Below are 55,255 nucleotides of genomic sequence, written 5' to 3' on the forward strand. Positions count from 1 at the left end.
TACGCCGTTCTTCAAGGGCTACCGTCCGCAGTTCTACTTCCGTACGACGGACGTGACCGGTGCGATCGAGCTGCCGGAAGGCGTGGAAATGGTGATGCCGGGCGACAACATCAAAATGAAGGTCGTGCTGATCTCGCCGATCGCGATGACCGAAGGCCTGCGCTTTGCGATCCGCGAAGGCGGCCGCACGGTGGGCGCCGGCGTCGTCGCCAAGATCACCAAGTAACAAACAAAGAAGAAATCGTCTGTTGTGCAGGCGATTTCTTCAAGGCTTGTCACATGGCCGTAAATAGGCTATAGTCGCCAAGTTGTCGTCATCGGATCTGCCGGTGACATACCGCGAAATGAGGTACAGGAAGTGCTTCGAGTTCGCTAACACGGATGTTGCGGGCACCGAACGTGGGGCGAGTCCCTGACGTAAAAAGGTTTCCGCATATGCTATCTGTCTGGGCAGGCCGCAAAACGGCCTGCCCGGCGTTTTGAAGTCTCTCGGGCGGCAAAATGCTTGAGAGGGGCTGCGATGCCTGCATTGGTACTGGGGTTGTGCGAAGTGGCGAGAAGCTACTTCGATTCACGATTTGTTCTTTAGATAACAGGACACGGTTATGGCGAACCAAAAGATTCGCATTCGACTCAAGGCGTTCGATCATCGTCTGATCGATCGTTCGGCCAGCGAAATCGTCGAGACGGCTAAGCGCACTGGCGCTACGGTTCTCGGTCCGATTCCGCTTCCGACCAAGATCGAGCGCTACACCATTCTGGTGTCTCCGCACGTCGACAAAGATGCTCGCGATCAGTACGAAACCCGCACCCATAAGCGCGTGCTGGACATCGTCGATCCCAACGACAAGACCGTGGACGCGCTCATGAAGCTCGATCTCGCCGCTGGCGTTGACGTTCAGATCAAGCTTGGTTGAGCGATAGACAGGATACGAATATGAGTATCGGACTGGTTGGCCGCAAATGCGGCATGAGCCGACTCTTCACCGAAGACGGGCGCTCGATTCCGGTGACGCTGATTGAAGCGACCCCGAATCGGGTAACCCAGGTGAAGACGGAAGATAATGATGGTTACAGCGCGGTGCAGGTCACCGCGGGCGCCAAGCGCGCCAGTCTGCTGACCAACCCGGAAAAGGGTCACTACGCCAAGGCGAAGGTTGAGCCGGGCCGTGGTCTGTGGGAGTTCCGCCTGAATGCGGCCGATGCCGGCAAATATGCCGTCGGCGCCGAAATCAAGGCTGACGAAGTGTTTCAGGTCGGCCAGGTCGTCGACGTGGCGGGCGTCAGCAAGGGTAAGGGCTTCCAGGGCACGATCAAGCGTCATGGCTTCACCATGGGTGATGCTACCCACGGTAACTCGCTGTCTCATCGCTCGCCGGGTTCTATCGGTCAGCGTCAGACGCCGGGTCGCGTGTTTCCGGGCAAGAAAATGTCGGGCCACATGGGTGCGGTCAATCGCACCGTGCAGGGCTTGGAAGTGGTCAAGGTCGACGGCGAGCGTCACCTGATTGCGGTGAAAGGCGCGGTACCGGGTGCTACCGGTGGCGACGTCATCATCCGTCCGACCACCAAGGGTTGAGGAGAGACGGCATGGAACTGAATGTTATTGGCGCCAAGCCGCTCAGCGTGTCGGACGAAGTGTTCGGCGGTGAGTTGAAGCAAGCCCTGATCCACCAGGTTGTGGTGGCTTATCAGGCCGGTGGTCGCGCCGGTACGCAGTCGCAGCTTTCACGCAGCGACGTGTCCGGTACCACCAAGAAGTTCAAGAAGCAGAAGGGCGGCGGTGCCCGTCACGGTGACTATCGCGCTCCGATCTTCGTGGGCGGTGGTGTCACTTTCGCGGCAAAGCCCCGCAGCTACGAGCAGAAGGTCAATCGTAAGGCCTATCGCGTGGCGATCCGCTCCATCTTGTCGGAGCTGAATCGTCAGGGGCGCCTGAAGGTGGTCGAAGGCTTCGGCATCGAGGCCCCGAAGACCAAGGCGATGATTGCCAAGATGGCCGAGCTCGACGTGTCCGGTCGCGTGCTGCTGGTGTCGGAAGACGCAAGCGAAGCGCTGTACCTGGCTTCGCGCAATATCCCCTACCTGCATGTGGTGGATGTGCTGGCGTTGAATCCGGTCAGCCTGGTCGGTTCCGACTATGTAGTGATGACCGTCGAAGCGGTCAAGAAGGTCGAGGAGTGGCTGGCATGAGCAACGAACGCATTCTGAATACGCTGCGCGCGCCGCACATTTCCGAGAAGGCGGCCCGCTTGGCCGAACATAACCAGTACGTTTTCGTGGTTGCTCCCGAAGCAACCAAGGCTGATGTCCGTGCAGCAGTTGAGAAGATGTTCGATGTCAAGGTCGAGCAGGTAAATCTCGTCAATGCCAAGGGCAAGGCCAAGTCCTTCCGTTTCCGCGCGGGCAACCGTCAGGGCAAGCGCAAGGCGTATGTTCGTCTTGCCGCCGGCCAGACGATCGACGTGGCGGCCAAGGCCTGAGCCAGGAGTTCTGACAGATGGCACTAATCAATCACAAGCCAACCTCGCCGGGTCGTCGCGATGCTGTTAGCGTCCGCACCGAGGGGCTGCATAAAGGTGCGCCGTACGCGCCGCTGACCGAGAGCCAGAACAAGACGGGTGGCCGCAACCATTTTGGTCGCATCACCACGCGGCATCGTGGCGGTGGTCACAAGCAGGCGTACCGCATCATTGACTTCAAGCGCGACAAGGAAGGCATTGCCGCCAAGGTCGAGCGCCTGGAATACGATCCGAACCGCACCGCACACATCGCGCTGTTGTGCTACGCCGATGGCGAGCGTCGCTACATCATTGCGCCGGCTGGCGTGGCGGTGGGTGATCGCGTGGTCTCCGGTCACGATGCGCCGATCAAGGTCGGCAACAGCTTGCCGCTGCGTAATATTCCGGTCGGTTCGACGGTGCATTGCGTGGAAATGAAACCCGGCAAGGGCGCGCAGATTGCCCGTTCCGCCGGTGCCTCGGTGCAGCTGATCGCACGTGAATCCGGCTACGCCACCCTGCGTCTGCGCTCCGGCGAAATGCGCAAGGTGCCGGTCGACTGCCGCGCCACGATCGGCGAAGTGGGCAACTCCGAGCATAGCCTGCGCAAGCTGGGCAAGGCCGGTGCCACCCGCTGGAAGGGCATTCGCCCGACCGTCCGCGGCGTAGTGATGAACCCGGTCGATCACCCGCACGGCGGTGGTGAAGGTCGCACCTCCGGTGGCCGTCATCCGGTCAGTCCCTGGGGTACGCCGACCAAGGGTTACAAGACTCGTAACAACAAGCGCACGCAGCAGTTCATCGTGCGCCGTCGCAAGTAATTAGGAAACCGTCATGCCGCGTTCTTTGAAGAAAGGTCCCTTTGTCGACCTTCACCTCATCAAGAAAGTGGAAACTGCGGTTTCCACCAACTCCAAGCGCCCGATCAAGACCTGGTCGCGTCGCTCGATGATCCTGCCGGAAATGGTCGGATTGACCATCGCCATCCACAACGGTCGCCAGCACGTGCCGGTACTGGTCAACGAGAACATGGTCGGGCACAAGCTCGGCGAGTTCGCGGTGACGCGTACCTTCAAGGGCCATGGCGGCGATAAGAAGGGCAAGTGAGATGAGCACTGAAGCCAAAGCGATCCTGCGCAGCGCTCGCATTTCAGCGCAGAAGGCACGCCTGGTAGCTGACCTGGTCCGCGGCATGCCCGTCGGCCGCGCCAGCGACGTGCTCCAGTTCACCAACAAGAAGGCCGCGCACATTGTTCGCAAGGTGCTGCTGTCTGCCGTCGCCAACGCCGAAAACAATCTCGGTGCGGACGTCGACGAATTGAAAGTTTCGCGTATTTTCGTGGACGAGGGTCCGGCGATGAAGCGTATGTACGCCCGCGCCAAAGGCCGCGGTTCCCGCATTCTAAAGCGTACGAGCCACATCACTGTGGTCGTTGGCAACTAAGAGGACGTAGACGATGGGTCATAAAGTTCATCCCACCGGTATCCGCCTCGGCATTGCCAAGGACTGGAACTCGAAGTGGTACGCCAATAAGGGCGAATACGCCAAATACCTCGCTGCGGATTTGAAGGTCCGCGAGATGCTGCGCAAGAAGCTGGCTGCTGCGGGCATCTCGAAAATTCAGATCGAGCGCCCGGCCAAGACTGCCCGCGTGACGATCCACACCGCCCGTCCGGGCGTGGTGATCGGCAAGAAGGGCGAGGACATCGAGAAGCTGCGCAAGGAAGTCAGCGACATGATGGGCGTCCCGACGCACATCAATGTCAATGAAGTGCGCAAGCCCGAGCTCGATGCGCAGCTGGTGGCCGAATCGATTGCGCAGCAGCTCGAGCGCCGCATCATGTTCCGTCGCGCCATGAAGCGCGCCGTCGGCAATGCGATGCGCTTGGGCGCGCTGGGCATCAAGATCAACGTGTCCGGCCGTCTGAACGGCGCCGAGATTGCCCGCTCCGAGTGGAGCCGCGAAGGTCGCGTGCCGCTGCATACCCTGCGTGCGGACATCGACTACGGCACCGCCGAAGCGAAGACCACCTACGGCATCATCGGCATCAAGATCTGGATCTACAAGGGCGAAATCTTCGACTTGTCCCAGGTCGGCCAGGAGCCGAAGGAAGAGCAGGCCGCTCAGCCGCGCCGCGAGCGCGAGGGTGGCGAGGGGCGTCGTGAAGGGCGTCGCGATCGCGATGGCGGTGAAGGCCGTCGCGAACGGACGGCGAAGTAAGGAGAGTTGCCATGTTGCAACCCAAGCGAACCAAATACCGCAAGCAGTTCAAGGGCCGCAATGACGGTCTGGCCTTCAGCGCCAACCTCGTCAGCTTTGGCGAGTATGGTCTCAAGGCCACCACGCATGGTGCGCTGACCGCACGACAGATCGAGGCGGCCCGTCGTTGCATCACGCGTTTCGTTAAGCGTGGTGGCAAGTTGTGGATCCGTGTGTTCCCCGACAAGCCGATCACCAAGAAGCCGATCGAAGTCCGAATGGGCGCCGGTAAGGGTGGTGTGGAGTTCTGGGTCGCACCGATCCAGCCGGGCCGCATGCTTTATGAAATCGAGGGTGTCGACGAGGCTACCGCGCGCGAGGCGTTCCGCCTGGCCGCCGCCAAGTTGTCGGTGCAGACCCAGTTTGTGACCAGGGCGGTGATGTGATGGACGTCAAGGACCTAACCACCAAGTCGGCCGAAGAGCTGAAGCAGCATCTGCTGGACCTGCGCAAAGAGCAATTCAATTTGCGTATGCAGAAAGGCACCGGGCAGCTCAGCCAGCCGCATCAACTACGCCGCGTTCGGCGTGATATCGCCCGCACGAAGTTCGTGCTCGGCGGCAAGAAGTAAGAGGCGGCCGACATGAGCGACAACCAGAAACAGGTGCGCACCCTTGAGGGTCGCGTTATTAGCAACAAGATGGAAAAGACGGTTACCGTGCTGATCGAGCGCCAGGTGCAGCATCCGCTGCTGGGCAAGATCGTGCGCCGTTCCACCAAGCTCCACGCGCAGAATGATCTCGGCGCGAACGAGGGTGATGTGGTGCGCATCGCGGAATGCCGTCCGCTTTCCAAGACCAAGCATCACCGCGTGGTCGAAATCGTCACGCGCGCCGAAGCGTAAGGGGAGGGTGCAGCCATGATCCAGATGCAAAGCACGCTTTCCGCCGCTGATAACAGCGGCGCCAAGGAACTGATGTGCATCAAGGTGCTCGGCGGCTCCAAGCGCCGCTATGCCGCGATCGGTGACGTTATCAAGGTCACTGTGAAAGATGCCATCCCGCGTGGCAAGGTGAAGAAGGGCGAGGTGTACAACGCCGTGGTGGTTCGTACCTCCAAGGGTGTGCGTCGCGCCGACGGCTCGCTGATCCGTTTCGACGGTAATGCAGCCGTGCTCCTCAACAACAAACTCGAGCCGATCGGCACCCGTATCTTCGGACCCGTGACTCGTGAGCTGCGTGGCGAGAAGTTCATGAAGATCGTCTCGCTCGCACCCGAAGTGCTCTGAGGCGGAGAAGAACCATGAACCGTATCCGCAAGGGTGATCAGGTCATCGTGATCACCGGCAAAAACAAGGGTCAGCGCGGTGACGTGCTGCGCGTTGAAGGCGATCGCGTGTTCGTCTCCAACGTCAACCTGGTCAAGCGCCACACCAAGCCCAACCCGCAGGCCGGCCAGGCCGGTGGCATCGTTGAGCGTGAGGCCTCGATCCATATTTCCAACGTGCAGCTGTTCAACCCCGCCACGAACAAGGGTGAACGCGTCGGTGCCAAAACGCTCTCTGATGGGCGCAAGGTCCGCGTGTACCGTTCGAGTGGCGAGGTCGTGGACGCGTGAGGAACACGAACATGACGCGCCTTGAAACGTTTTACAAAGAACAAGTCATCCAGAAGCTCACCGAGCGCTTCGGATACGAGAACGTGATGCAGGTTCCGCGCATCACCAAGATCACGCTGAACATGGGCGTGGGCGAAGCGGCGGGCAACAAGAAAGTGCTCGAGAACGCCGTGGCGGACATGGCCAAGATCGCCGGCCAGAAGCCGATCACGACCAAGGCACGCGTGTCCGTGGCCTCGTTCAAGATCCGCGACGGTTGGCCGATCGGCTGCAAGGTCACCTTGCGCCGCGCGACCATGTGGGAATTCCTGGATCGCCTGATCAACATTTCGCTGCCCCGCGTCCGCGACTTCCGCGGTGTGTCGGGTCGCGCCTTCGATGGCCGTGGTAACTACAACTTCGGCGTGAAGGAACAGATCATCTTCCCGGAAATCGACTTCGACGCCATCGACGCCGTGCGTGGTATGGACATCTCCATCACCACGACGGCCAAAACGGACGAAGAGGCCAAGGCGCTGCTGGAAGCCTTTAGCTTCCCGTTCCGCAACTAAGAGAGTCGCGAGAAATTTATGGCAAAAACCTCCATGGTTAACCGCGATATCAAGCGGTCCAAACTGATCAAGAAGTACGCTGCCAAGCGCGCTGAGCTGAAGGCCGTCGTGGCGAACCCCAAATCTTCCTACGAAGAGAAGATGGACGCCCAGGTCAAGCTGCAGAAGCTGCCTCGGGATTCCAGCGCTAGCCGGTTGCGCAACCGTTGCGAGTTGTCCGGCCGTCCGCGGGGTGTTTACCGTAAATTCGGTCTCGGCCGTAACAAGCTGCGTGAAGCTACCATGCGCGGCGACGTTCCCGGCCTGCGTAAGGCTAGCTGGTAAGTCAGTGCAATAGTTGGCCGTTCCCTCCGGGGATTGGCTGGGGGGTTGGAGTGGGGACACTCAATCCAACCCGGGAGATGCCAGCTGCTGGCCTCTGCCAAAAAAGCCCGGGTCTGGCCTTTCCGATGAAAGGCGGGAGTGGGTAACGGCTATCTTGCCGCATTAATATTCGCAAAAGCTGAAAAAGGCTGATATGATTGTCGGTCTGCGCATCGCAGGCCGGCCGTGTCGCCGGCTCACAATTTAGAATTGATCTCCGGTTTTATCGGATATCGGTGCACTCTGAAGGATGTTTTCATGAGCATGACTGATCCCATCGCCGATCTGTTTACGCGCATCCGCAACGCCCAAGCTACGGGCAAGCAGGTTGTCAGCGTACCGTCGTCGAAGCTGAAGGTGGCGCTGGCCAACCTTCTCAAGAACGAGGGCTACATCCTCGACGCCAAGGCCTCCGAAATGGAAGGCAAGCCGGTGCTCGAGATCAAGCTGAAGTATTTCGAAGGCCGTCCCGCGATCGAGCGTATCGAGCGCGTAAGCCGCTCGGGCCTGCGCGTATACCGTGGCAAGGACGAGCTACCGAAGGTGCTCGGCGGTTTGGGTATTTCGATCATTTCGACATCCGCAGGTCTGTTGACCGACGCGCAGGCTCGCGCCCAAGGCGTGGGTGGCGAAGTCATCGGTCTGGTCGCGTAAGGAGTTTCCGATGTCTCGTGTTGCTAAGAAACCCATTACCCTTCCCAAGGGCGTCGAGCTCAAGATCGCCGAGGACGGCATCGCCGTCAAAGGCCCTAAGGGTAGTTTGTCGATCCATGCACTTCCGGGTGCATCGGTGTCCGTTGATGGCGGCGTGGTGAACGTCCACGTGAACGATGGTGCCGAGGACAAATTCGGCGGAACTGTTCGCGCGCTGCTGGCCAACATGGTCAAGGGCGTGTCCGAAGGTTATGAGCGAAAGTTGGAGCTGGTCGGCGTTGGCTACCGTGCTTCGATGGCTGGCAAGGCGCTGAACCTGAGCCTGGGCTTCTCTCATCCGGTCGTGTTCAATGCGCCAGAAGGCATTACCCTGGAAACCCCGACGCAGACCGAAATCCTGATCAAGGGTTCGGACAAGCAGCTGGTCGGTGAGGTCGCTGCCAAGATTCGCGGCTATCGCCCCCCGGAGCCCTACAAGGGCAAGGGCGTGCGCTATGCCGGCGAGAAGATCACCCTGAAGGAAGCCAAGAAGGCTTAATAGCGGGTTGCCTCGCTAAATAGCCGATCCGTTTCCTGGAGACACACGATGAACAAGAAAGAAAGCCGTCTGCGCCGCGCCAAGTCCACGCGTTCCCATATCCGCAAGCTCGGGGTGGCTCGTTTGTCCGTGCATCGTACTGGCCAGCACCTTTATGCGCAGGTGTTCGACGCTGCTGGCGTAAACGTGGTGGCGGCTGCCTCCACCGTGCAGAAGGCGGTGGCCGAGGGCCTGAAGGGCACCAAGAACATCGCAGCCGCGGCCGCCGTGGGCAAGGCGATTGCCGAGCGTGCCAAAGCTGCGGGTATCGAAATCGTAGCGTTCGATCGCTCCGGTTTTCGCTATCACGGCCGCATCAAGGCACTTGCCGATGCCGCTCGCGAAGCTGGTCTCAAGTTCTAAGCAACAACCAAAACAACTCTAAGCGGCATAGCCGCAAGTAAAAGTCCCGGATGGTCCGGGCATACGGAAAAGATATGTCTTCTACTGATCGCGAAAATTCAGACGGCCTGCTCGAGAAGCTGATCGCCGTCAATCGAGTGGCCAAGACCGTTAAGGGTGGCCGCCAGATGAGCTTCACCGCGCTGACCGTGGTCGGCGACGGCGAGGGCAAGGTCGGCTTCGGTTATGGCAAGGCGCGTGAAGTGCCGGTGGCCATCTCCAAGGCCATGGATCGCGCTCGCCGTAACATGGTGAGCATCGACCTGAACAACGGCACGCTGTGGTACGCCATCAAGGCCAATCACGGCGCGGCGCGCGTCTACATGCAGCCGGCCTCCGAAGGTACGGGCGTGATTGCCGGCGGCGCGATGCGCGCCGTGCTGGAAGTGGTCGGAGTGAAGAACGTGCTGGCCAAGGCCGTGGGTTCGCGCAATCCGATCAATCTGGTGCGTGCCACCATCAAGGGCCTGCAGGCCGTTGCCTCGCCGAAGCAGATCGCTGCCAAGCGTGGCAAGACCGTGGAAGAGGTACTGGGCAATGGCTAATACCGAAAAAACCATCCGCGTGCGCCTGGTCAAGGGGCTGCGCGGCGTACAGGCCCGCCATCGCTTGAGCGTGAAGGCGCTGGGCCTGAACAAGACCAACGACGTCCGTGAACTGAAGGACAGTCCGCAAGTCCGCGGCCTGATCAACACGGTCTACTACCTGGTGCGGGTCGAGGAGTAAGCATCATGCGTCTGAATGACATCAAGCCGGCAGCCGGTTCGCGCAAGACGCGGTTGCGTGTCGGTCGCGGTATCGGTTCGGGCCTCGGCAAGACTGCCGGCCGTGGCCACAAAGGCCAGCACGCCCGCACTGGACGTACCCATCGCCTCGGTTTCGAAGGCGGTCAGATGCCGCTGCAGCGCCGTTTGCCGAAGGTCGGCTTTCGTTCGCAGAAGAAGGCCGAGAGCCAACAGGTATTCCTGTATCAGCTTGCTGGCCTGAAGGTGGACGTGATCGATGCGGTCGTGCTGCATCAGGCGGGTCTGATCGATAGCCGCGCCAAGAAGGTCAAGGTCGTCGCCAAGGGCGAGATCGGCCGGGCAGTGAAGTTGTCGGGTCTGCTCGCTACGGCCGGCGCCAAGGCAGCCATTGAAGCTGCCGGCGGCAGCGTGGAGTAATTTGTGGCAGCAGCCAAGGGTCCATCGGTCGGATCGCTCGGCAAGTTGACCGAGCTGCGTCAGCGCATCTTCTTCGTGATAGGTGCGTTAATCGTATTCCGCCTCGGCTCGTTCATCCCGGTGCCTGGGGTCAACCCGGATGCCATGGCTAACCTGATTGGCCAAAGCGGCGGCATCCTGGACATGTTCAACATGTTCTCAGGTGGTTCGCTGGGTCGCTTTTCGGTGTTCGCGCTGGGCGTAGTGCCGTACATCTCTGCCTCCATCGTGGTGCAGATGATGGGCTCGGTTATTCCAAGCCTGCAGGCTCTTCGTAAGGAGGGGCAGTCGGGGCAGCGCCAGCTGACGATGTATACCCGCATCGGTACGGTGGGTCTATCCGCCTTCCAGGCTTTCGGTATTGCCGTCGCGCTGATGAAGCAGCAGACCAGCGGTGGTGTTCCCGTCGTCTACATGCCGGGTTTCGGGTTCATCCTGTCCTCGGTGGTTGGTTTGACGGCTGGTTCGCTGTTCCTGATGTGGCTGGGCGAGCAGATGACCGAGCGTGGTATCGGCAACGGCATTTCCCTGCTGATCTTCGCCGGTATCGTGGCTGGCTTGCCGAATGCGGTGGTGCACACGCTGTCGATGTCGAGTAACGGCGAGCTGAGCACGATCAAGCTGGTCATGGTGGCTGCGTTGGTGCTGGTTGTAACGGCCTTTGTGGTGTTCATGGAGCGCGCCCAGCGGCGCATTACCGTGAATTACGCGCGACGATCGGGCGGTCAGCGTTCGTATATGAACCAGACGTCGCACCTGCCGCTCAAGATCAATATGTCGGGTGTGATTCCTCCCATCTTCGCGAACAGTATCCTGATGTTCCCGGCGATGGCTGCGACCTGGGGTAATGCGAGCCATCAATCGCGCTGGTTGCAGGACGTGGTACAGGTTCTGACTCCGGGCGAGCCGCTGTACGACATCGTCTATGCGGTCCTGGTGATCACGTTCGCCTTTTTCTATACGGCGATCGTCTTCAACTCGCAGGACACGGCGGACAACCTGAAGCGGTCTGGCGCTCTGATTCCAGGCATCCGCCCGGGGCGTTCGACGGCGGATTACATCGATTCGGTGATGACCCGCCTGACGGGCGTCGGGGCCATCTACCTGGTACTGGTCTGTTTGGTGCCAACGTTCATGCAGAACGCCTGGCACGTTCCGTTCTACTTCGGCGGCACCTCGCTGCTGATCGTGGTGGTGGTGGTGATGGACTTTACCGCGCAGGTGCAGGCGCATCTGGTCAGTCACCAGTACGAAGGTTTGCTTAAGAAGGCCAACTTGCGCCGCGGCTGAGGCGCAGGTGGGTCCCGGTGGAAAGGCGGTGGCGCGGCAAGTGCCACAGCACTTTCCTGACAGTTTGATTAAGGTTAGAATTGCGCGTTTACCGCGCAAGAAAGCATCGGAGAAAGTACATCATGGCGCGCATTGCGGGTGTCAATTTGCCGGTCCAGAAACACGTCTGGGTTGGCCTGCAGAGCATCTACGGCATCGGCCGCAGCCGGGCCAAGAAGGTCTGTGCGGACGCGGGCGTAAGCCCGAATGTTCAGATCAAGTCGCTTAGCGAGGGCGAGGTCGAGAAGATCCGTCACGAAATCGCCAAGTATGTCGTTGAAGGCGACCTGCGCCGCGAAGTCGGTATTGCCATCAAGCGTTTGATGGATTTGGGCTGCTACCGTGGCCTGCGCCATCGCCGCGGTCTGCCGGTGCGCGGCCAGCGCACACGTACCAATGCGCGCACCCGCAAGGGCCCACGTCGCGCGATCAAGAAATAATTGGAATAAGTCATGGCAAAGCCAGCAGTTAAGACGAAGAAGAAAGTCAAACGGGTCGTCACCGACGCGGTGGCCCACGTGCAGGCCTCCTTCAACAACACCATCGTCACCATCACCGACCGCCAGGGCAATGCGCTCTCCTGGGCGACTGCAGGTGGTGCGGGCTTCCGTGGTTCACGCAAATCTACTCCGTTCGCTGCCCAGGTTGCTGCCGAAAAGGCTGGCCGTGCTGCTGGCGAATACGGCGTGAAGACGGTGGAAGTGCGGATCAAGGGCCCGGGACCTGGCCGTGAGTCGGCGGTGCGTTCACTGAATGCGCTCGGCTACAAGGTTCTCAACATCATTGACGTTACGCCGATTCCGCACAACGGCTGCCGTCCCCCCAAGAAGCGTCGCGTCTAAGGAGCATAACCATGGCACGTTATCGTGGAGCTACCTGTAAGTTGGCGCGTCGCGAAGGTTCGGATCTGAGCCTGAAGAGCCCTGCGCGCGCTATTGATTCCAAGTGCAAGCTGGAAAACAAGCCCGGCCAGCACGGCGCTAACAAGCGCATGCGCATGTCCGACTACGCCGTCCAGTTGCGTGAGAAGCAGAAGGTCAAGCGCATCTACGGTGTGCTTGAGCGTCAGTTCAGCAACTACTACACCAAGGCGTCGACTCTCAAAGGCAACACGGGTGAGAACCTGTTGCGCCTGCTGGAAAGCCGCCTGGACAACGTCGTCTACCGCATGGGCTTCGCTGTTACCCGCGCCCAGGCGCGCCAGCTTGTTTCGCACAAGGCAGTGCTGGTGAACGGCAAAAAGGTCAATATCCCGTCCTACCAGGTGCGCCCGGGCGATGAAGTCGCCCTGACCGAGCGCGCGCGCAACCAATTGCGCGTGCAGGAAGCCGCCACCGTGTTCGACACGATGGACCTGCGCCCGCAATGGATCGAAGTGGACGCCAAGAAGTTCGCCGGCACGTTCAAGTCAGTCCCGGATCGTGCAGATCTGCCGTCCGACATCAACGAAGCGCTGATCGTCGAGCTTTATTCGAAGTAATCAACCGGAGCCCTGCATGGCAGTTTCGTCAACCAGCGTACTGCGGCCTCGCGGCCTCAGCGTTGAACAGCTAGGACCGAATCGCGCCAAGGTCGTGGTGGAGCCGCTTGAACGCGGTTTCGGTCACACCCTAGGCAACGCGTTGCGTCGCGTGCTGCTCTCATCGATTCCCGGCAGCGCCATCGTCGAGGTCGAAATCGATGGTGTGCTGCACGAGTACACCACCCTGGAAGGTCTGCAGGAGGACGTCATCGAGGTCCTGCTCAACCTCAAGGAAGTGGCTATTCGTCAACATACGGGTGATGAAGTCACCCTCACCCTGTCCAAGAAGGGCAAGGGTGTGGTCACCGCCGGTGACATCGTGGTCGATCACTCGGTTGAGATCATCAACCCGGAACATGTGATCTGCCACCTCACCAAGGACATCGCGCTGAACATGCGTCTGAAGGTGCGTCGCGGCGTCGGCTATCAGCCGGCCAGCTCGCGCCAGCATCCGGATGACGAGGCGCGCCCGATTGGCCGCCTGCAGCTCGATGCCTCGTTCGCGCCGGTGCTGCGCGTGGCTTACGAAGTGGATGCGGCTCGCGTTGAGCAGCGTACCAACCTCGACAAGCTGATTCTTGACATCGAGACGAATGGCACCATTGGCGCGGAAGACGCGGTACGCAAGGCCGCCGAAATCCTCAATGACCAGTTGTCCGTGTTCGGTGATTTCTCGCGTCGCGAGAGCGCCACGGACAAGGCGGAGAAGGGTGGTTTCGATCCGCTTCTGCTCCGTCCGATCGACGATCTGGAGCTCACCGTCCGCTCGGCGAACTGCCTGAAGGCCGAGAGCATCTACTATATCGGCGATCTGGTGCAGAAGACCGAAGTGGAGCTGCTTAAGACGCCGAATCTCGGCAAGAAGTCGCTCACTGAAATCAAGGATGTCCTGGGCGTGCGCGGTCTCGCTCTCGGCATGAAGCTTGAAAACTGGCCGCCGCCGGGCTTGTCGCACGGTATGCAGCTGGGTTGATGGTTCATCGGGCGATCCTTACGTTCGCCCGGCAACCAGATAATGGCGGGATTGCGCGCAGCGCATCCCGCCAAATGCTGGAGGCGGTTCAAGGCCGCAGATGAAAAGACAGCCTTCATGGCTGCGCAAAAGAAGTCTTGGCGATCCCATTTGATCGCTGCTCAAACTGGCCCGGCGAATAGTGATTTGAAGCCGCCAGTCACGCGAGACGGTCATTTGTGACCGCGCTCTTAAATGAGCTCGTTTTATCCTGGGCTCGAACAGCGGGTAACCGCGGAAAGCCGGACTCATGGCCGGTTTTTCATAACAACAGACACTAAGAGAGACTCACCATGCGCCACCAAAAATCCGGACGCAAACTCAACCGCACCAGTTCGCATCGCGAAGCGATGTTCAAGAACATGGCGTCGTCGCTGATCAAGCACGAGCTGATCCGCACCACCCTGCCCAAGGCGAAGGAACTGCGTCGTGTGGCTGAGCCGCTGATTACCTTGGCCAAGAGCGACAGCGTGGCCAACCGTCGTCTTGCTTTCGCGCGTCTGCGCGACAAGCAGGCCGTGGGCAAGCTGTTTGTCGAGCTGGGGCCGCGTTACCGCGAGCGTCCCGGCGGTTACCTGCGCATCCTCAAGTGCGGCTTCCGCCCGGGCGACAATGCCCCGTTGGCGTACGTCGAGCTGGTGGACCGTCCGCGCGCCGAGCCGGCTGCCGAATAGTTCCCACGCTGTTTGGACGTCCAAATACGAACCCCGCCTGGGAAACCGGCGGGGTTCGTGCTTTTGAGGATCGCGGCGTACGCATGCTGACAGCGTGGCGGCGAGCGGGTAATGTCAGCATCCCCACCCCTACCGCCTCGCTCCCATGAATCCCCTTCGCTGGTCCTACCGCGTCAGCTTTCTTGCCGGCTTCCTGCTCTGTATCGGCCTGCTGGGCTTTGCACTGTATGCCGAGTATCAGTGGGGCCTGGAGCCTTGCCCGCTGTGCATTTTCCAGCGCATTGGTTTCCTGTTCATGGCGGTCTTTTTTCTGGCTGGGGCCATCCATGGGCCACGCGCCGGTGGGCGCTGGTTCTATACCGGGCTGGTACTGTTGGGCGCCCTGTTCGGCATGGTAGTGGCCGGGCGCCATCTGTGGATCATGTCGCTGCCGTCGGACCAGATACCCGCCTGTGGCCCCAATCTGGCGTATATGTTCGACGCGTTCCCGTTCGCGAAGGTCTTGAAGATGGTGTTCACCGGTTCGGGCGAGTGCGCCAAGATCCAGCCGATCCTGGGTCTGCCCATCCCGCTGTGGGCTTTATTGTGGTTCGTTCTTCTTTCGATATTGGCGATCCGCGCGACCTTGCAACGCGCCACGCCGAGGTTGCGTCTATGAACCAGACCATGCGTTCTGTCGAACAGCTGAACTGGACGCCCGCGTCCTGGCAGGAGCGCACCGCCCTGCAGCAGCCGTACTATGAGGACCCGGCCGAGCTCGACCGCGCGCTCGGCGAGTTATCGCACCTTCCGCCGCTGGTGACCTCTTGGGAGGTACTTGCGCTGAAGCAGGCACTGGCCGAAGCGCAGGACGGCAAGCGCTTCCTCTTGCAAGGTGGCGATTGCGCCGAAAGCTTTGGCGATTGCACCAGTCCGATCATTTCCAATCGCCTCAAGGTCTTGCTGCAGATGAGCCTGGTGCTGGTGCACGGGCTCAAACAGCCGGTGTTGCGGGTGGGCCGGTTTGCCGGGCAATACGCCAAGCCGCGCTCGGCCGACACTGAGACACGCGATGGCGTCACATTGCCCAGCTTTCGTGGTGACGTGATCAACGGGCCTGCATTCACTGCGGAAGCACGCCGCCCCGATCCGCAGCGCCTGATCCGCGCGCATGCGCATTCCGCACTCACCATGAATTTCGTCCGGGCGCTGATCGACGGCGGCTTTGCCGATCTCCACCATCCTGAATACTGGGATCTCGCCTGGGTGGAGCATTCGCCGCTGGCGGCCGACTACCGCCGCATGGTGGCCGGCATCGGCGATTCATTGCGCTTCATGGAGACGCTGGCCGGCCCCATCGCAGGCTTTACGCGCGTGGACTTTTTCACCTCACACGAAGCCTTGCTACTGCACTACGAACAGGCGCTGACACGCCAAGTACCGCGCCACCGAGGCTGGTTCAATCTTTCCACGCACTTCCCGTGGATTGGCATGCGCACCGCCGCGCTCGACGGTGCGCATGTGGAATATTTCCGCGGCATTCGCAATCCCATCGCTGTGAAAGTAGGCCCGTCAGTCACGCCTGATCAGTTGCTGCCGCTTATCGATGCACTGAACCCCGAGGAAGAACCGGGTCGCCTTACGCTGATCCATCGTATGGGCCACGCGCACATTGCGGAGAAGCTTCCGCCATTGCTCGATGCGGTAAAGCGTGCCGGGCGTCGCGTGCTCTGGGTGGCCGACCCCATGCATGGCAACACCGAAAGCACCTCCAACGGTTACAAGACGCGCCGCTTCGATAACATCCGTGGCGAACTGGATCAGGCCTTCGATATCCATGCCGCTGCAGGCACGCACCTGGGCGGCGTGCACCTGGAGCTGACGGGTGAAGACGTCACTGAATGCATGGGTGGCGCGCGCGATTTGAACGAGGCGGATCTGCAGCGTGCCTACAAGTCGATGGTCGATCCGCGCCTGAATTACGAGCAGTCGCTGGAGCTGGCGATGCTGATCGTGCGCAAGTCCGGGCGCATGAGCTGACTGCGGCCGTTCGTTGCCGGGATTTGTCACCCAGCCTTACGGCTCAATGCGCGGCTCCCGCTTCCTTCCGCATGCGCTGCTCGAGATTCTGCTTCCCTTCCGCTGCGTAGGCTCTGCACGCCTGCGGGTCGATCAACGGATTGGGCTTGCCTGGTGCGATGCGTGCAGCTTTCTCGAAAAAGTCATCGCGTGGATGCGGTGTGAGCAGGATGTCGCATGGCAATGCCGCCAGCATGGCAAGCGTGTGCCGATAACCGGCAAGGCGTTCGGGATGAGCCGGATCGGCATAGCGATAATCAGGTGTGCTGAGCAGCGTAATGCTGTCGGCATAAACCATCGACAGGCAGCGGCTGCCTTCGCAAGAACGCCAGGTCCAACCGGTGCTGCCGGGCGTGTGTCCCGGCATGGCGTGCATCTGCAAAGCCAGCGAGCCGACATGCAGGGTTTCCCCATCGGCCACGATACGAACCTTGGTTACCTTGGGATAGAACGGTGCCATCCCATGCTGCGGATCATCCGGATCGTCTCCGCCAACGGCCAATGCCTTGGCCGACCTGGCGCTTGCCGCCACCTGCGCACCGCTATCGCGCGCCAGCGCAGCAATGGCGCCCGCGTGGTCGCCGTGCGTATGTGAGTTGAGAATCCACTTGATGTCCTGCACGCGAAAACCCAGCGCGCGGATGTTCGATTCGATCATGGATGCGTTTTCCGGCAACGTGCCGTCGATCAGCACATGGCCTGCGGGCGACGCAATCAGGATGGCGCTGAGACCTTGCGAGCCGACGTAATACGTATTGCCGTAGATTTGAAACGGCTTTTGCGGCTGCGTCCAGGACGCGGGAGAGTGAGAATCCGCAGCGGCGACATGAGCATGGACCATCACGCATGCCAACGCCGTCACGCATAAAGCGGGCCAGAGTTTCATGGGAGCCTCCGTGTCGATGGGAGGCGCCACGTTACGTGAAGGGGCTGGCCGTAGCGAGCCGTTTTCGGCCAGGTCGGTGCGTATTCAATGACTCTGTGCAGGCACCGGCGCATAGGCATTGCCATCCACCGTCGGCAAAAACGTCGGCGGCTGCCAGGCATGCGTATGTTGCTCGAAGCCGTAGGCGATCGAAATCAGCGTCGGTTCGCTCCACTTGGCGCCGAAAAACACGATGCCGACTGGCAAGCCATGCGCCCAGCCTGCCGGCACCGTCATCGACGGATAACCCGCCACTGCCGCCGGCTGCGACGCACCGCCAATGGTGGGATTGCCACTGACGATGTGATCGCCCAGCAGCAGGTCGGTGAGATAAGCCGGCCCCCACGAAGGCGATAGCAGGGCATCCAGATGATTCGCCTGCAGCGCCGCATCAATGCCTTGTGGCCCGGACAATTGCTTGGCCTTGGTCAAGGCATCTACATAAGCCTGGTCGGTCAATGGCCCCTTGGCTTGCGCTTGCTCGAACAGGTCCTGGCCGAACCAGGGCATTTCGCGCGCCGCTTCCTGTTTGTCGAAGGCGATCAGGTCGGCGAGTGTTTTCACCTTGAGTCCCGTGCGTCCGGCCAGATACGCGTTGAGGTCGTGCTTGAAGTCATACAGCATCACGGTCATTTCCGGATCGCTGAGTTCAGCCAGATGCGGTAGCGTGACGGGATCGATGATGATCGCTCCTTGTGCCTTCATCGCCGCGATCGCTTCATCCAGCACGCGATCAGCATTGGGTTCGTTGCCGGCCAGTTGCCGCACCACGCCGATGCGCTTGCCGCGCAAACCATCAGGGTCGAGAAAGCGTGTGTAATCGGTGGCGTGCTTATCCGCATCCGCCGTGGCAGGATCGCGCGGATCGCTGCCAGCCAACGCAGTGAGCAAGATCGCCGCATCGGTGACGTTGCGCGCCATCGGGCCGGCCGTGTCCTGGTTGTGGCTGATCGGGATGATGCCGCTGCGGCTGACCAAACCCAGGGTCGGCTTGATACCGACGATACCGTTCATCGACGCCGGGCAGATGATCGAACCATCGGTTTCCGTACCCACTGCCACCGGCACCAGACCCGCCGCAACTGCAACAGCGGAACCCGAACTCGAGCCGCAGGGATTGCGATCCAGCGCATACGGATTACGCGTCTGCCCACCCCGGCCGGTCCATCCACTGCTGGCATGACTGGAGCGGAAGTCCGCCCACTCGCTCAAATTGGCCTTGCCCAGGATCACTGCACCAGCCTTGCGCAGTCGCGTTACCAGTGCGGCATCATGCAGCGCCGGTGCACCCATCAGCGCCAACGAGCCGGCCGTGGTGAGCGTGCGGTCGCCAGTATCGATGTTGTCCTTCAGTAGTACTGGAATGCCATATAGCGGGCCATGCGAAGACGTGCGCGTGGCATCGAGCCGCGCCGCGATTGTGGTGGCATCCGGATTCAACTCCAGTACCGAGCGCAGCATGGGACCGGCTTGATCGAGCTTGCGGATGCGCGCGATGTCGTCTTGCACCAGCGCCTTGCTGGTGAGCTTGCCGGCATCCATCCGCTGCTGCAGCTGGGTCACGTTTTGCCAGGCCACGTCAGTGTCCTGGGCAAAAACCGGCGCGAAGGGCAGAGCGGCAAGCGTGAGTGCGGCACACAACAGCGATGGGCGAAGCATGGCGACAACCTCCGGGCGTGGCGTGATGCCGCAGCATAACCGCAGGCGTCACGGATGGCGTATGCGCTGCTCCTATACTTTCGGCGTGGGTGCCAGGGGCCGATCGATGTCAATGCGATGGATCATCCCATTCGCCGCGCTGCTGTGCAGCGGGCTTGCGCATGCCGATTCGCCTTCGGTGCCGGATACGCTGCAGCAACGCATCGCCGCGTGTACCACCTGCCATGGCGTGCATGGTGAGGGCTCGCCGGCCAGTGGCTTCTTTCCGCGCCTGGCCGGCAAGCCTGCCGGTTACCTCAGCTTGCAGATGCAAAATTTCCAGCGTGGGCTGCGCAAATACGCGCCGATGGAATACACCGTGCGGCTGCTCACGCCCGCATACATGCACGAGATCGCCGCGTATTTCGCTGCGCAGCAGGTGCCATACGAGCGCAAGCCAATACCGCCGCTGGCACCATCGACCTTGCAGCGCGGCGAGCAACTGATTACCACCGGCGATCCCTCGCGCAAGATACCCCCATGCCAGGCGTGCCACGGCAAGCAGCTCACCGGCACCGAGCCTTCCGTACCGGGGTTGGTCGGCTTGCCGTACGACTACATCAGTTCGCAGCTGGGTTCGTGGCGTACCGGTACGCGCGCGTCCGCAGCGCCCGATTGCATGGCGCAGATTGCCAATCGCCTCGCGCCTGCCGACATCACCGCCGTATCGGCCTGGTTGGCGAGCCAGCACGTGCCGGCCGATACGCATCCGCAAGCCGCCGGTTCCATCACGCCGCCCTTGCGTTGCGGTGTGCTGCAAGCACCGCGAGGTGGCGCATGAAGCCGCAGCGCCGGCTACGGATGTTCATCGTGCTGCTGGTGATCGCGTTGGGCGGTGGGTGGTGGCTGTCACAGCACCATCGAGCGCAGCCGACTTCCCAGGAAGATCCGGCCATCGCTGCCATGCTGACGGAGCCTGGCGTGATCGCCAGAGGCCGTTATTTGGTTACAGCAGGCGATTGCGCTTCCTGTCATACCGCGCGTGGCAGTCAGGCGTTTGCCGGCGGACGCATGCTGCCTACACCGTTCGGCACGATCTCCGCGCCCAATCTCACACCCGATCGGACCACCGGCATCGGCAACTGGCATTTCAATGATTTCTGGCGCGCCTTGCACGAGGGCATAGGGCGCCAGGGCGAGCTGCTTTATCCAGCGTTTTCGTACACCTCGTTCACCAAGGTCACGCGCGACGACGCCATCGCGATCTTTGCCTACCTTCGTTCCTTGCCCGCAGTACGCCAGGCGAATGCGGCGTCGGGGCTGCGTTTTCCCTACAACATGCGGAGCGTGCTCACGATCTGGCGCGCCATGTATTTCAAGCCAGGCGTCTACCAGGCGCAGCCTTCGCAGTCGGCGTCCTGGAATCGCGGTGCGTATCTGGTCGAGGGCCTTGGGCATTGCAACGAATGCCATGGCCAGCGCGATGCATGGGGTGGCCTGGAAAGCCGCGCAGCCTTGTCGGGTGGGCAGATTCCCGAACAGGACTGGTATGCGCCGGATCTCAGCACGCACGCCAACGGTGGCCTGCATGGCTGGAGCAAGCAGGACATCGTCGATGTGCTGAAGGCCGGCCAATCAGCGAAAGGCGCCGCCGTGGGACCTATGGCGGACGTGATCGCCAGCAGCACGCAATACCTGCACGACGACGATCTGCAAGCCATCGCCGACTACCTGCTTTCGCTGCCCGCGCGCATGCCACCGGCGCCTGTGCATGCGAGCTTCGACAACCAGTCGCTCATCGACCGCGGCAATGCCGTATATGCCAAGCGTTGTGCCGATTGCCATGGCAAAAACGGCGAAGGCGTGCCGGGCATTTATCCGCCGCTGGACGGCAATGTATCGGTAGTGGAACCCACCGGTATCAACGCGACGCGCGCGGTCTTGCTGGGCGGCTTTCCCCCGGTGACTGCCGGCAATCCGCGCCCATATTCCATGCCGCCGTATGCGCAGCAATTAAGCGACGCCGATGTGGCGGCGGTGGTGACCTATATCCGGCATGCCTGGTCGAACCGAGCCCCAGCGGTGCACGAGCGCGATGTGGCGACGTATCGGCATACTCCTATCAATTAGGCGGCAAGCCCGGCTTTTGTGCCTTGTTCGGCTCGGCAAGCTTCACCTGCTGGCCTTCGTACAGCGAATCCGGCGGACTCAGCACGACACGGTCGCCATCGGTGAGCCCTTCGGTGATTTCCACGGTATTGCCGAAATCACGCCCCAGCGTCACCGGCTGCAGATGAACGTGCTCCTGGCCGTCGACCAGCGCTACGCGCAAACCTTCGGCGCGGAACAGCAGCACGTTCGCGGGGACGATGTAATTGCGCGTGGCCGTGGATACCTGCAACGTCACATTGGCGTACACGCCAGGTACCAGTCGCTGTTCGGCGTTGGCTACGTCGATTTCCGTACGCAGCGTACGCGTGTTCGGATCCAGCGCATCGGCCGTGCGCGCCACCGTGCCGGTGATCGGCTTGGCGCCGTAGGTATTGAGGCTGACGTTGGCGGGCATGCCGACGTGCACGCTGGCGGCATAGGTTTCCGGCACATCCACGAACACGCGCAACGTGCTGGTGTCGGCAATCACGAACAGATTGCTGCCGCTGGCGCCTGCATCCACCAGTGCGCCGAGGTTGAGATTGCGCTGCGTGACGATGCCGTCATAGGGCGCGTCGATGTGTTTGAAGTCTTGTAGATTCTGCAGGCGGGCCACGTTGGCCGCATCCGCCTGCACAGTCGCGACATCGGCCTTGTATTGCGCCATGTACTGGTCGGCGGTCTGCTGCGCGATCAAGCCTTGCGTGGCCAGTTTCTGGTAGCGGTCGGCGGTCAGTTTGGCGAACGCCTCATTGGCCTGATCGGTACGCATCTGCGCTTTGCCTTGCAGCAGCTGGTTGTCGACGTCCGGCGTGTCCAGGTCGGCCAGGCGCTGGCCCTTCTTCACCTTGGCGCCGATATCCACGTACCACTTGGCCACGTAGCCGGTGGTGCGTGCATACACCTGCGCGTCCTGCCAGGACGCGACGGTGCCGGGCAAGCTCAGGCTCTGATCCCTGGGCGAGGCCTTGGGCGTAATTGTGGCCACCGTAGCGATGGCGTTGCGGTCGGTATCCTCGGTCAGCTCATGGCGTGCCTGCACGCGCTTGGCGATGCCGAGAGCGCCCAGCACCACCAGTGCGACACCGAGCGCGATGAGCACGAGCCGCGCGCCATGCGAAGGCCGGCCGGGACGATGCGAAACATTTGCACTGGACATAGTCGTGTTCTCACGCGGCGGCTGCATCACGGCCGGCCTTGTGGCTGCGATGCATCAAGCTGAAGAAAGTGGGGACGAAGAACAAGGTGGCTGCGGTCGCCAGCAACAGGCCGCCGATCACGGCGCGGCCCAGTGGCGCGTTCTGCTCGCCGCCTTCACCCATGCCCAGCGCCATCGGCACCATGCCGATGATCATCGCCAGCGCCGTCATCAACACCGGGCGGAAACGCTGGAAGCCTGCCTCGATCGCCGCCTGCACTGGATCGTCATGATGCGCCAGCCGCTCGCGCGCAAAGCTGATCACCAGGATCGAGTTGGCGGTGGCCACGCCCATGCACATGATCGCGCCCATCAGCGCCGGTACCGACAGCGGTGTGCCGGTGAGGAACAGCATCCACACCAGGCCGGCCAGCGCGGCGGGCAAGGCGGCGATGATGATCAGCGGGTCGAGCCAGCTTTGGAAATTCACCACGATCAGCAGATAGACCAGCACGATCGCAAACAGCAGGCCGCCGAGCAAACCCTTGTAGGAGGACTGCATGGTTTGCACCTGGCCGCGTACCTCGATGTTCACGTCGCGCGGCAAATGCTGGGCGTGTTTGGCCACGACGCGCTGCACGTCGCTGGCCACGCTGCCCAGGTCGGTGCGATCCACCGAGGCATACAGATCCATGGTGGGCCGCGTGCTGTAATGGGTGACGATTGCCGGCGCCTCGCTGCGTGAGAACGAGGCCAGGTTCTGCAAGGTCTGGCTGACAGTCGGGCCACCTGACGAACTGCTGCTTGCCGCTTCGCTGCTGATGCTGCGGATCGGCAGATTTTTCAGCGCCTGCAAGGTGTCGATCCGGTACTGCGGCATCTGCGTGGCGATGGTGTAGCTGATACCGGTTTTCGGGTCGACCCAGAACGTAGGGCTGACCTGCGACGAGCCTGCCAGCGCGGTCAGCAGATTGCTCGCCACGTCTTGGGTGGTCAGGCCGACCAGGCTGGCGCGCGTGCGATCCACGTTCACGTCGATCTGCGGCAGGTTCAGCGCCTGCTGGATGCGCAGATCGACCAGGCCGGGAATGGTCAGCAGATCGCCATACAGTTCCTTGGCGACCTTCGTCGCCGCCGCGGCATTGTGGCTGGACACCTCCACGTCGATCGGCGCGGGCGCGCCGAAGTTGAGAATCTGCCCGACCATGTCCGCCGGCAGGAACGAAAAGATCACGCCAGGATATTTCTGCGCCAACTCATGCCGCAGGCGGCGCACGTAATCGATGGTGGGGCGGTGGTCCTCATTGAGGGTCACGAAAATGTCGCCGTCGGAGGTGCCCACTACGCCGGTATTGCTATAGGAAAGATTGATGCCGCTGTAAGGAATGCCCAGCGTGTCGACGATGCTGTCGAGCTCCTGCTGCGGGATCGTGTCGCGGATCACGCCTTCGATGCCGTCGGCAAGCCTTGCCGTTTCCTCGATGCGCAGGCCGACCGGCGCACGGAAATGCAGCTTGATCTGCCCGCCGTCCACGTACGGAAAGAAATCGCGGCCGAGCCATGGCACCAGCAAGCCGACGGATAACGCGCAGCTGGCAAAGAAGAGGATGGCGAACAATCCGCGATGCCGCTCCGTGGTTTCCAGCGCACCGCGGTAGCCTTCGCGCAGCCGCTCGAAGCGGCGCTCGAAGGCCAGCTGGAAACGACTCATGGGACCGGTTACCTGCTTGTCATGCACATGCTTCTTCAGCCAGAACAACGACAGCGTCGGTACCAGCGTTCGCGACAGCACGTACGACGCCAGCATGGCGAACACCACCGCCTCGGCCAGCGGTGCGAACAGGTACTTCGCCACGCCGCCCAGGAAGAAGATCGGCACGAACACGATGCAGATCGACAAGGTCGACACGAACGCCGGCACCGCGATCTGGTGCGCGCCCTCCATGATCGCGTCGTAGACCTCCTTGCCTTCTTCCAGGTGCGAGTTGATGTTCTCGATCGTCACCGTGGCATCGTCGACCAGAATGCCCACCGCCAGCGCCAGGCCGCCCAGCGTCATGATGTTGATGGTCTGACCCAAGGCCGACAGCGCAATGATCGAAGCCAGAATCGACAACGGAATCGAGATCGCAATGATCAGGGTCGAGCGCCACGAGCCCAAAAACAGCAGGATCATCAAACCGGTCAGCCCGGCGGCAATCACGCCTTCGCGGATCACGCCGGAAATGGCCGCGCGCACGAACAGCGACTGATCGGAAAGCGAATGGATCTCCAGATTCTGTGGAATGGCCGCACGAATCGCCGGCAGCATGCCGTTCAAGCTGTCCACGATATCCAGCGTCGACGCGTCGCCGATTTTCAGGATCGACATCAACACCGCGCGCTGGCCGTTCACGCGCACGATATTGGTTTGCGGTGGCGAGCCATCGTGCACGTGCGCTACATCGCGAATATAGGTGGTGACGCCGTTGACGGTACGGATCGGCGCGTTGTTCAGCTCATCGATCTGTTGTGGGCTGCCGTTCAACTTCACGCTGTACTCGGTCTCGCCGATCTTTTCGGTGCCCGAGGGCAGGATCAGATTCTGGGCGCCGATCGCCGCCACCACGTCGCTGGGAGACAAGCCATGCGCCAGCAATGCCTGCGGGTTGAGATCCACCTGCACCTGACGCTGTCTGCCGCCGTAAGGGTAGGGCGTGGCTGCGCCGCGTACGGAGGTAATGAAGGTGCGTACGATCTGGTTGGCGTCGTCGAAAATGGTGGTTTCCGAGAGTTCTTTCGACGACAGCGCAAACTGCAGCACCGGCACGGTGGAGGCGTTGTACACCAGGATCAGCGGTGGATTGGTGCCCTGTGGCATCGAGCGCAGCACGGTCTGCGAAATGGCGGTGACCTGCGCCACGGCCATGTCGATCTTCACGTTGGGCTGGAAATACACCTTCACCAAGCCGACGCCATTGAGCGATTGCGTCTCGGTATGTTCGATATCGTTGACGGTGGTGGTCAGCGCGCGCTCGTAACCGGTGATGATGCGGTTATTCATGTCTTCGGCGGGCAGGCCGGTGTAATTCCACACCACCGAAACGACCGGGATATCGATATTCGGAAAGATATCCACCGGTGTGCGCAGTACCGCCAGAGGCCCAAGGATCAGCAGCAGCAACGCCAGAACGATGAAGGTGAGCGGTCGCTCAAGCGCGATTTTGACGATCCACATAACCGATGCTTTCCATCAGCCACGCAAAACGGACGTCCGTTTGCGCGGCTGACTCTGAGAGGTTGCCGGGAAGATAGCAGCCTAGACAATTTTCATGACGGCAACCATAGGCCGAAGGCAATGCCGATTTCCGCACCTATTTGCGGTGCCGCGTTGCGGCGTGCGCGGAATAGGCAAACGCCTGCAGGACCGAGTGTGGATGATTCGCATGTCATGGCTGGCCAAGTGTCCGCGATGCATGTGCAGCCAGCGTGACCCACGGCGCCAGATCCCAATGTCCGCGCGCCTGCCCGGAGGGGGACGGCAGCACGAACACCGCGGTGGTGCCGAATGCACGATGCTGCAATCCGTAGCCGATTCCGGCACCGAGCACCGCCCGCGCAGCGTGCTTGCTGGTGAAGGCGAGCATGTCCGGTGCGTATTGTTCGAGCTTCGCCAGCAGTCCGGGCACATCGAAGGCGTCTTGCGGCAGTTCGTCGTCGTTGCCCACGTGACGCTTGGCCAGGTCGGTCAGGCCGAGGCCGAATTCGGGCAGGAGCGGGAATTCTTGGGGGGCGAGCAGCCGCGGTGTCAGCCCGGACTGGAACAGCGCGCGCCAGAACATGTTGCCCGGGTGGGCGTAGTAGGCCCCTTCCTGGGCCGATCGCTTGCCGGCGGCGGTGCCGCAAAACACCAGCCGCAGGCCGGGGCGCAGAACGTCGGGAAGGATCGGGCTGTCGAACGAGGGCGAAAGGGTCTTGGACAAGCGCATGGGGATTACTTTACCGAACTCGGCAGTACAGCAGCAGGCGTGCGCTGCGCATCGACAGTTCTCTCAGCTAACGGCTATAAATAGCTGGATAGCTTGGGGAAACCGGTGAGCGAAGAAATCCTGATCAATGTGACCCCGCGCGAGACCCGGGTCGGCGTGGTGGAAAACGGCATGTTGCAGGAACTGCATGTCGAGCGGGCGTCCCGGCGCGGGTACGTCGGCAATGTCTACAAGGGACGGGTGCAGCGGGTGATGCCAGGCATGCAAGCGGTGTTCGTGGACATCGGCCTGGAGCGCGCGGCGTTCCTGCATGCTTCCGATATCGTGCGCCCCCCGCTGCCGGAAGGGGCGGAGGTCAGTACCGGCAATGGCAACGGCCATATGCCTTCGATCAGCGAGTTGGTGCACGAGGGCCAGGAGATCGTCGTGCAGGTGGTGAAGGACCCGATCGGCACCAAGGGTGCACGGCTGTCCACGCATCTGTCGATTCCCTCCCGCTACCTGGTGCTGCTGCCGCATGCGCGCACGCTGGGCATTTCCACCCGGATCGAGGACGACAATGAGCGGCTGCGCCTGAAAGAGGTGCTTACCCCATTGATCGGCGAAAACCCCCTCGGCTACATCGTGCGTACCAATGCCGAAGGGCAGTCCGCCGAATCGCTGGCGTTCGACGTCACCTATCTGGGCAAGGTCTGGCGCGTCGTACAGGAAAATATTGCGAAGGCCAAGGTCGGCGACCGCGTCTACGAAGAACTGTCGCTGCCGCTGCGTGCGCTGCGCGACCTGCTCAACGACGACATCGAAAAGGTGCGCGTGGATTCGCGCGAAACCTATGAGAAAGTCGCCAAGTTCGTCCACAAGTTCATGCCGAGCCTGGACGACCGGATCGAACATTATTCCGGCGAGCGCCCGATCTTCGACCTGTACGGCGTGGAAGACGAAATCCAACGGGCCTTGCGCAAGGAAGTGCCGCTGAAATCGGGCGGCTATCTGATCGTCGACCAGACCGAGGCGATGACCACCATCGACGTCAACACCGGCGGCTACCTCGGTACACGCAATCTGGAGGAGACCGTTTACCGGACCAATCTGGAAGCTGCCCAGGCGGCCTCGCGCCAGCTGCGGCTACGCAACCTGGGCGGCATCATCATCATCGATTTCATCGACATGACCGATGAGGAACACAAGCGCCAGGTCATCCGCATGCTCGAAAAGGGCCTCGCCCGCGATCACGCCAAGACCACGGTGTACCCGATGTCGCCGCTGGGCCTGGTCGAGATGACGCGCAAGCGCACCACCGAAAGCCTGGAGCGCCAGCTGTGCGAACCGTGCCCCGCCTGCATGGGGCGCGGCACCGTGAAAACCGCCGAGACCGTCACCTACGAGATTTTCCGCGAGATCACCCGTGCCGTGCGACAGTTCAACGCGCAGAAGCTGCTGGTGATGGCAAGTCCCAAGGTAGTTGGGCGCATTCTCGAAGAAGAGTCCGCCGCCGTGGCCGAATTGGAAGAATTCATCTCCAAAAGCATACGCTTCCAGGCAGAGGAGCATTACTCGCAGGAACAGTTCGATGTTGTACTTCTTTGAAGCAGGCGCACAGCCTGCTCCCGGCGCCTAGCAAGCATGCAGTCGCAAGCCTGGATACATCGCGCGACGCGTGCGCTCGGTTGGCTGCTTGGGGTGGCGGTGATCGCGCTTGCCCTCACGGCCGCGCTGGCACAAGTGCTGCTGCCGCTGCTGGCAAAACATCCCCAATGGGTGGCACAGGAACTGAGTGCAAAACTGCAACGGCCCGTGAGCTTCGCGGCGATGGAAGGGCGCTGGGAAGCTTCTGGCCCGCGTTTCGTCATGCACAACGTGACCTTCGGCCCCACCGCGGCGGGCGGCACGCCGCTGCAGATCCCGGAAGTGGATCTCAAGCTGGATTTCGGCGGCTGGCTGCTGCCTTCGCGGCATCTGTTGAACCTGCAGGCCAGCAACTTGGAGCTCGACATCACGCGCGATGCCGATGGGCGCTGGCACGTCAACGGCCTTGGCAAGGCTGGCAGCGGCGAGCGGCAGAATATTCCGTTTGGCCATCTATCCGTCGAATTGTGGCTGGATCATCTGCGCGTCAATATCGACGATCAGCTCATCAACGAACGCTACACGCTACTGGCCGAGCAGCTTCGCCTGACGCACCAAGGTAGCCACATTCGCGTCGGCGCGCGCATCCATCGAATCGGTGCCACCGGTGTGCTGAACGCGGCCGGCTGGTTCCGCGACGACGGCGCCAGCGGCAAGTTCTGGATGGCGACACACAACGCCGACCTGCATGGCCTGGTAGCGGGCTTCGATATGGGCGGCTACACGATCGACAGCGGCCACGGCGACATCGCGGTATGGATGGATTGGCACCAGAACCAGGTCGTGCGCGAGCTGTTCCAGCTCAACCTGCAAAACCTTGCCGTCACCAATCCGGCCGGTATCAAGGTAAACGTTGCGCCATTGAACGGGCTGGCCGAACTCGGCCGCCATGACGACGGGTACACCGTGCGCTGGGCCGCCCGCGACGGCGGCGCGGCGCAGGCCGACGTGCGTCATTTCGGCACGCCGCAAGCCGATATCCGCGCCGTCGCAAGCAAGCTGCAATTGGCGCCGCTGATGCCGTGGCTGGGCCTGAAACCGGGGTTGTCGCCAGGGTTGGCGCAATGGCTGGGCGCTGGCACGCCGCATGGCCAGATCGACCGCGCTGTGTTCCATTGGAGCGCCGCGGCAGGGCTGGATACCTTGGATGCGGCGTTCGACAACCTCGGCATCGCAGCGGTCGGCAAGCTGCCTGGCCTGGATCATTTGCAAGGCGAAGTGCGCGGCGATGCGCAAGCGGTCTCGCTGGAATTGCCAACGCAGGCCGCCACCATCACTTATCCGCACAGCTTCCGCCAGCCGTTTGTCATGAGCCAGCTGGGCGGCACGATTGCTGCGTGGCGCGATGCAGACGCCACGCATATCGGCATCGCAAGCATGGATTTCGAAGGCCAGGGCTTCGGTGGCAACGCCCAGGGCGAGATCGAGCTGCCCGCGGCTGGCGGCCGGCCGTTTCTCGACGTGTATCTCGCGCTTACCCACGCCGACGTGACGGCGGCCAAACTGTTCTGGCCGATCGATTCCTTGAACCCGCACGCCGTCGCATGGCTGGACCAGGCTTTTGTCTCCGGCCGGATCGACGATGCCGCCGTCGTGGTGCGCGGCAGCCTGGCGGATTGGCCGTTCCATCACAACGAAGGCCGCTTCGAGGCGCGCGCCGATATCAGCGATCTCACGCTGGATTACGGCAAGAGCTGGCCGGTGGCCGAACATGTACAGGGCACCGCCCAATTCATCGATGCCGGCATGCTGATGGAGGCGACCGGCGCCACGATGGGCATCAAGGTGACGCATGCGGTGGCGGTGATTCCGGAGCTGGCCCACACCACGCTCGACCTGAACATCAGTGGCGAGGGCAATGCGTCCGATTTGCTCAACTTCGTCGGCAACAGCCCGATCGGCAACAAGCACGCCGACGTGCTGGCCAAGCTCCAACTGGGCGGCACCGGCAATTTCGATTTCCATCTGTCGCTGCCGACCCACGAGATGCACAACTTCCTGCTCGACGGCACCGCGCAGTTGAATGACGTCGACGTCAACGCACCGGCCTGGAAACTGCAGCTGGGCAAGCTCAACGGTTCGGGTACGTTCGATGCGCACGGCTTTCATGCCGGACCGCTCGCCGGCTATTTTCATGGCGAACCGACGCAGGTGGACCTGGCGATTGCCGCGGCTACCGGCGACCCCAACGTGGTGCTGGCGGCCAAGCTCGACGGCAGTTACACCGTGCAGGAACTGCTGCAGGACTATCCACAGCTGAAGTGGCTGGGCGACATCGCCGACGGACGCGGCCAGTTCACCTTCGGCTACCAGATTGCGCACGGCGATGATGGCGTTTCGGACGTCCAAACGCTCACCATCGACTCCCCGCTATCCGGCGTCGCGCTCAATTTTCCAGTGCCGCTCAGCAAACCGGCCGATGGCACGCTACCCTTGCACGTCAGCCTGGGCGTGCCCACCAATGGTGCGCAGATGCAGCTGGCGCTGGGATCGGTGGCGCGGGGACGATTGCGCCTGCCGGACGACGGCGTAACGCCGCTGGCCGCGACGTTTGCCTTTGGCGACCAGATGCCCGAGGCCGATGCGCTGCCGGCCAAGGGCATGCGCATTCGCGGCGATGCGCCGGAGCTGGACGTCACCGGCTGGATCAAGCAATCGATCGCCGGCAGCGCCAATGGCAACGGCATGAGCCTGGAGACGATCGACGTAAACACCGCGCACGCCGAAGTGTTCGGCCGCGATTTTGCGCACATGCACGTCACCGCCGAACCCAAGGCCGATACGCTGGAACTGGATGTGGATAGCGCCGCCGCCGCGGGCCACTTCAGCGTGCCGACCGTGGATCTCAACAAGCGCGGCATCACCGCGCGCCTGCAACGGCTGTACTGGCCCAAGCAGCCGACGCTGGCAAAAAAACCGGGTGAAGCGCCGCCGCCGGCCACCGATCCGGCCAACACCGGCATCGATCCACGCACCATGCCACCGCTGCATTTCTGGGTACATGACTTGCGCCTGGATGAAGCCAAGCTGGGTGAAGCACGCCTGGAAACCTGGCCGACGCCCGATGGCATGCACATCGATCAGCTTTCTACGCAGTCGCACAGCGTGCAGGTCAGCGGCAGCGGCGACTGGAACGGCACGCCGACCCAGAGCAGCACGCACCTGCAGGTGGATTTCAGCGCGAACAACCTGGGTGAGATGCTGACCGCGTTCGGTTTTGCCGGCATCTTCGATGGCGGCAAGACGAGCGATCAGCTCAACGCCACCTGGCCGGGCGGTCCGTGGGCGTTCGAGCTGGGCAATATGGACGGCACGCTTGCGGTAGAGGTCACCAACGGCAGCATTCCGAAGGCATCGCCGGGGGTTGGCCGCCTGTTCGGACTGGCCTCCATCGCGGAATTGCCGCGCCGCCTGTCGTTCGATTTCAATGACGTGTTCGGCAAAGGTTTCGGCTTCGACCTGATCAAGGGCGACTTCAAGCTGAGCAACGGCAGCGCCTACACCAACAATCTGAAAATCCACGGCTCTGCCGCGGAGATCACGGTCAAGGGGCGCACTGGCTTGCGCAACAAAGATTACGACCAGCAGATGGTGGTGATCCCGCACATCGGCAACAGCCTGCCGGTGGTAGGCGCCGTGGTCGGCGGTCCGATTGGCGCGGCGGCGGGCTTGGCGGTACAGACCGTGCTGGGCAAAGGCCTCAACCACGTCGCCATCAAGCGCTATCACATCACGGGTAGCTGGGATAAACCGGTGTTTACCTCGGGCGGCGAAAGCGAGCAGGCGGCCCCCGCGTCGGCGGCCTCCGCGCCGAGTGCGCCTGCTGACGCAAAGTCTGCGCCGGCTCCTGCATCATCGGTACCTAAGCCACCGCAGCATCCCTGAGGCCTGCTTGCTCTTTAAGCGGCAGGAATCGCCCATACTTCGTTCACTCGACCACCATCATGGTAGCTATCGCATGAGTTCCCTAATCGCCCAGGCCGAAAACCGCTTGCTCACCCCCGGCGGACTGGCCACCGGCGATCTTGAGCGCGTCTTCACGCAACTGATGGGGCCATCCATCGATGCCGCCGACCTGTACTTCCAGCATTCACGCAGCGAGTCGTGGGTACTGGAGGAGGGCATCGTCAAGGATGGCAGCCACTCCATCGAGCAGGGCGTGGGTGTGCGTGCGATCAGCGGCGAAAAGACCGGCTTTGCGTATTCCGATGAAATCGTGCTGCCGCAGCTGCTGGAGGCGTCCAAGGCCGCGCGGGCCATCGCCCACGGCGGCAACGGCGCCGGCAAGCCGCTGGCTGTGCACGGCGTGAAGCCGCTCTATCCGGCGATCGATCCGGTAGAGAGCCTGCCCAATCCCGACAAGATCGCCGTGTTGCGCGAGGTGGATGCCTACGCGCGCACGCGCGATCCACGCGTCAAGCAGGTCATCGTCAGCATCAACGCCACGCTCGACACCGTGCTGGTTGCCGGCTCGGACGGCACCTTGGCGGCAGACGTGCGCCCGCTGGTGCGGCTGTCCGTGCAGGTGATCGTCGAGCAGGGCGGCCGCCGCGAGCAGGGCTATGCCGGTGGCGGCGGGCGCTATGGTTATCGCGAATTGCTCGAAAACGGTCGCGCCAAGGCGTTCGCGGATGAAGCCGTGCGCCAGGCGCTGGTCAACCTGGATGCGGTCGACGCACCGGCCGGCGGCATGACCGTGGTGCTCGGCCCCGGCTGGCCCGGCGTGCTGCTGCACGAGGCGATCGGCCATGGCCTGGAAGGCGATTTCAACCGCAAGGGCAGTTCCGCCTTCGCCGGCCGCATCGGCCAGCGCGTGGCCGCGCCGGGCGTCACCGTGGTGGACGACGGGACCTTGCCGGGTCGCCGCGGCTCACTGACCGTGGACGACGAAGGCACGCCCACCTCCTGCACCACGCTGATCGAGGACGGCATCCTCAAGGGCTACATGCAGGACAAGCTCAATGCGCGCCTGATGGGCATGGCGCCCACCGGCAACGGTCGCCGCGAATCCTTCGCGCAGTTGCCGATGCCGCGCATGACCAACACCTACATGCTGGCTGGCCAGCACGATCCGCAAGACATCATCCGCTCGGTGAAGAAGGGCCTGTACGCGGTCAACTTCGGCGGCGGCCAGGTGGACATCACCAACGGCAAGTTCGTGTTCTCCGCCAGCGAGGCCTACCTGATCGAAGACGGCAAGGTCACCACGCCGGTGAAAGGCGCCACCTTGATCGGCAGCGGCCCCGATGTGCTCACGCGCGTGTCGATGATCGGCAACGATCTCGCCCTGGACGAAGGCATCGGCGTGTGCGGCAAGGATGGACAAAGCGTGCCGGTAGGCGTGGGCCAGCCGACGCTGCGCGTGGAAAGCATGACGGTGGGTGGTACGGCATCCTGACAGGTTGTTTGAGCGAGCTTCGGCCAGCCGCTAGAATGTGTATAAACGCAATCACGAGTACACATGATGCGCACGAACATTGTTATTGACGACAAGCTCATGCGGGACGCGCTCAAGGCGACTGGCCTGAAAACAAAGAGGGAAGCCGTCGAGCTTGGTCTGATGACGCTGGTCAAGCTTAGCAAGCAAGAGGAAATTCGTCGCTTCCGGGGCAAGTTGCACTGGGAAGGCGATCTTGATGCGATGAGAAAAGATGGATGATCCTGGTCGATTCGAGTGTTTGGATCGACTATTTTCGCGGCGAAAGCACCCCGCAATGCGAACGACTCGACGTCTTGCTTGGGGCGCAGCCCGTCATTATCGGTGACTTGATCCTCGCCGAAGTTTTGCAAGGATTTACCAGCGACAGGGAGTTTGCACAGGCGTGCAGGCTGTTGACGTCGTTGACGGTTATCGAGATAGGCGGCAAAGACATTGCGCTACAGGCCGCTCGACATTTTCGAATTTTGCGCGCGCAGGGCATCACGGTGAGGAAAGCGATCGATACCTTGATCGCTACCCGTTGCATGCACGATGGTTATACCCTTTTGCACGCCGATAAAGACTTTGAGCCTTTTGTCGCGCATCTTGGCCTGCGATCTGTATTTTGAGATGCAAGGGATGCTCTGATTAATTCAACGTAGGTCGCAGCGACCCTGTGAGTTCGCAGAGCACAGGGGCATCGGCGAAGGCAGACTGGCGGTTTGTCGAGACGATGGACCGAAGCTATGCGGAGTCACAGGGTCGCTGCGACCTGCGGTGGATTAAATCAGAGCATCCCAAGCTGCGTAGGCTGGGATGAAATCCCAGCATTCGTGGCGCGATGATGCTGGGATTTCATCCCAGCCTAGTCAGCGTTGATCCAGCGCCCGGCGCAAGGGATCCAGGCATTCGCCATAGCGTGGGGCGCGTGCCGTATTGGCGCGCAGTGGTTCGCGCACCTGCATCGCGCTTGGCGTGCCGATGGAGCGTTTCGTTTCATGGAAACGCAGGCATGCTTCCTCGAATGGCAGGCGGCAGAAGGCGAGTAGCTGGCGGATGTGCGTAGCGGGGTCCTTGATCAGGTCTTCGTACACATGTTGATAGACGTGCGCGGGCTCCCGCCGTGCCCAATGATTTGCCGCAGCATCGAAACTGCGCCAATACGAAGCCAGGTCGGCAAACGTGCGCGTGTAGTCGTTGCCGGGGAAGTATTGCCGGTAGCAGGAGAAACAGGTTTCGAGTGCATCGCGGCGGCTGATCACGATGCGCGCGCCAGGCAGCATGGCGCGGATCATGCCGATGTGCATCCAGTTATTGGGCAGCTTGTCGGTGGATATAGGGCGGCGCTTGCGCCAGCGTGCCGTCCGTTCCAGATAACGCTGGCCCCAGTGCCGACAATCCTCCGCACTCATGTCGGCCAGCCACAGGGGATAGGGTTTTTTGTAGTGGGCCGAAGCCTCGCCGATCACCAGGGGTAGATCGGCCAGCTCGGCCGTGCCTTCCACCATGGAATGCGAGGCGAGCATCTGTTCGATCAGTGTCGACCCCGAACGCGGCATGCCGACGATGAAAATCACCTCCGATCCCAGGTCTCCTCCCGCGTTGGCGCTGCAGCGTGCGGCGTTGATCGATGTGATCGTCGCGTCGAAGGCGGATGCGTTCCAGCTACGGTGACGCCGCGCAAGCTCGTTCGCTGCGGCCAATGCCTGCAGGGATTCGGCATAGCGGCCCTGATCATCCAGCGCTTTGGCCAGGGCAAAGCCCATGGCGACGCGATCGCCGTCGCTGGCATGCGGATGCGCGAGCGCGCGGCGGATCGCGTCGCTGTCGGCCGTACCCAGCGGCAAGGTCTTGATCTCCGCCAAGCCCCACCACGCCATGCCGGCCCACGGCTGCTCGGCCAGCAGCTTTCGATATTCGGCGATGGCCTCGTCGCGAAAATTGTCCATGCGCAGCAGATCGGCGTACTGCGCCCGCGCTGCGGTGTAGTCGGGGGCCAGTTCAATGGCGTTGCGCAACGCGATCCGTGCGTCGTCGAAGCATGCGGCACGCATAAGAAACAGGCCGAGGTTGTACCAGGCCAGCACGAAGCCCGGTTGCAGCGCGCAAGCGCGATACAAAGCTTCAATCGCCAGATCGAGTTCGCCCGCTTCGGCCAGGCAAAGCGCAAAGGCATTGTGGTACAGCGCTTCGTGCGGACGTTGCTCCAGCGCACGGCGCATGTCGCGCAAGGCCGCTTTGTGTTCGCCGCGCAGGCTCAGCAGGCTGGCGTGCAGGCGCAGCACTTCGGGATGGTCCGGATGGCTCGCCAGAAGCGGCGCCAACTGGTTTGCCGCCTGGTTGGGGCGATGCATCTCCAGCGCCTGCCCTGTAGCGAGTACACGATGGATCGCAACAGGGTCCAGGCCTTGCAATAGCGGATTCAAATGCATCTCCGTAAGCATCGATGCAGTCTACCAAGCCAAACAAAGATGCCTCCATGTGCCGGACATGGAGGCATCGACGTCATCGCGTCTACGTCAGTTGTATTGCCAACGGAATACCAGCTGCCCGGCGCGTCCTGCCTGGAACGTGTTGGGCTGCATGAAGTTGGCGTTGAACTGCCCGTTGTTATTGGTTATCTGGTCGACATACGAGGTCACGGTCTGGTTATTGAAGAGGTTGAGCACCTTCAGATCCAGCGAGAAGGCGTTCTTGCCGAGCGCCCAGTCGTAGCCGATATCCAGATCCACCTGCTTGGTCGACGGCAGGCGGGCGTAGCTGCCGCGGGTGTAGAGGATGCTGGACGACACCGGGTTGCCGCCCAACGCGCTTTGCAGCGTATTGCAGTAATAGGCGTTGCTGTTGTTGACTTGGTTGCTGCCGATCGCCAGGTTGCCGTTTTGCGGATAGGTGGAAAGGCAGTTGACGGGGCCTCCCGCGTAGTACGTAAACGCGCCGCCCACGCGCAAGCCGCGCAGGAAGTTGCCCTGGTGGGCGAACTTGTAATAGCCGAACACTTTCAGCGTCGACGGGATATCGTCGGCCAGGTTGCCAGCGGCGCCTTGCAGGAACCCGGGTGCCGACAAGCCGCCGTCATAGGCGGTTGCGCCGGTATTGGCCAGGCCACCGGTCTGGCTGGAGGCGTAGCTGGTGGTACCGTCCGTGTTGCCGAACTCATGGCGCCATGTGTAGGACGCGCTCAGGTAATACGGCTCGTCGTTGGTGTAGGCATGGTCCATGGTCAAGCTGAGCTGATAGATCCTGCGGCGCAGCGACGGGTAGCCGATGTAGCTGTTGGGGAAGGTGAACATCGTGAGCGGGCTGTTCGGGCCATTCAATTGCACCGGGATGGTGATGTCCTTGCCCGGCGTAATCAGGTATTGGCCGAGCAGCACGGCGTTCGGGTAGCCCTTGCTCTTGAGATAGGCATACATCTGGCCTGGGTTGGCGCTGCTCCCCGTATTGCTGTCGATATTCGGCAGCCCTGTCAGCTCGCTGGTGAACAACGCTGCGCCGGCCACCCAGTTGCTGCCGAGTTTTTGCTGCGCGTAAATCTGGAGCTGCTTCAGCTTTGCATTTTGTGCCGAGGTCGCAATGAATTGTCCGGGCGTCAAATAGTGCAGGCCGGCACCGGCACTGCCTTGCACCGTACCTACTTGCGTCAGGCCGGTCGGCACGGATTCACCACCTACGCCGGAATACAGGTAGGTGGTCTTGGTGCTGATGTAGCCCTGGCCCGGCGTACCGCCATAGGCATTGAAGTAAAGCGGAATGCCCTCGGTGTACTCGCCCGCGGTGGCGCCGATTTTCAGACTGGAATCGCCATGGACGTCCCATGCCACGCCGATGCGCGGCGTCGCATTGCCCTTGCTGTACATCTTGACGTTGATGTTGTCGGTCATGGCGTAATTGTCGTAACGCCCGCCGATATACGCGGTCCAGTTCTCGGCAAAATGCCAGCTGTCGGCCAGATAGAAGCCGTAGGTGGGTGAGCTGTTGTAATAGATGCGCGGCGCGTAGGCCAAGGTGACGTACGAGGTGCCCGGTGCAAAGGGCTGGCCGGTGAGCGGATTGATGGTCTGGCCGTTGATGCTGCACGCCTCGTTCGGCCCGAGTGCCGTACTGCAGTGGCTGTAGGTCCAGGAGTTCGGGTTGGGGATATTGGACTGCGCCATGGTGGGGCTGTATTGCTCCCCGCCAAAGGTGATTTCGTGGTTGTCGGTTACATCCCAGGTGAAATCGACGCGGGAACCCATCATGCGGTAGCGCAAGGAATACAGGCTGCTCGCGCCGTTGGACACGGTCTGCGTGTTGTTGTTGTTATCGGGATCGGCCACCTGCACATAGGGCACGTTTATCCCGTACTGCGGATAGGAGAAGAAATCCTGCTGCGACGTGCCCCACATTGCCGATACCGAAAAGTTGTCGGCAATCTGGCCGTGGTAGTTGGCGACCAGCATGCGGGAGCGCCAGGCGTTGGCACCCGAATATTCCAGTGCGGGCGCCGCGCTGGACGGATCGTATGGCGTCGACAACGGATATTGGGACTGCGAGAAGTTATTGAGCTGGCGATCGAAGAAAATGTTGAGCGTGTGGCCGGTGGCGATATTCCAGGTGATATTGCCGAGCAACTGCTTGTTGCGGCTTTCGTTGAGCTGCTGGTACTGGCCGTTGTAAGTGGTCGTTGGCGTGGCGCCTTGCACGCCTTGCCCATAGTTGTTCGGCTGGATTTCGCCAAGCAGATAGAAAAACAGCTTGTCCTTGACGATCGGGCCGGAGACCCAATAGTCCTGCAACAGGCTCGGCGACCAGTGATTCAACTGGTTGGCGGTAACCAGGCTGCCGTTGACGTTGTAAATATTCTTGCCGTTTTCATTGAAGAAACCGGTGGGCGGATTGAATTCCCACACCAAGCCGCCTTTGAAATCATTCGAACCTTGCTTGATCGTGCCGGAGACGACACCGCCCAGGGCGCTGCCGTATTTGGCGTCCATGCCGCCGTCGACGGTGGAAATGCTGGCAAAGGCTTCGTTCGGGATCTTGTCCGGCGCCGCGCCCTGCTGCATGTCGGTCATGTTGAATTCGTTGATGAAGTACCGGTTCTCGGTACCCGATGCGCCGTTGAATTGCGGCGATGCGCCGTGCGAACTGGTGATGCTGGTGACGTTCGCCTGCATGGCGGCGACGTTGAGAAGATCGGAATTCAGCAGCGGCAACCGGTTGACGTCGGTCGCATTCCAGGTCTGGATTTGCTGGCTGGTGGTAACGTCGATCGCGTTGACCGGCGGTTGCGCCGCGGTGACGGTAATCGCGTTCAACTCCTTCGCATTGCCGGCTTCGGCGCTGAAGATGGCGGGGCTGTTGGAGCCGGCGACCACCATTACGTCGCGCTGGTCGACAACGCTACCGCCGCGCAGCAGTTTGACGACGTAGCGACCGGGCATCAGTCCGGTCACCGAGTAATGGCCATTGGTATCGGCATGCACGGTACTGTCGTAACCGGTCGCCGGGTTGATCACCTCTGCAGCGATGTCTTTGCCTGCCGGCAGATTGCCGTAAACGCCGCCGGTGATGCCCTGTGCAAACAGTGAACCACTGGTCATGGCGGTAGCCCATAAACACAAGCGGATGCTGGCGCGTAAGCTCTTCCCCAAACGAAGTTGGTGCTTGCTCATTCCTGTCTCCAAAGAAAAAAAGATTCCGCCGTCCGATCCCTACGTCGACTGCCGCCAGTCGGCTAGTCGCACGGCAAACCATGCTCTGCACATCAGTTGATGAGGAGCTTCTGCATGGGATGGCGGCTGTATGTCTTGGATAAACCTAGCGGTAGCTGTGCTCGGATGGCGGATCCGATGCGCGCGCAAAATGGCTACTTCTGCGCCTGATGCACACGGCACCTCGTTCCACGATGAGAGCAAACATGTCTATCGGCATCCTCCCCGTTTGACGTATCGAACATTCGAGCGATCTCTGTGTCGGATCGGGCCAAATCCAAGTTTGGTTTTTTGCTCTGAATGCAGATGTGCAATGCCATCCTTCGATGGCCTTTTATCCAGTCCCCGCCGGGCCGGATCACGATTCCAGACTGTTGCTTGGATCGTTCTAAATCAATGTCGCTTTTGGGTTCGGGATTTGCAATGTGCAGCGCAGCAAAAACTGTGTGCAGTGGATTGCCTGATCAGCCACGAGCGCGCGGCGGATGTTTTCTTCACAAGAAATTGATCTATTGCTTCAAGGACTTCCGTCAGACGCCCTTTTTGTGTTTGCAGCACGCGTTAATGGCGGGAAAATATTGGATCGATTCAAGCATCGTGCTGTCCTGCAGCGAGAAGAGCTGATCGGATTTAAAAATTCTAAATTTGAATCGATAAAAGTTTCTGTTGACAGCGAGTTTTTGCTGGCCTATTGATTAGCCCCGCTTGCGACAACGGCGAGGGTTGTTGCCAAAGCAGGGTCGGTTTGCGGGTTGATCCAAAAAGCTCAAGAACATGCGCGCGCGGTGGTCATCCCGTTCGTTTGCGCCACGCGCCAGTAATCAGTTGTTGCGTATCTCGAAATAGCGATATCGGAGGGCCATGGCGAACCATGACCCAAGGCGGTGTTTTGCCTTGGGCAGGCCATTGAAGCTTTGAACGCAAAGGCGTCGTGTCATCGAATGCGGTGCGGCGTCATTTTCCGCGGCCTTCCCTTTCAGTAGCGCCGAATGCTTGTCAGCTTCGTGTTCGCATTGATGGGTGTGCAAGGCAATCGGCGCGTTTGTATCCACTCTTCTGGAGCGTGTGACTATGAAGCGTACGAGGATTCTTTCGGCAGGATGGCGCCGCAAGGCGGTACTGCTGTGTTTTACGTCCGGTCTCGCATGCGTGTGCGCTGGCGCGATGGCGCAAACAACCGGTTACACCGGCATCTTCGGTGGCGGCCCGTTGTACAAGCACATCGCGAGCAATATTACGGAAATCGAAAACTCCGGCTTTACCGAAGTGGTGGTGTGGAGTGTCGAGGTCAATTCGGCCGGTGACCTGAATTTCAATGGCGAGTTTCCGCTGACCTCCGGCGGAACCTATGTGGGCAACAACACGTGGCCCTCGTTTGCGGCCGATCTGGTGACGATGAAGCAGGGAACACCCAAACGCATCACCTTCAGCATCGGCTCATCGAACGTGGGTGACTGGCAGGACATCAAAGCCCTGGTGCAGGCGCAGGGCACTGGCCCCAGCAGCATCCTCTACAAGGATTTCCAGGCGCTGAAAGCAGCCTTGCCATCGGTCGATGCGATCGATTTCGACGACGAAAACAGCTACGACTCCGCCTCCACCGTTGCCTTCGCCGTCATGCTCGGCAGCCTTGGTTATCACGTGGAAGTGGATCCTTACACCAACGCTTCCTATTGGACGTCCGTGGTCTCGCAGATCAACAGCCAAAGCCCCGGCACGGTCGATGGCGTGCATCTGCAAACCTACGCGGGCGGTTCCGGCAACAACCCTTGTTCGGGTTGGGATTTCGGCAGCGTGCCGGTCTATCCAGGCGTGTGGGATAGCGACGACACACCGCCGCAGGCGCAAAGCGCGATGAGCGGCTGGCATGCGCAATGCGGCATTAGCGGCGGCTTCCTGTGGCTGTATGACGATATTGCTGGCAAGACGTACAACGGCCAGGACGAAACCGCCGCCTACGCCAGCGCGATCAACGCCGGCCTCGGCTCGAGCACGACGGCATCAGGCGTGTATGGCATCTACAGCGATGGAACCTCATTCACCACCGGCGGACTGGATGGTAACGGCTACGCTTACTCGGCCAACTTGCTGGGTTCCTCGCAAAGCTGGAACGGCGATACCTTCAGTTTTGGTGCGCCCAATACCGCCAATGCGTGGAGCAGCAGCACCATCCCGCTGACGCAGGGGCAGTACAGCGAGCTCAGCGTGCTTGCCACCGGCCTCAACGGCAGTCAGGCGGCGCAGACCTTCATGGTCAACTACGCGGACGGCAGCAGCACCGTTATCAGCCAAAGCCTGAGCGATTGGTTCAACCCGCAAAATTATCCGGGCGAATCGAAAGCCGTCACCATGGCTTATCGCGACACCAGCAGCGGTGGTACGGATAACCGCACGTTCTATTTGTATGGCTATGCATTCCCGATCGACAGCAGCAAGACGGTGAAAAATGTCGTGTTACCGAACAATCGCAACGTGGCGGTACTGGCTTATGCGTTGAGCAATCCCACCGTCGATGCCGTGCCGGTGAGTCTTGCCGCGTCGTTCAACAAGATCGGCATCTACGATGATGGCGCCAGCTTTGCGTCCACGGGCGGCGTGGATGGAGTGGGTGATGCGTATTCCGCGCAACTGCTGGGCTCATCGCTGGAATACAACGGCGTGCTGTACGACTTGGGCAGCGCCAATGCCGCCAATGACGTCAGCGCATCGGGCCAGACGATCGGCTTGCCAAGCGGACAGTTCTCCAGCGTGCAACTGCTGGCCGCCGCCGTGAACGGCAGCCAGGCGGCGCAAACCTTCACCGTGACCTACACCGACGGCACGCAGTCGACCTTCACGCAAAGCATCAGCGACTGGTTCAGCCCGCAGAGTTATGCCGGCGAATTGCAGGCCGTCCAGCTGCCGTATCGGGATACGTACGCCGGCGGCCGCGATAGTCGCACGTTCCATCTCTACAACTACACGTTCCATCTGAACAGCGCCAAGGCGGTCAAGAGCATCCAGCTGCCGAACAATGCCAATGTGCAGGTGCTGGCGATGACGCTGGTGCCGTAGCGCATGCGCATACTCGCGTGCATGCAGCCTGGCGCGGCATAAAAAGTCCCCGGTAATCGCCAACCATGGTGAACCAGCGAAGGGTTCTTCGCTGGTCTTTTTTTCTGCCTACGCCTGGTCGCCGGTCAGCGTTTTCAGCAGCTGGAAAATTTCGCGATAGGCGCGCTGCGGCTTGTCCGTATCGCGTTCGATGCGCGCCTGGCGGATCAGCGAGCGCAGGTGCTGCCGGTCGATGTCGGGATGCTGGTCGATCAGTTCCTGCAAAACCTCGTCGCTGTCCAGCAGGCGTTCGCGCATGGCTTCCAGGCGATGCAATACGGCCGTTTCCTTGCGCTGCTGTTCGCGATTTTCGCCCAGCAGCGCGCGTGCGCCATCAAAAGCGTCGTCGTCGTGGCGCCGCATGACTTTGGCCAGAAAGCCAAGCTGGCGCTTGCGCGCGATGTGCGAGGTGATGCGGCGCAGATGGTCGATCTCGCGCAGCACGTCGTCGGGCAGGTTGGCGCGCGCCAGCTTGGACGGCGGCAACTCGACCAGTTGCGAAGCCAGCGACAGCACGGCCAGGGCGTCGCGTCGCTGCTGCGTGCGGGTGGGGCCGTAGTCGTGCTCGGGGTCGTCGGTGTAGGTGCGGTTCACGGCGTCGTCCGGTCGGCCTGGGGGAATTCGGGTGGCGTGGTTTCGATCAAGGCAAAGCGCGGAATCGGCTCGCCTTCCAGCTCGACCGTTTCGGCGAACATCGCCGCCGGCCGCACCCACAGGCCGTAGTCGCCGTAAAGTGCCTGGTAGACGACCAGTTCTTCCATGGTTTCGCTGTGCCGGGCGGTGCCGATCACGCGATAACTCTGGCCTTTGTAGTGGCGGTAGATGCCGGTGGCTATGGACATGGGCCGCTCCTATGGCAACCTCTGGTGTTTCGGGTATTGGCAACGGGTCTTGGCGGCCCCACGTCTGCCTATTGTATCCATGTGCCCAACAGGAAACCCCACGTGAGCGATGTTGCCATCAGCCAGGACACCAGCCAGCGCGAACTCGACCGACTGGCCGAACTGGCCGAAGACGTGATCCGCCGCGCCCGCGCCGCCGGCGCCAGCCAAGCGGAGGTGTCGGCGAGCATCGATGCCGGCCTCAGCGTCAACGTGCGCCTGGGCGAGGTGGAAACGGTCGAGCACACGCGCGACCGCGGCTTTGGCCTCACGGTGTATTTCGGCAAGCGCAAGGGCTCGGCCAGCACGGCCGACCTGCACGCCGATTCCATCCAGGCCACGCTGGACCAGGCGTGCGCCATCGCGCAATACACCGAGGAAGACGAAGCGGCCGGCCTGGCCGATGCCTCGCGCATGGCCTCGCAGTTTCCCGATCTCGATCTGTGGCACCCCTGGCAGTTGGATACGCCGCAGGCGATTGCGCTGGGCCAGCAGATCGAAGCGGCCGGACGCGCCCATGCCGGCATCAGCAATTCGGAGGGCGCCTCCGTGCAGGTGGGCGAGAGCCTCTCGGTGTATGCCAATTCGCATGGTTTCGTGGGGCGTGAGCGCGGTACGCGGCATTCCCTGTCGCTGGCGTTGATCGCCGGCGAAGAAGCGGGCATGCAACGCGATTATTGGTATGACAGCGTGCGCAGCGCCAGCGATTTCATCAACGCGCGGGAGCTGGGCGACAAAGCCGCCGAACGCACGCTGGCACGGGTCGGTGCGCGGCGTTTGTCGACGCGGCAATCGCCGGTGATGTTCGCGCCGGAGGTTGCGCGTGGGTTGATCGGCCACCTGGTTGGCGCGGTGAGCGGCGGCGCGCTGTATCGTCGCGCGAGTTTTTTGCTCGACCACGCCGGCAAGCAGATCCTGCCCGCATGGCTGAACATAGTGGAGCGCCCCCATTTGCAGCGCGGACAAGGCTCGGGTGCGTTCGATGCCGAAGGTGTCGCCACGCGCGACAGCACGCTGGTCGAAAATGGTGTGCTCGCACGCTACATCCTTGGGAGCTATTCCGCGCGCAAGCTGGGATTGGAATCCACCGGCAATGCCGGCGGCATCCATAACCTGGTGGTGGAACCGGGCCACGCCGACGGCGGCCCGGCCGACGACTTCTCCGGCATGCTGCGCCGGCTCGGGACCGGCCTGATGGTGACCGAAGTGATGGGGCAGGGCGTCAACACTATTACCGGCGACTATTCGCGCGGTGCGGCAGGCTTCTGGGTGGAGAACGGCGAGATCGCGTATCCGGTGGAAGAGATCACCATCGCCGCCAACCTGCGCGAGATGTACCAGGGCATCGTGGCGGTCGGCGCGGACGTGGACACGCGCTCGCATCTGCTGACCGGATCGATTTTGATCGATCGCATGACGATCGCGGGCGAGTAGGCCAAAAGCTGCGCGGCAAGTTCCTGCGCACCCTGCTAGGATGCTTTTCACCGGCATGCGCCGGTGTTTGCACGACTTGACAGGAGATGCCCATGAGCGTTCCGCCCGAGTCCGTCGTACCGCCTCCACCGGGCGAGCATATCGGTGGCGACATTCCCGCCGAAGAGCGCACCTGGGCCATGTTCGCCCATCTGTCCGCCTTGATCGGCGCCGTGCTCACCGCTTCGTTCGGCGCGGGCTGGGCCTGCGTCGTCGGCCCGCTGGTGATCTGGCTGGTGAAGAAAGACAGCATGCCTTTCGTCGCCGATCAGGCCAAGGAAGCGTTGAACTTCAACATCTCCGTGGCGATCGCCAGCCTGGTGCTGTTGGTGCTGTCGGCGATCACGTTCGGCATCGGCCTGATCATTGCGATTCCGCTGTGGGTGGTCATCGGCATCGGTTGGCTGGTGCTGACCATCATTGCCGGCGTCAAGGCCAACGAAGGCGTGCGCTACCGGTATCCGTTTGCGTTGCGGCTGATCAAGTAGGGGCGGGAATCGTCAATCGGGAATCGTAAGCGCGGGATCCGGCACGTTTTCGTGCAACCGCTCTTAACTATTCACGACTCCCGCTTACGGCTCTTTGCCCGGCTCGAACGGCTCAGCCTTGTCTGGCGCCTCCGGATCGAGCAACAGCCGCACGCGCAACTCGGCCTGGTCGAGCGCCTGCTGGCAATGGCGATAGAGGCCGATGCCGCGTTCGAAGGCGCTGAGCGATTCGTCCAGGCTCATCTCGCCTCCCTCCATGCGCGCCACGAGTTGTTCCAGTTCATCGAGCGAGTGCTCGAAGTCGGCGACCGGGGCGGTTTCAGCGGGAGCGGAAGTGGACTTTGCCATGGCCGGCAACGCTAGCGCAGCGCAGGGACGGAATCAATTGCCGCAGTGGACTTGCGAGATGTAACCGGACGTTTGTGTTGGCTTGGATCTGCGGCGCGCTGCTCGATGGATTCGACGCGTTCCGAGGCTTGATTTCGATATATCGAAATTATACTATGCGATATCCCCCATCCGAACGCGCCGGGAGAGGCGCGTTCCATAGGAGTCACTGTGACCAGTCCTTCGCCATCGCATGCCGCGGAACCAGGCGGCATGGGTTTTTCCGGCTACCAGAAATTCGTGGTGGCCGTGCTCGCCTTCCTGCAGTTCACCATCGTGCTCGACTTCATGCTGCTGGCGCCGCTGGGTGCGCTGGTGGTGCCGGCCTTGCACATCACGCCGGAGCAATTCGGCCACGTGGTATCGGCTTATGCCTTTGCCGCCGGCGTGTCAGGCATTCTCGCGGCGGGTTTTGCCGATCGTTTCGACCGCAAAAAGCTGCTGTTGCTTTTCTATGCCGGCTTCATGCTCGGCACCTTGTTCTGCGCACTCGCCCACACCTATGTGCTGCTGTTGCTGGCGCGCATGTTCACGGGTTTGTTTGCTGGCGTGGTCGGTGCGGCGTCGATGGCGATCGTCACCGATCTGTTCCCGCTGTCGATGCGTGGCCGCGTGATGGGTTTCATCCAGGCGGCGTTCGCGGCGAGCACGGTGCTGGGTCTGCCGCTGAGCCTGTGGTTGTCCAGCCATTGGGGCTGGAATGCGCCGTTCTTCCTGATCGTTGGGGTATGTACTGTGGTGGGCGGCACGATCATCGGGCGCTTGCGCCCGGTCAATGCGCACCTGGCGTTGCGCCCGGACAAGAAGCCGCTGCACCACCTGCTGCATACCCTGGGTACGCGTTCCTATCTGATCGGTTTCGCCACCACGGCGCTGTTGACCATGGGCGGCTTCATGCTGATGCCGTATTCCACCTTGTTCATCGTGAACAACCTCGGCATTCCGATGACGATGCTGTCGGTGGTGTACCTGATCACCGGCCTGGTATCGGCGGTGATGGGCCCGTTGCTCGGCAAGGCCAGCGATGCGTTCGGCAAGTTCCGCGTGTTCGCCTTCGGCTGCGTGGTGACGATCGTGATGGTGTTGATCTATACGCGGCTTTCCAACGTGACGCTGTGGACGTTGATCACGGTGAGTGCGCTGCTGCAGATCGGCATTTTCTCGCGCATCATTTCGTCGTCGGCGTTGATGTCCGCCTTGCCCAAGCCGTCCGATCGCGGCGCGTATATGTCGATCAGTTCGTCGTTGCAGCAAATGTCGGGCGGTTTCGCCGCCATGCTTGGCGGCATGGTGGTGGTGCAAGTAAGCAGTGGCAGGTTGCTGCATTTCGATGTGCTGGGCGACGTCCTGGTGGTCACCACGCTGGCGTCGTTCGTAATGATGTACTTCGTCAATCGCCGTGTGGTCGGGGCGGCTGCGGCGGTTGCGCCGATTCCCCTGGAAAGCAAAGTCGGCGAATAGACTTTGCTCAACGGTCCGGCCGCCAGCGCGGCCGGGCATTCACTTCGCCGAAGATGGCTTCGGCACGCGCGCTCAACCAACGATCCGCCACCGCAACGAGTGTGTCGCCCTCATACAGCAGCGGGCAGGCATCGCGCCGCCAGGGTGGAATGGCGCCGTTTTGAAACAACGCGCGCAGCTCGCGTGTGTGCCGGTCCCCGGCCGGCTTGATGCGCTCGCCGCCGCTGCGCCAACGCACCGTCAGGCTGACGGGGAGTTGCACGGCAGGCTCGGTCGTCAGCAAGCCGCCATCGGGCAGCGCCAGTGCTTCGCCTTGCCACGGCAATTCCGTTGGGAATGAGGCGTGATGGCGCGGTGACATCGCCCACAATCGATGCTTCCACACGTGCACTTCGGTGCCAGGCCACTGGATGCATGGCAGTTGGCCATCCTGCGCCGTGCATTGCCGTTCGATCTGCTGGCGTTGCGCCGTGGTCGGTGCGGATAGACCTTGCGCATGTAGCCAATGCGCCAGCAACGGATCACGCAGCGCGGGCGGCAACGCCAGCCAGCCGCGCGCATCCAGGCTGTTGGTGGCGTCATCACGCAGACGCTCGAAGGCAACCAGCCAATCCTGTTGCAGCGTATCGGCGGCAGCTCGACACAGTATCGCGCTGTGAGTGATGGAGATCGCTGCCTGCGGCCAAAGGGCTTTCAGCAAGGGCAGCACTTCGTGCCGCAAATGATTGCGCGCAAGTCGCCGGTCATCGTTCGATGGGTCATGGATGCACGGCAGATCGTGCGCATCGGTGTAGTCACGCAGCACCTGCCGTGGCAGTTCGAGCAGCGGCCGCCATAGTCTGCCGCGTCCGAGTGGGCGTTCGGTACGCATGCCGCCGAGTCCTTCTGGTCCGGCGCCGCGCAGCAGTTTCAACAGCACGGTTTCTGCCTGATCATCCAGGTGATGAGCGAAGACCAGCCGTTCGTCGGTGTGCAGATGCTCGGCAAAAATCGCATAGCGTGCATGCCGTGCGGCGGCCTCCAGGCCGATGCCGCCGGAGCGATCCACTTTGGCGACGTGTACGTCGCAGCCAAGTCCCAGCGTGGCGCAGAACGCGCGGCAATGCGCAGCCCAGCGGGCGCTTTCCGGGTGCAGGCCATGGTCCACGTGCAGCGCGCGCAGCCCTTGTGCACGTACGTCGGGCAAGTGCGCCAGGGCATGCAGCAGTGCCGTGGAATCCGGACCGCCGCTGTAGGCTACGCACAGCTTGCCGGCAGGCTGCGCTTTCAGCGCAGCCACGAGTGTCTCGGGCAAGATGGGGTGTCGGCTCATGGCAAAGATGATGGTTCGAGTGGAACGGTGCTTAGAAAATCCTTGACGCACCTTGTTCAAACAGGCCGCTCATGCAAATCCCGATCACTCACGCGCCACTGGCTTGCGCTTGTTGCGCACATAGATCACCTTGGGGCGCCCTTCGCCGGGACTGCGCCGATCCAATTCGAACAGATCGATCGCCGCGATCAGGTCACTCAACTTGCCATAGCCATAACTGCGTGAATCGAAATTCGGACGTTGCTTGGTGATGATCGAACCCACGCCGCCCAGCCCGGCCCAGCCTTCGTCGTCCGACGCCGCGTCGATGGCGTTGCGCAACAGGTTGAGCAAGCCGTTGTCCTTCTTCAGCTGCGCGGCCGGGCGTGGCTTGAGCGGCTGCTCCTCGTCCGGCTTGGAAGCGAGGATCTCGGTGTAGATGAATTTGTCGCAGGCGGCGACGAACGGTCCGGGTGTCTTGCGTTCGCCGAAGCCATACACGATCAGCCCGGATTCGCGGATGCGCGCCGCCAGGCGGGTGAAATCGCTGTCGCTGGAGACGATGCAGAAACCGTCGAAGCGGCCGGAATAGAGCAGATCCATCGCATCGATGATCATGGCCGAATCGGTGGCGTTCTTGCCGCTGGTGTAGCCGAACTGCTGGATCGGCTGGATCGATTGCGTCAGCAATTGTTCCTTCCAGCCCTTCAGTTGATTCCCCGTCCAGTCGCCGTACGCGCGCTTCACATGCGCTGTGCCGTATTTGGCCACTTCGGCCAGCAGGCCATCGGCGATGGACGGCTGGGTGTTGTCGGCGTCGATCAGGACGGCGAGCTTGGCGGTGGCGTCGTTGGCCATGGCATGTCTCCAGGGAGCCACCGGGATGGTAGCGCACACGGTGCTGGCACATCTGGGGATGGAATGGCCCACGGTCCGGGGCGACTTGCTGTCTTGCGCGTAGCCGGCAGTGCTTTCAATGCGCCTCTTCAAAGGCACGTAAACGGCGCTCCAGTTCCCACTGCGCCGCGGCCTTCTCGCTGGCGGAAAGCAACTGCCGGCAGCTTGCGCTGGGATGGTTGCCCGGCGGTTGGCCTTGGCACGCTTGGGTCGCCCACAGGCTTTCACCCGGCAGGAAACTGTAGGTAAGGCTGTTGCGCGCCATCTGCTTCAGCGTGGAATAGTCCAGGTCGAAGTCTTCGGCGGCGCGCACGTATTCGTGGGTGAGGTCGATGCGCGAGACGCCTTCGTCATCGGTGGACAGCGCCACGGGCACTCCGTGCTTGAGGTAGATCGGCAGCGGATGATCGGCGCCACGCACGCCGAGGATGACGTCGTTGCTGGTGAGATTGATCTCCACCATCACATGGCGTGCGGCCATTTCCTGCAGCAGCTGCTCCGGGTGGTCTTCGTACATCACGTCCACCCCGTGGCCGATGCGCTCGGCATGGCCGATTTCCACCGCCTCGCGGATATGGAAACGCAGGCCATCCGGCGGCACCAGCCCCGGCGCCAGTTCACCGGCGTGCAGGCTGACATGCACCTTCGGGTACAGATGATGGAGATAGTCGAGCATGTGCATCTGCAGGCTGTAGTCGCGCATCGACAGATAGCCGTCTTCGGGCATCACGAAGTTGATGCCGACCCAACGCGGATCGGCCGACGCCAGTTCAAAGCCAAGCAGCGTTTGCGCAAACACGCGCGCGGGCGGCGCACCGCGCAACACCTGATACAGAAAACGGATCTGCACGGCGCAGCCGGCGTCGGCCTGGGCGGTGCCGCAGCGTTGCCGCCGCTTGCGTTCGGCCAGCGCTTGCGTGAGCAACTGTTCGTCCGCGGCCATGTCGTCCTTCAGGCCCCGGGCGAGCAGCTGCTTGCGCATGGCATCGAAGTCGGGCTGCCAGTCCAGCGTGCGGGCCAGTTCTCTGGCGTGTGCGAACGGCGGTGTCGCCATCAGCTCCAGGTATTGCTCGTTCTGCACGGCGGCGCGGGCGCTTACTTCATCCAGCCAGTCGCCCATGTGCTGCTGTGGCGTGACGGCCTGGAAACGGCCGAACGTGTCGAAGAACTGGTCGTGACCCGAGTGCCCGGCGAAAGGAACAAAGCTGCGCATGGAAAATGCGTCCACCAGTGCGTCGTAGAAGTGCTGGTCGCTCAGCGCATCCGCCGCGGGACGTCGACCGTTGCCGCAACCCGGCGCGCTGGCGTCGTGCTTGTCGAGCAGGCTCAAGGTGGCGACGTCCACGCACAGTCCGTCGGCGGCTGCCTGCGCGATCCACGATTCGGCATACACCGCGCCGCTGAGATGGTTGTGCAGGTCGGCGCCCTTGGGCATCTCCGCGAGAAACGCGTGCAAGGCCAAGGGACCTTGCTGGCGTGCGGTTTCAAATGCCTGGGCCGTGCGCGTTGTGGCCGTGTCGGCACGTAGCGGCATGGCCTGGGCCGATACCTGGGCCGCACCGAAGATGGCTGCAGCCACGACGGCGCGGCGCAAAAAAACGTGAACCTGCATGGAAGCATCGCTTGTCTGGAACCCCAGCCAAGGATTCTTCAGCAAAAAACGCAAGGCTGCCAGTGGTTTCTACGCGGGTTTCAAACGCGGAAATTCAATTCCACCCCGACGCCGGCCGGATCGGTGAGAAACAGCTGCACTTGCGGCGGCATGTCGACCACGTCGAGGCGGTAATGCACGCCGGCAGCGTCGAGCTTGGCGCGCATGGCGGGAAGATCGGCGCAGGCAAAGGCGATATGGTCCAGCCAGCCGGTGTCTTGCGCATGCGCCTCGCCGCCGCCGCGCGAGGTCAGGTGCATGATCGGTTCGGCGCCTGCATACAGCCAGTAGCCGCGCGAACCGGAGCGAAACGTGGGGCGCGGTCCTTCGCGCAGACCGATGATGTCGACGTAAAAGCGGCGTACCCGCTCCAGCAGCTCGGCGGGTGCACTGAGGTTGACGTGATCGATGCCTTGCACACCCGCCATGGCACAGGTACCTATTCGGTATAGGCGCCGTAGCTGCGCAGACGGCGGTAGCGCTGTTCCAGCAGTTCGGCTGCCGGAATGCTTTCGAGCTTGTCCAGTTCGTTGAGCAGCACGGCCTTCAGGCGCACCGCCATGGATTGCGGATTGCGATGGGCGCCACCCAGCGGTTCGCGTACTACCTTGTCGATCAGGCCAAGTTCGAGCAGGCGCGGGGCGATCAAGCCCAGGGCTTCGGCGGCATCCCTCGCCTTGTCGGCGCTCTTCCAGAGAATCGAGGCACAGCCTTCGGGCGAGATCACGGAGTAGGTCGAGTACTGCAGCATGATCGTGCGGTCGCCCACGCCGATGGCCAGCGCGCCGCCGGAGCCGCCTTCGCCGATCACCGTGCAGATGATCGGCACTTTCAGCTCCGCCATTTCCAGCAGGTTGCGTGCGATGGCTTCGCTTTGGCCGCGCTCCTCCGCCCCGACGCCGGGATAGGCACCGGGCGTGTCGATCAACGTGAGCAGCGGAAGTTTGAAACGTTCGGCCATCTTCATCAGGCGCAGCGCCTTGCGATAACCCTCCGGCCGCGGCATGCCGAAGTTGCGGCGCACCTTGCCCTTGGTATCACGCGCTTTCTGATGGCCGATGATCACGACGGAGCGCCCGTTGATGCGGCCAAGCCCGCCCACGATGGCGGCATCGTCGGCATAGGCGCGATCGCCTGCCAGTTCGTGGAATTCCTCGCACATCACGCCGATGTAGTCGAGCGTGTAAGGGCGGGCCGGGTGGCGCGACAGCTGCGTGACCTGCCAAGGCGTGAGGGCGCGGAAGATGTCCGCCGTCTTGACCTTGAGCTTCTCGCGCAGCCGGGCGACTTCCTCGTCGATGTTGAACGCCTGGCCGGAGCTGGCGTGCCGCAGCTCCTCGATCTTGGCCTCCAGCTCGGCAATCGGTTGTTCGAAATCGAGGAAATTCGGGTTCATTCGGTCACTTACGTGGCACAGAAGCGGGGCAGTATACCCGGGGTGCGTGACGGGGCGGGAACGGGGGCGTATGGGGCGGGACAAGCTTCGCTCGCGGGCTCAAATGTAGTAATCCCGTTCCCGTTGATGGCGGAAGGCATGGACCGTAAGCAAGGACTCTGCTTCTATCTCGTAAAGCGCCACATAGCCTGATGATCCAAAGGCAATGACGAGTTCCCGCATCAAAGAATGATGCCTGCCGATCACCCGGCCGACATAGGGCATATCGGCCAGGACGCCAATGGCCTTGTAGATCGCATCCCTTGCGTGCCTGGCGGCTTCTTCGTCTTCATCGGCAAGAAACTGATACAGGTGCAGCAGGTCCTCAAGCGCAATCTCGGTAAACCGGACCTGGCAGCTCACCCTTTCTCCTTTTTTGCCTTCCTATTGGCGAGGATCTCGTCGAGCCGGTCCATGACATGCTCGGCGCTGTAGTACACGCTTGTTTCTTTTGCCTGGGCTTTCGATTGCAGACCGCGCTGCAGAAAGGCCTGCCGCGTCAGACGTTCATGGATTTCGGAGCGGACCGACGCTTCGATAAAGCTCGACAGGCTTTCATCCTCGGCCAGCACCTTTTCGACCTGCTGCCGCAGTTCCGCGCCGACGCGGACGGAGGGAAGCAGGCTGTTTTTGGTATTCGATCTGGCCATGTGAGAACCCCATGTGCTACATCTGCGCTACGTATTGCAAATGTAGCACATGGGACAGATGCACGCCTCAATGCGAAGGTAATTCACGGTGCCCGGCCGCGCTGTGGGGCCGATGTGAAGGGTTTGGAGGACCGTATTGCTAGGCTTTGGGGCCTGAAGCATGATCTGCATGGGCGCCGGAACTGCGCCCATTTCAATGGACACTTTGGATATCGCTTAAGGAGAGTGGGATGAGCGGGCTGAGTTACGAGCAAATGGTAAAACTGGTTAAGGAAAACAATAGATCCAAGCTCTTTTCCGACGAGTTCGTTATCTGTCTGGCATGGAAGGAAACGAACTTTGATCCGGACGTCGTCAACGGCGGATCTACCGCCACAGGCCTGATGCAGCTTACGAAAGGTGCGGTAGACCTGGTTGACAAAAACAGCCCGGCCGGCATTCATTTTAGTCACGATGACATGACTGACGCGGCAAAAAACATCCAGTGCGGAACCTATTATCTGGATATCTGCAAAACCAAGCTTGCCGGAGTTGATAAGTCGTTTGGCACAGGCGTGGGTTATTCGAAATCCATTTGCGCGTGCGAAAAGGCGCTGAACAATGACAATAAGCATCCTGTGGCCGCATTGCAGATGATCCATCGGTGATCCCATGAAAATGATTTTTACACTGATGTTGCTGCTCCTGATGCCGGTTTCGCTCTATGCGGCCGACAGCCCGCGTGCCTGGGACAAGGCAGAACTTTTGTCTTGGGTAGGGAAATACCCTTCGGTCTACAAGAACGGAAAAAAAGGTGGTTTTCTGTACCAGCCCTCCATCCAGGCCGTGCTGCATCGCATCTTGTCACCGGCAGACCGGGCAGCGCTTGCTAGTTACGACGTAGAAGACAAGGTCGAACAGCAGGGCGATTTTCTTGTCGTCCATCAATGCATGCCGCACAACTGTCCGGCGGCCTTTGCTATGGTCATCATTGATCTGAACAAGCCAAGATTGTGGGTTGGCTTTTTCGAGCGCCAGGACAATCGCGTCTCCACGCGGTGGTTTGGCAATGTCGATGATTATTCGATACTGCCGGCAGCCATCAAAAACCGCTTTACCGGTTACCTGCCTGAATCCATGTAGTGCTGCGAGCACCGTATGCCAGGGCGTGCGGTGCTCGAAGGCGCCTGGCGTCGAATGAATGGAAGACGCCGCTCATGTGTCTCCCGCGCCCGTTTTGACGATTCTCACCCCGGCCCCTAGCACGCCAGGCATGCCACGCACCGTCCGCAGCAGTTCAGGAATGGCATGCACCTTCCACTCCTGTCCCAACTCGAAATCCGCCTGCGCCACGGCATTGTGGTAGCCGCTCAGCAACACGGCGGCGTTGCCGCCGCGATGGCCGGCGAGAGCCTGGCGGAACTGGACGATGAAATCAGGGCCGATGCCGTTGACCTTGACACGCAGCAAGCGCGCGTAGCGGCGGCAGGCATCGGCCAGGGACATGGCGCTGCGGGCGCGAAGCTGGAAGCCGCCGCCGGAGAAGTCGTCGATGCGCAGGCCGCCTTCGACCACGATCAGCTCGTCGCGGGTCAGTAGCGGGGCGGCCTGCTGGTACAGCTCGCCAAAGAAACTCACCTCGATGCTGCCGGTGCTGTCTTCCAGGCGCACGAACGCGTCGCTGTCGCCGCGCTTGCGTACCGCCACCACCATGCCGGCGACGGTCCAGGGCGTGTCGGGGCCGCGGCGGAAGCGGTTGTCGTCGCCGTCGTTCTTGCGCGGGCGGGGCGGCTGGTAGCGGTCGGCGATTTCGCCCAGCGGGCAGGTGGAGAGCTGGGCCAGTTCCTCGCGCCAGGGATCGGTGGGATGGCCGGAAAGGTAATGGCCGAGTGTGTCGCGTTCGCCCTGCAGCTTCTGCTCCAGCGGCCACTCCGGCACGGTGGGCAGGTCCACATGCACCACCGGGGCCGCCATGCCCATCGCCGCGCCGAACATGTCGTTCTGGCCGGATTGGCGATCGCGCAGATGCTGTTCGGCGGCCTTGATGGCATGGGGCAGTTGTTCCATCAGGCTGGCTCGGGTGGGCGCCAGGGCATCCAGTGAGCCGGAGAGGATCAAGGCCTCCAGCACGCGGCGATTGAGCTTGGTCGGGTCGACGCGCCGGCAGAAGTCGGCCAGGTCCTGGTACGGGCCGCCTTGCTTGCGTTCTTGCGCAATCGATTCGCACGCGCCTTGTCCCACGCCCTTGATGGCGCCGAGACCGTAGCGGATCACCTTGGACTCGACCGCGACGAACATGAACTCCGAAGCGTTCACGTCCGGCGGAAGAATCGTCAGATGGATCG

The 55,255-nt window shown here is 61.7% G+C and carries 61 protein-coding genes and 1 pseudogene (1 of these 62 cut by a window edge); 44 read left to right on the forward strand and 18 right to left on the reverse strand.

Annotation, left to right across the window (positions count from 1 at the left end; genetic code table 11):
- From tuf to VMA74_RS05815, 30 genes and pseudogenes are all read left to right on the forward strand, one after another.
- A pseudogene (tuf, locus tag VMA74_RS05670) lies at positions 1–226 on the forward strand (elongation factor Tu); the annotation flags it as partial.
- A gap of 379 nt (positions 227–605) precedes the next feature.
- Positions 606–917, forward strand: coding sequence for a 30S ribosomal protein S10 (rpsJ, locus tag VMA74_RS05675; protein WP_014402136.1), 312 nt, complete (start codon positions 606–608; stop codon positions 915–917).
- A 20-nt stretch (positions 918–937) separates the two neighbouring features.
- On the forward strand, positions 938–1,579 hold the full coding sequence (gene rplC, locus VMA74_RS05680) for a 50S ribosomal protein L3 (protein ID WP_325365665.1): 642 nt from the start codon (positions 938–940) through the stop codon (positions 1,577–1,579).
- An 11-nt stretch (positions 1,580–1,590) separates the two neighbouring features.
- On the forward strand, positions 1,591–2,193 hold the full coding sequence (rplD, locus tag VMA74_RS05685) for a 50S ribosomal protein L4 (protein WP_325365666.1): 603 nt from the start codon (positions 1,591–1,593) through the stop codon (positions 2,191–2,193).
- A complete protein-coding gene (rplW, locus tag VMA74_RS05690; protein WP_325365667.1) occupies positions 2,190–2,483 on the forward strand; it encodes a 50S ribosomal protein L23 in 294 nt (97 codons plus the stop codon). Before rplD ends, rplW begins: the two co-directional genes overlap by 4 nt.
- A 17-nt stretch (positions 2,484–2,500) precedes the next feature.
- Positions 2,501–3,322 carry a 50S ribosomal protein L2 gene (rplB, locus tag VMA74_RS05695; protein WP_188792861.1) on the forward strand — a complete coding sequence of 274 codons (822 nt, stop codon included), beginning with the start codon at positions 2,501–2,503 and terminating at the stop codon, positions 3,320–3,322.
- 13 nt (positions 3,323–3,335) lie between these two features.
- Positions 3,336–3,608 carry a 30S ribosomal protein S19 gene (rpsS, locus tag VMA74_RS05700; protein WP_188792860.1) on the forward strand — a complete coding sequence of 91 codons (273 nt, stop codon included), beginning with the start codon at positions 3,336–3,338 and terminating at the stop codon, positions 3,606–3,608.
- Position 3,609: 1 nt separating this feature from the next.
- Entirely contained in the window at positions 3,610–3,945 is a 336-nt protein-coding gene (gene rplV / locus VMA74_RS05705) for a 50S ribosomal protein L22 (RefSeq protein ID WP_074547432.1), read from the forward strand.
- Positions 3,946–3,958: 13 nt separating this feature from the next.
- A complete protein-coding gene (gene rpsC, locus VMA74_RS05710; protein ID WP_325365672.1) occupies positions 3,959–4,723 on the forward strand; it encodes a 30S ribosomal protein S3 in 765 nt (254 codons plus the stop codon).
- A gap of 11 nt (positions 4,724–4,734) precedes the next feature.
- Entirely contained in the window at positions 4,735–5,148 is a 414-nt protein-coding gene (rplP, locus tag VMA74_RS05715; protein ID WP_126683172.1) for a 50S ribosomal protein L16, read from the forward strand.
- Entirely contained in the window at positions 5,148–5,333 is a 186-nt protein-coding gene (rpmC, locus tag VMA74_RS05720; protein WP_325365675.1) for a 50S ribosomal protein L29, read from the forward strand. Before rplP ends, rpmC begins: the two co-directional genes overlap by 1 nt.
- A 12-nt stretch (positions 5,334–5,345) precedes the next feature.
- On the forward strand, positions 5,346–5,606 hold the full coding sequence (gene rpsQ, locus VMA74_RS05725) for a 30S ribosomal protein S17 (protein WP_126683171.1): 261 nt from the start codon (positions 5,346–5,348) through the stop codon (positions 5,604–5,606).
- A gap of 15 nt (positions 5,607–5,621) precedes the next feature.
- A complete protein-coding gene (gene rplN / locus VMA74_RS05730) occupies positions 5,622–5,990 on the forward strand; it encodes a 50S ribosomal protein L14 (protein ID WP_324150125.1) in 369 nt (122 codons plus the stop codon).
- A 14-nt stretch (positions 5,991–6,004) separates the two neighbouring features.
- Complete coding sequence (gene rplX, locus VMA74_RS05735) at positions 6,005–6,319, forward strand: 50S ribosomal protein L24 (RefSeq protein ID WP_325365680.1); 315 nt, start codon at positions 6,005–6,007, stop codon at positions 6,317–6,319.
- Positions 6,320–6,330: 11 nt separating this feature from the next.
- Positions 6,331–6,870: a 50S ribosomal protein L5 gene (gene rplE, locus VMA74_RS05740; RefSeq protein ID WP_325365682.1), complete on the forward strand. Its 540-nt coding sequence runs from the start codon at positions 6,331–6,333 to the stop codon at positions 6,868–6,870.
- 18 nt (positions 6,871–6,888) lie between these two features.
- On the forward strand, positions 6,889–7,194 hold the full coding sequence (rpsN, locus tag VMA74_RS05745; protein WP_325365683.1) for a 30S ribosomal protein S14: 306 nt from the start codon (positions 6,889–6,891) through the stop codon (positions 7,192–7,194).
- 297 nt (positions 7,195–7,491) lie between these two features.
- Complete coding sequence (gene rpsH / locus VMA74_RS05750; RefSeq protein ID WP_325365684.1) at positions 7,492–7,887, forward strand: 30S ribosomal protein S8; 396 nt, start codon at positions 7,492–7,494, stop codon at positions 7,885–7,887.
- 10 nt (positions 7,888–7,897) lie between these two features.
- On the forward strand, positions 7,898–8,425 hold the full coding sequence (rplF, locus tag VMA74_RS05755; RefSeq protein WP_325365685.1) for a 50S ribosomal protein L6: 528 nt from the start codon (positions 7,898–7,900) through the stop codon (positions 8,423–8,425).
- Positions 8,426–8,473: 48 nt separating this feature from the next.
- Positions 8,474–8,827 carry a 50S ribosomal protein L18 gene (gene rplR / locus VMA74_RS05760; protein ID WP_325365686.1) on the forward strand — a complete coding sequence of 118 codons (354 nt, stop codon included), beginning with the start codon at positions 8,474–8,476 and terminating at the stop codon, positions 8,825–8,827.
- A gap of 74 nt (positions 8,828–8,901) precedes the next feature.
- Positions 8,902–9,411 (forward strand): 30S ribosomal protein S5, encoded by a 510-nt coding sequence (rpsE, locus tag VMA74_RS05765; RefSeq protein WP_115495831.1) that lies wholly within the window; start codon positions 8,902–8,904, stop codon positions 9,409–9,411.
- Entirely contained in the window at positions 9,404–9,592 is a 189-nt protein-coding gene (gene rpmD / locus VMA74_RS05770; protein ID WP_204683693.1) for a 50S ribosomal protein L30, read from the forward strand. The genes rpsE and rpmD overlap by 8 nt, the downstream gene beginning before the upstream one ends.
- 5 nt (positions 9,593–9,597) lie before the next feature.
- On the forward strand, positions 9,598–10,029 hold the full coding sequence (gene rplO / locus VMA74_RS05775) for a 50S ribosomal protein L15 (protein WP_325365687.1): 432 nt from the start codon (positions 9,598–9,600) through the stop codon (positions 10,027–10,029).
- Positions 10,030–10,032: 3 nt separating this feature from the next.
- The gene (gene secY, locus VMA74_RS05780) at positions 10,033–11,358 is read left to right on the forward strand and encodes a preprotein translocase subunit SecY (RefSeq protein WP_325365688.1); all 1,326 of its coding nucleotides are present in this window, start codon (positions 10,033–10,035) and stop codon (positions 11,356–11,358) included.
- 122 nt (positions 11,359–11,480) lie between these two features.
- The gene (gene rpsM / locus VMA74_RS05785) at positions 11,481–11,837 is read left to right on the forward strand and encodes a 30S ribosomal protein S13 (RefSeq protein WP_284319928.1); all 357 of its coding nucleotides are present in this window, start codon (positions 11,481–11,483) and stop codon (positions 11,835–11,837) included.
- A gap of 12 nt (positions 11,838–11,849) precedes the next feature.
- Positions 11,850–12,239, forward strand: a complete 390-nt coding sequence (gene rpsK / locus VMA74_RS05790) for a 30S ribosomal protein S11 (protein WP_126683159.1) — start codon at positions 11,850–11,852, stop codon at positions 12,237–12,239.
- 11 nt (positions 12,240–12,250) lie between these two features.
- Positions 12,251–12,877 carry a 30S ribosomal protein S4 gene (gene rpsD / locus VMA74_RS05795; RefSeq protein WP_325365689.1) on the forward strand — a complete coding sequence of 209 codons (627 nt, stop codon included), beginning with the start codon at positions 12,251–12,253 and terminating at the stop codon, positions 12,875–12,877.
- 16 nt (positions 12,878–12,893) lie between these two features.
- Positions 12,894–13,892, forward strand: coding sequence for a DNA-directed RNA polymerase subunit alpha (locus tag VMA74_RS05800; protein WP_325365690.1), 999 nt, complete (start codon positions 12,894–12,896; stop codon positions 13,890–13,892).
- Between the two features lie 332 nt (positions 13,893–14,224).
- Positions 14,225–14,605 (forward strand): 50S ribosomal protein L17, encoded by a 381-nt coding sequence (gene rplQ / locus VMA74_RS05805; protein ID WP_325365691.1) that lies wholly within the window; start codon positions 14,225–14,227, stop codon positions 14,603–14,605.
- Positions 14,606–14,750: 145 nt separating this feature from the next.
- Positions 14,751–15,263 carry a disulfide bond formation protein B gene (locus VMA74_RS05810; RefSeq protein ID WP_325365692.1) on the forward strand — a complete coding sequence of 171 codons (513 nt, stop codon included), beginning with the start codon at positions 14,751–14,753 and terminating at the stop codon, positions 15,261–15,263.
- 8 nt (positions 15,264–15,271) lie between these two features.
- Positions 15,272–16,624, forward strand: coding sequence for a class II 3-deoxy-7-phosphoheptulonate synthase (locus VMA74_RS05815; RefSeq protein ID WP_325365693.1), 1,353 nt, complete (start codon positions 15,272–15,274; stop codon positions 16,622–16,624).
- Between the two features lie 43 nt (positions 16,625–16,667).
- Here VMA74_RS05815 and bla read toward each other — a convergent pair whose 3' ends face one another.
- Together bla and VMA74_RS05825 are read right to left on the reverse strand one after the other, a co-directional pair.
- A complete protein-coding gene (bla, locus tag VMA74_RS05820) occupies positions 16,668–17,549 on the reverse strand; it encodes a subclass B3 metallo-beta-lactamase (protein WP_325365694.1) in 882 nt (293 codons plus the stop codon).
- An 84-nt stretch (positions 17,550–17,633) separates the two neighbouring features.
- Positions 17,634–19,247 (reverse strand): amidase, encoded by a 1,614-nt coding sequence (locus VMA74_RS05825; protein ID WP_325365695.1) that lies wholly within the window; start codon positions 19,245–19,247, stop codon positions 17,634–17,636.
- Between the two features lie 112 nt (positions 19,248–19,359).
- Between VMA74_RS05825 and VMA74_RS05830 the strand changes: the two genes are divergently transcribed.
- Positions 19,360–20,067 carry a cytochrome c4 gene (locus VMA74_RS05830; RefSeq protein WP_325365725.1) on the forward strand — a complete coding sequence of 236 codons (708 nt, stop codon included), beginning with the start codon at positions 19,360–19,362 and terminating at the stop codon, positions 20,065–20,067.
- Positions 20,064–21,356: a c-type cytochrome gene (locus VMA74_RS05835; RefSeq protein WP_325365696.1), complete on the forward strand. Its 1,293-nt coding sequence runs from the start codon at positions 20,064–20,066 to the stop codon at positions 21,354–21,356. Before VMA74_RS05830 ends, VMA74_RS05835 begins: the two co-directional genes overlap by 4 nt.
- Here the strand turns inward: VMA74_RS05835 and VMA74_RS05840 are convergent.
- From VMA74_RS05840 to VMA74_RS05850, 3 genes are all read right to left on the reverse strand, one after another.
- Positions 21,349–22,536, reverse strand: a complete 1,188-nt coding sequence (locus VMA74_RS05840) for an efflux RND transporter periplasmic adaptor subunit (protein WP_325365697.1) — start codon at positions 22,534–22,536, stop codon at positions 21,349–21,351. The genes VMA74_RS05835 and VMA74_RS05840 overlap by 8 nt on opposite strands.
- A 10-nt stretch (positions 22,537–22,546) precedes the next feature.
- Positions 22,547–25,732, reverse strand: a complete 3,186-nt coding sequence (locus VMA74_RS05845; protein ID WP_325365698.1) for an efflux RND transporter permease subunit — start codon at positions 25,730–25,732, stop codon at positions 22,547–22,549.
- Positions 25,733–25,943: 211 nt separating this feature from the next.
- Entirely contained in the window at positions 25,944–26,483 is a 540-nt protein-coding gene (locus tag VMA74_RS05850) for a mismatch-specific DNA-glycosylase (RefSeq protein ID WP_325365699.1), read from the reverse strand.
- A gap of 105 nt (positions 26,484–26,588) precedes the next feature.
- On the opposite strand from VMA74_RS05850, the gene rng reads away from it, so the two are divergent.
- The 5 genes from rng to vapC all read left to right on the forward strand — a co-directional run bounded on the left by rng (position 26,589) and on the right by vapC (position 34,157).
- Positions 26,589–28,070, forward strand: a complete 1,482-nt coding sequence (gene rng / locus VMA74_RS05855; protein ID WP_325365700.1) for a ribonuclease G — start codon at positions 26,589–26,591, stop codon at positions 28,068–28,070.
- A 36-nt stretch (positions 28,071–28,106) separates the two neighbouring features.
- Positions 28,107–31,994 (forward strand): YhdP family protein, encoded by a 3,888-nt coding sequence (locus VMA74_RS05860; protein ID WP_325365701.1) that lies wholly within the window; start codon positions 28,107–28,109, stop codon positions 31,992–31,994.
- 73 nt (positions 31,995–32,067) lie between these two features.
- Positions 32,068–33,507 (forward strand): metalloprotease TldD, encoded by a 1,440-nt coding sequence (tldD, locus tag VMA74_RS05865; RefSeq protein ID WP_325365702.1) that lies wholly within the window; start codon positions 32,068–32,070, stop codon positions 33,505–33,507.
- Positions 33,508–33,570: 63 nt separating this feature from the next.
- Positions 33,571–33,768, forward strand: coding sequence for a type II toxin-antitoxin system VapB family antitoxin (locus tag VMA74_RS05870; protein ID WP_325365703.1), 198 nt, complete (start codon positions 33,571–33,573; stop codon positions 33,766–33,768).
- Positions 33,765–34,157: a type II toxin-antitoxin system VapC family toxin gene (gene vapC / locus VMA74_RS05875; protein WP_325365704.1), complete on the forward strand. Its 393-nt coding sequence runs from the start codon at positions 33,765–33,767 to the stop codon at positions 34,155–34,157. The genes VMA74_RS05870 and vapC overlap by 4 nt, the downstream gene beginning before the upstream one ends.
- A gap of 240 nt (positions 34,158–34,397) precedes the next feature.
- On the opposite strand, the gene VMA74_RS05880 is transcribed toward vapC, so the two are convergent.
- Both VMA74_RS05880 and VMA74_RS05885 read right to left on the reverse strand, forming a co-directional pair.
- Positions 34,398–35,954 carry a tetratricopeptide repeat-containing sulfotransferase family protein gene (locus VMA74_RS05880; RefSeq protein WP_325365705.1) on the reverse strand — a complete coding sequence of 519 codons (1,557 nt, stop codon included), beginning with the start codon at positions 35,952–35,954 and terminating at the stop codon, positions 34,398–34,400.
- A gap of 93 nt (positions 35,955–36,047) precedes the next feature.
- The gene (locus VMA74_RS05885) at positions 36,048–39,113 is read right to left on the reverse strand and encodes a TonB-dependent receptor (protein ID WP_325365706.1); all 3,066 of its coding nucleotides are present in this window, start codon (positions 39,111–39,113) and stop codon (positions 36,048–36,050) included.
- Between the two features lie 596 nt (positions 39,114–39,709).
- Between VMA74_RS05885 and VMA74_RS05890 the strand changes: the two genes are divergently transcribed.
- Positions 39,710–39,919, forward strand: a complete 210-nt coding sequence (locus VMA74_RS05890; RefSeq protein WP_325365707.1) for a hypothetical protein — start codon at positions 39,710–39,712, stop codon at positions 39,917–39,919.
- Positions 39,920–40,295: 376 nt separating this feature from the next.
- Positions 40,296–42,278 carry a hypothetical protein gene (locus tag VMA74_RS05895; protein ID WP_325365708.1) on the forward strand — a complete coding sequence of 661 codons (1,983 nt, stop codon included), beginning with the start codon at positions 40,296–40,298 and terminating at the stop codon, positions 42,276–42,278.
- A 108-nt stretch (positions 42,279–42,386) separates the two neighbouring features.
- Here the strand turns inward: VMA74_RS05895 and yjgA are convergent, their stop codons facing one another.
- Positions 42,387–42,911 (reverse strand): ribosome biogenesis factor YjgA, encoded by a 525-nt coding sequence (yjgA, locus tag VMA74_RS05900; RefSeq protein ID WP_325365709.1) that lies wholly within the window; start codon positions 42,909–42,911, stop codon positions 42,387–42,389.
- Entirely contained in the window at positions 42,908–43,159 is a 252-nt protein-coding gene (locus VMA74_RS05905) for a DUF1653 domain-containing protein (protein ID WP_325365710.1), read from the reverse strand. Before VMA74_RS05905 ends, yjgA begins: the two co-directional genes overlap by 4 nt.
- 102 nt (positions 43,160–43,261) lie before the next feature.
- On the opposite strand from VMA74_RS05905, the gene pmbA reads away from it, so the two are divergent.
- Positions 43,262–44,632, forward strand: a complete 1,371-nt coding sequence (pmbA, locus tag VMA74_RS05910) for a metalloprotease PmbA (RefSeq protein WP_325365711.1) — start codon at positions 43,262–43,264, stop codon at positions 44,630–44,632.
- A 92-nt stretch (positions 44,633–44,724) separates the two neighbouring features.
- Complete coding sequence (locus tag VMA74_RS05915) at positions 44,725–45,159, forward strand: DUF4870 domain-containing protein (protein ID WP_325365712.1); 435 nt, start codon at positions 44,725–44,727, stop codon at positions 45,157–45,159.
- An 84-nt stretch (positions 45,160–45,243) separates the two neighbouring features.
- Here VMA74_RS05915 and VMA74_RS05920 read toward each other — a convergent pair whose 3' ends face one another.
- Complete coding sequence (locus VMA74_RS05920; RefSeq protein ID WP_325365713.1) at positions 45,244–45,507, reverse strand: exodeoxyribonuclease VII small subunit; 264 nt, start codon at positions 45,505–45,507, stop codon at positions 45,244–45,246.
- Between the two features lie 210 nt (positions 45,508–45,717).
- On the opposite strand from VMA74_RS05920, the gene VMA74_RS05925 reads away from it, so the two are divergent.
- Positions 45,718–47,007: an MFS transporter gene (locus tag VMA74_RS05925; RefSeq protein WP_325365714.1), complete on the forward strand. Its 1,290-nt coding sequence runs from the start codon at positions 45,718–45,720 to the stop codon at positions 47,005–47,007.
- Positions 47,008–47,014: 7 nt separating this feature from the next.
- Here VMA74_RS05925 and tilS read toward each other — a convergent pair whose 3' ends face one another.
- The 7 genes from tilS to VMA74_RS05960 form a co-directional block, all read right to left on the reverse strand.
- Entirely contained in the window at positions 47,015–48,319 is a 1,305-nt protein-coding gene (tilS, locus tag VMA74_RS05930) for a tRNA lysidine(34) synthetase TilS (protein ID WP_325365715.1), read from the reverse strand.
- Positions 48,320–48,403: 84 nt separating this feature from the next.
- The gene (locus VMA74_RS05935) at positions 48,404–49,156 is read right to left on the reverse strand and encodes an NYN domain-containing protein (RefSeq protein WP_325365716.1); all 753 of its coding nucleotides are present in this window, start codon (positions 49,154–49,156) and stop codon (positions 48,404–48,406) included.
- 115 nt (positions 49,157–49,271) lie between these two features.
- Positions 49,272–50,807: an adenosine deaminase gene (locus VMA74_RS05940; protein ID WP_325365717.1), complete on the reverse strand. Its 1,536-nt coding sequence runs from the start codon at positions 50,805–50,807 to the stop codon at positions 49,272–49,274.
- A gap of 80 nt (positions 50,808–50,887) precedes the next feature.
- Positions 50,888–51,274 (reverse strand): VOC family protein, encoded by a 387-nt coding sequence (locus VMA74_RS05945; RefSeq protein WP_325365718.1) that lies wholly within the window; start codon positions 51,272–51,274, stop codon positions 50,888–50,890.
- 11 nt (positions 51,275–51,285) lie between these two features.
- A complete protein-coding gene (locus VMA74_RS05950) occupies positions 51,286–52,242 on the reverse strand; it encodes an acetyl-CoA carboxylase carboxyltransferase subunit alpha (protein ID WP_325365719.1) in 957 nt (318 codons plus the stop codon).
- Between the two features lie 99 nt (positions 52,243–52,341).
- Positions 52,342–52,644 (reverse strand): type II toxin-antitoxin system RelE/ParE family toxin, encoded by a 303-nt coding sequence (locus tag VMA74_RS05955; protein WP_325365720.1) that lies wholly within the window; start codon positions 52,642–52,644, stop codon positions 52,342–52,344.
- Complete coding sequence (locus VMA74_RS05960) at positions 52,641–52,931, reverse strand: YlcI/YnfO family protein (RefSeq protein ID WP_325365721.1); 291 nt, start codon at positions 52,929–52,931, stop codon at positions 52,641–52,643. The genes VMA74_RS05955 and VMA74_RS05960 overlap by 4 nt, the downstream gene beginning before the upstream one ends.
- Before the next feature lie 230 nt (positions 52,932–53,161).
- Here VMA74_RS05960 and VMA74_RS05965 point away from each other — a divergent pair, with 230 nt between their 5' ends.
- Positions 53,162–53,578, forward strand: a complete 417-nt coding sequence (locus VMA74_RS05965) for a lytic transglycosylase domain-containing protein (RefSeq protein WP_325365722.1) — start codon at positions 53,162–53,164, stop codon at positions 53,576–53,578.
- A 4-nt stretch (positions 53,579–53,582) separates the two neighbouring features.
- Positions 53,583–54,053, forward strand: coding sequence for a hypothetical protein (locus VMA74_RS05970; protein ID WP_325365723.1), 471 nt, complete (start codon positions 53,583–53,585; stop codon positions 54,051–54,053).
- A 72-nt stretch (positions 54,054–54,125) separates the two neighbouring features.
- Here VMA74_RS05970 and dnaE read toward each other — a convergent pair.
- On the reverse strand, positions 54,126–55,255 hold part of the coding region annotated (dnaE, locus tag VMA74_RS05975; RefSeq protein ID WP_325365724.1) for a DNA polymerase III subunit alpha (this coding region is incomplete at its 5' end). Its footprint extends 986 nt past the window's final position; 1,130 of 2,116 annotated nt are visible.

The sequence above is a fragment of the Dyella sp. genome, from assembly GCF_035508675.1.
GTDB lineage: Bacteria > Pseudomonadota > Gammaproteobacteria > Xanthomonadales > Rhodanobacteraceae > Dyella_B.

Excerpts from the sequence above, each read along its gene's own strand:
- rpsJ (WP_014402136.1), top strand. The coding sequence starts at position 606 with ATGGCGAACCAAAAGATTCGCATTCGACTCAAGGCGTTCGATCATCGT.
- rplC (WP_325365665.1), top strand. The coding sequence starts at position 938 with ATGAGTATCGGACTGGTTGGCCGCAAATGCGGCATGAGCCGACTCTTC.
- rplD (WP_325365666.1), top strand. The coding sequence starts at position 1,591 with ATGGAACTGAATGTTATTGGCGCCAAGCCGCTCAGCGTGTCGGACGAA.
- rplW (WP_325365667.1), top strand. The coding sequence starts at position 2,190 with ATGAGCAACGAACGCATTCTGAATACGCTGCGCGCGCCGCACATTTCC.
- rplB (WP_188792861.1), top strand. The coding sequence starts at position 2,501 with ATGGCACTAATCAATCACAAGCCAACCTCGCCGGGTCGTCGCGATGCT.
- rpsS (WP_188792860.1), top strand. The coding sequence starts at position 3,336 with ATGCCGCGTTCTTTGAAGAAAGGTCCCTTTGTCGACCTTCACCTCATC.
- rplV (WP_074547432.1), top strand. The coding sequence starts at position 3,610 with ATGAGCACTGAAGCCAAAGCGATCCTGCGCAGCGCTCGCATTTCAGCG.
- rpsC (WP_325365672.1), top strand. The coding sequence starts at position 3,959 with ATGGGTCATAAAGTTCATCCCACCGGTATCCGCCTCGGCATTGCCAAG.
- rplP (WP_126683172.1), top strand. The coding sequence starts at position 4,735 with ATGTTGCAACCCAAGCGAACCAAATACCGCAAGCAGTTCAAGGGCCGC.
- rpmC (WP_325365675.1), top strand. The coding sequence starts at position 5,148 with ATGGACGTCAAGGACCTAACCACCAAGTCGGCCGAAGAGCTGAAGCAG.
- rpsQ (WP_126683171.1), top strand. The coding sequence starts at position 5,346 with ATGAGCGACAACCAGAAACAGGTGCGCACCCTTGAGGGTCGCGTTATT.
- rplN (WP_324150125.1), top strand. The coding sequence starts at position 5,622 with ATGATCCAGATGCAAAGCACGCTTTCCGCCGCTGATAACAGCGGCGCC.
- rplX (WP_325365680.1), top strand. The coding sequence starts at position 6,005 with ATGAACCGTATCCGCAAGGGTGATCAGGTCATCGTGATCACCGGCAAA.
- rplE (WP_325365682.1), top strand. The coding sequence starts at position 6,331 with ATGACGCGCCTTGAAACGTTTTACAAAGAACAAGTCATCCAGAAGCTC.
- rpsN (WP_325365683.1), top strand. The coding sequence starts at position 6,889 with ATGGCAAAAACCTCCATGGTTAACCGCGATATCAAGCGGTCCAAACTG.
- rpsH (WP_325365684.1), top strand. The coding sequence starts at position 7,492 with ATGAGCATGACTGATCCCATCGCCGATCTGTTTACGCGCATCCGCAAC.
- rplF (WP_325365685.1), top strand. The coding sequence starts at position 7,898 with ATGTCTCGTGTTGCTAAGAAACCCATTACCCTTCCCAAGGGCGTCGAG.
- rplR (WP_325365686.1), top strand. The coding sequence starts at position 8,474 with ATGAACAAGAAAGAAAGCCGTCTGCGCCGCGCCAAGTCCACGCGTTCC.
- rpsE (WP_115495831.1), top strand. The coding sequence starts at position 8,902 with ATGTCTTCTACTGATCGCGAAAATTCAGACGGCCTGCTCGAGAAGCTG.
- rpmD (WP_204683693.1), top strand. The coding sequence starts at position 9,404 with ATGGCTAATACCGAAAAAACCATCCGCGTGCGCCTGGTCAAGGGGCTG.
- rplO (WP_325365687.1), top strand. The coding sequence starts at position 9,598 with ATGCGTCTGAATGACATCAAGCCGGCAGCCGGTTCGCGCAAGACGCGG.
- rpsM (WP_284319928.1), top strand. The coding sequence starts at position 11,481 with ATGGCGCGCATTGCGGGTGTCAATTTGCCGGTCCAGAAACACGTCTGG.
- rpsK (WP_126683159.1), top strand. The coding sequence starts at position 11,850 with ATGGCAAAGCCAGCAGTTAAGACGAAGAAGAAAGTCAAACGGGTCGTC.
- rpsD (WP_325365689.1), top strand. The coding sequence starts at position 12,251 with ATGGCACGTTATCGTGGAGCTACCTGTAAGTTGGCGCGTCGCGAAGGT.
- VMA74_RS05800 (WP_325365690.1), top strand. The coding sequence starts at position 12,894 with ATGGCAGTTTCGTCAACCAGCGTACTGCGGCCTCGCGGCCTCAGCGTT.
- rplQ (WP_325365691.1), top strand. The coding sequence starts at position 14,225 with ATGCGCCACCAAAAATCCGGACGCAAACTCAACCGCACCAGTTCGCAT.
- VMA74_RS05810 (WP_325365692.1), top strand. The coding sequence starts at position 14,751 with ATGAATCCCCTTCGCTGGTCCTACCGCGTCAGCTTTCTTGCCGGCTTC.
- VMA74_RS05815 (WP_325365693.1), top strand. The coding sequence starts at position 15,272 with ATGCGTTCTGTCGAACAGCTGAACTGGACGCCCGCGTCCTGGCAGGAG.
- bla (WP_325365694.1), bottom strand. The coding sequence starts at position 17,549 with ATGAAACTCTGGCCCGCTTTATGCGTGACGGCGTTGGCATGCGTGATG.
- VMA74_RS05825 (WP_325365695.1), bottom strand. The coding sequence starts at position 19,247 with ATGCTTCGCCCATCGCTGTTGTGTGCCGCACTCACGCTTGCCGCTCTG.
- VMA74_RS05830 (WP_325365725.1), top strand. The coding sequence starts at position 19,360 with ATGCGATGGATCATCCCATTCGCCGCGCTGCTGTGCAGCGGGCTTGCG.
- VMA74_RS05835 (WP_325365696.1), top strand. The coding sequence starts at position 20,064 with ATGAAGCCGCAGCGCCGGCTACGGATGTTCATCGTGCTGCTGGTGATC.
- VMA74_RS05840 (WP_325365697.1), bottom strand. The coding sequence starts at position 22,536 with ATGTCCAGTGCAAATGTTTCGCATCGTCCCGGCCGGCCTTCGCATGGC.
- VMA74_RS05845 (WP_325365698.1), bottom strand. The coding sequence starts at position 25,732 with ATGTGGATCGTCAAAATCGCGCTTGAGCGACCGCTCACCTTCATCGTT.
- VMA74_RS05850 (WP_325365699.1), bottom strand. The coding sequence starts at position 26,483 with ATGCGCTTGTCCAAGACCCTTTCGCCCTCGTTCGACAGCCCGATCCTT.
- VMA74_RS05860 (WP_325365701.1), top strand. The coding sequence starts at position 28,107 with ATGCAGTCGCAAGCCTGGATACATCGCGCGACGCGTGCGCTCGGTTGG.
- tldD (WP_325365702.1), top strand. The coding sequence starts at position 32,068 with ATGAGTTCCCTAATCGCCCAGGCCGAAAACCGCTTGCTCACCCCCGGC.
- VMA74_RS05870 (WP_325365703.1), top strand. The coding sequence starts at position 33,571 with ATGATGCGCACGAACATTGTTATTGACGACAAGCTCATGCGGGACGCG.
- vapC (WP_325365704.1), top strand. The coding sequence starts at position 33,765 with ATGATCCTGGTCGATTCGAGTGTTTGGATCGACTATTTTCGCGGCGAA.
- VMA74_RS05885 (WP_325365706.1), bottom strand. The coding sequence starts at position 39,113 with ATGACCAGTGGTTCACTGTTTGCACAGGGCATCACCGGCGGCGTTTAC.
- VMA74_RS05890 (WP_325365707.1), top strand. The coding sequence starts at position 39,710 with ATGTTTTCTTCACAAGAAATTGATCTATTGCTTCAAGGACTTCCGTCA.
- VMA74_RS05895 (WP_325365708.1), top strand. The coding sequence starts at position 40,296 with ATGAAGCGTACGAGGATTCTTTCGGCAGGATGGCGCCGCAAGGCGGTA.
- VMA74_RS05905 (WP_325365710.1), bottom strand. The coding sequence starts at position 43,159 with ATGTCCATAGCCACCGGCATCTACCGCCACTACAAAGGCCAGAGTTAT.
- VMA74_RS05915 (WP_325365712.1), top strand. The coding sequence starts at position 44,725 with ATGAGCGTTCCGCCCGAGTCCGTCGTACCGCCTCCACCGGGCGAGCAT.
- VMA74_RS05920 (WP_325365713.1), bottom strand. The coding sequence starts at position 45,507 with ATGGCAAAGTCCACTTCCGCTCCCGCTGAAACCGCCCCGGTCGCCGAC.
- tilS (WP_325365715.1), bottom strand. The coding sequence starts at position 48,319 with ATGAGCCGACACCCCATCTTGCCCGAGACACTCGTGGCTGCGCTGAAA.
- VMA74_RS05935 (WP_325365716.1), bottom strand. The coding sequence starts at position 49,156 with ATGGCCAACGACGCCACCGCCAAGCTCGCCGTCCTGATCGACGCCGAC.
- VMA74_RS05940 (WP_325365717.1), bottom strand. The coding sequence starts at position 50,807 with ATGCAGGTTCACGTTTTTTTGCGCCGCGCCGTCGTGGCTGCAGCCATC.
- VMA74_RS05945 (WP_325365718.1), bottom strand. The coding sequence starts at position 51,274 with ATGGCGGGTGTGCAAGGCATCGATCACGTCAACCTCAGTGCACCCGCC.
- VMA74_RS05950 (WP_325365719.1), bottom strand. The coding sequence starts at position 52,242 with ATGAACCCGAATTTCCTCGATTTCGAACAACCGATTGCCGAGCTGGAG.
- VMA74_RS05960 (WP_325365721.1), bottom strand. The coding sequence starts at position 52,931 with ATGGCCAGATCGAATACCAAAAACAGCCTGCTTCCCTCCGTCCGCGTC.
- VMA74_RS05965 (WP_325365722.1), top strand. The coding sequence starts at position 53,162 with ATGAGCGGGCTGAGTTACGAGCAAATGGTAAAACTGGTTAAGGAAAAC.
- VMA74_RS05970 (WP_325365723.1), top strand. The coding sequence starts at position 53,583 with ATGAAAATGATTTTTACACTGATGTTGCTGCTCCTGATGCCGGTTTCG.